Genomic DNA, 45232 nt, shown 5'->3' on the forward strand with positions numbered 1-45232 from the left:
CTTCCCCCTCCTTGAAATCCATCGTCCCCTCCCTAGGCAAAGCGCCCTCAGCAACACAAATAATGCCGTACTTCTCCCCCATCTGGAACCGGCGCTCCATCGCCTTGCAGATGTCATTGATATCGAAGGGGTACTCGGGGATAACGGTGTAGTGTGCGCCACCTGCCATGCCGGCGTGCAAAGCGATCCAGCCTACGTGGCGTCCCATTACCTCCATGATCATCACGCGGTTGTGGGACTCAGCCGTCGTATGCAAGCGGTCAATAGCCTCTGTCGCCACTGATACTGCGGTGTCAAAACCGAAGGTGTAGTCTGTGCCGTTCACATCGTTATCGATGGTCTTCGGCACACCTATAACCGGAATGCCATTGTCAGCGAGGAACTGTGCACCCTTGAGGGTGCCCTCACCGCCGATCGGAATGAGCGCATCGACCTCGGCCTCGCGGAGGTTTTCCTTGATCTGGTCGATGCCTGCTTTGAACTTTTCGGGGTGCAGGCGACCGGTACCAAGAATGGTGCCGCCACGAAGAAGGATCTTGTCGATGTTGTCGTCGTCGTAAAGCTGGACTCGGCGATCTTCCATCAAGCCGACCCAGCCATCCTGATAGCCAACCACAGTCGAGCCGAATTCTGAGCTCGCCGTACGGACGATACCTCGGATCACGGCGTTCAGGCCGGGACAGTCACCACCAGAAGTCAAAGTAGCAATACGCATAGACCCGATATTAGCGAACCTCAAGGAATTTGGAGAGTTGAGGCGAACCATCGCAGGTCAGCAAATTGCGCCCGCCCGTGCATAACCAAAAACGCGGAGTCGTTATTTGTTTTTGGTTACCCCGTTTTGGCTGTTAATTGCCATGCTCCACCGGATCACCCGTATCGCTCACCGTCGATCACCGTTTCCCACCGTTTCCCACCGTCGGTCACTGCCTCTCATGGTCTCCGCAATCCACCCCGTCTGCGTGAACCGTCCTCCCCTCGTTGTTCGCGTTTGCGTATCGAGGAAGCACCGCCCAGCCCCGGGCTATGGACCAGGAGCCAACACCCAAAAATACCAAGCTCAGCACAATGCAGACGTGGTAGATATTCAACCAATGGAGCAGCCCCGTGACAATGACTAATCCGATCGGAGCCGCGAACATTCCGAGAGCGTTAAAAAGTGAGAAGGCTCGGCCACGAACGTCATTTGCGACACCCTCCGTGACGATCACCATTATCATCGGGGCGAACAGCCCACCTCCGATGCCCGCGATCACCATGCCGACCATCGCTGTCCAGTTCAACTGGATCACGGTGAAAAACAGCATGCCGACGATCTCCAGCCCCGCAGCTACAGCCCACATCGCGCGCCGGCGCTGCGTACCTCTCCACGCCACATAAGCCCCTCCAACGATTTCTCCCACCGCGTAGGCACTCATTGTGATGCCGAGGAGCCCTGGACGGTCGATCGACTGGAAGTGCGCCGGCAACAACACTGCCAACAACGGTGCCACGCAGACGGTGGATGCCAATGACACGACGGCGATGAGTCTAATCGCTGGCACAGCAAGGATCCGCTTCCACGATCCTAGGGAACCACGCAGTGTTTCCCCTTCCCCTGCGGCTGCTGAGGTACCGACGGGTAGAAGCGTCGTCAGGCCAGCTGCAGCGAAGGAGCAAATTGCCGTGATCCACAACACGTCTGTCATGTTTAGGGTGCTGAGTAGGACACCGGCGAGTGCGGGTCCCACGAGGAAACCGAAGCTCGCGATCGTCTGGTTAACTCCAGAGAGCCTGTCGAGGGTCATTTTCTCCGTTACGACATCGCCCACAAGCGCCGAACGTGCGCTCATTCCAGGGACATCGCCCACGGCCCCGAAGATCCCCAAAGCAATGAACCACCCCAGCGACAGGTCAGCCACATGGTCCACCATGATGAGCAGCACGATGGACAGTGCTGAGACCACATCGGAAACAACGGACATCGGCTTCCTGCCTACGGTATCAACCAGATGCCCGCCGACAAACGCAAAGATGAGAGACGGAACTGCAATCGCGGTAGCGACGATCCCCGCTGCCGCCGGATTGCCCGAGCGTTCAAGGACCATCCACGGCCACACAATACTCGCCACCGCGTTGCCGAGAATCGACATCGCTGCGGATGCGAGATACACGTACGGAGTGATAGCGGGGACAGCAACGTGTCCGGGGGCTCCCTGAGTCATTCCTACGAGTGTAATAGCCCTCCTTGGTACTTGCTTATAAGCCCTTACTTCAGAGCCACAGTGGCTGAGCGCGCGTCAGACTCCAGTTCGTCACTCAAATACCAAAGGTGCAGAAAGCAAAACGGATCCCACTGCGCTTGAACTGCGGGATCCGTTTTGAGAATTTTAGCTACGTGCTGCTTCGAATGCGGCACCAACCTTGTACAGGCGATCATCCTTGAACGCCGGGGCCATGATCTGCAAGCCAACCGGGAGGTTCGTGTCGCTTGCCAGGCCAGCCGGAACACTCATACCACCGAGACCCGCGAGGTTCAGCGGCAGCGTGAACAGGTCGAAGTTGTACATGGCCAGCGGATCGTTCACCTTCTCGCCGAGGGCAAACGCCGTGGTCGGTGTCACAGGTGCGACGAGAACTTCGGCTTGTTCGTATGCCTTAGCAAAGTCCTGCGCGATCAGCGCACGCACACGCTGAGCCTTGAGGTAGTAGGCATCGTAGTAGCCAACAGACAGCGTGTAGGTGCCAGCGAGGATACGGCGCTTCACCTCCGGGCCGAAGCCTGCGGCACGGGAGATGCTCATTACCTCAGCAGCGGAGTGCTTTCCATCGTCGCCCTCGCGCAGGCCGTACCGCATGCCGTCGAAACGGGCAAGGTTCGAGGAAATCTCCGAGAACTGAATGAGGTAATACGTGCCGATGGCATCGTCGAAGTGCGGACAGTCGACCTCGACGATATCTGCGCCGAGACCCCGCAACTTCTCTATAGACTGCTGGAAGTTTTCCAGCACACCGGGCTGGTAGCCTTCGCGAACGAACTGCTTAACCACGCCGACTTTCACGCCGCTGAGGTCACCCTTTGCGCCCTCGCGAGCTGCACCAACGACATCCGGAACGGGCGTATCAACGGTCGTTGCATCGTGCGGGTCAACGCCTGCAATGACTTCGTGCAGCAGCGCGGTGTCCAGCACCGTGCGCGCGCAGGGGCCACCCTGATCGAGGGAAGACGCACAGGCGACGAGGCCGTAACGCGACACGCCACCGTAGGTGGGCTTCACACCCACAGTGCCTGTCAACGCTGCGGGCTGACGAATGGAACCGCCCGTGTCCGTTCCGATACCGATCGGGGCTTCGCCGGAAGCTAGTGCTGCAGCGGTGCCGCCACCGGAGCCACCCGGGGTACGCGTGCGGTCCCAGGGGTTTTTGGTGACATGGTAAGCAGAGTTCTCGGTGGAGGAGCCCATCGCAAACTCGTCCATGTTCGTCTTGCCCAGGATCGGAATTCCAGCGCCGCGAATCTTCGTTACGACGGTGGCATCGTAAGGACTCATGTAGCCCTCAAGCATCTTGGACGCACATGTCGTCGGCGCGTCAGTGGTGACAAAGACATCCTTGAGTGCCAGCGGCACACCGGCGAGAGGAGACGCGGGCTTTTCGCCCTTGTCCAGAGACTCGTCTACTGCACGGGCAGCAGCAAGTGCCTCATCGGCACCGACGTGGAGGAAGGCCCCGAGTTCCTCGTCAACCTCGGCAATGCGGTCGAGGTGAGCCTGGGTTGCTTCCACGGAGCTTACTTCGCGGCTATGAATCTTCTCCGCGAGCTCGGAGGCGCTCAGGGAGGTCAGACCCGTGGTGGATTCTGCAAGAAAAGTATTATCTGTGCTCATAACGTTATTCCCCCAGAATCTGCGGTACGACGAACTTATCCTCTTCCTTTTCCGGAGCCTGGTCCAGCGCAGCCTCCTGCGACAAGGACGGGGCAACGGTATCTTTCCGCATCGCGGTGTGCGTGGCGTGGGGGTGGCTCATGGGTTCCACTCCCTCTGTGTCCACGTTCTGAACTGCTGATACGTGGCCAATGATGCCGTCGATCTGGCTAGCGAAGGTGGTAATCTCCTCTTCGCTCAGCGCCAACCTGGCGAGTGTGGCGAGATGAGCCACCTCATCGCGAGAAATTTGAGGCACGCGAGCTTCCCCTTTTCTTTTCTCTAAAGTGTTCTGTTACGAATCGTAAGTGTAGTAACGAGCTACATTCTTATCTCTTTGACTCTACCGTACCCCGCCTCCACAGCAGGCAGCGCATGCTCCCCATCAACATACCGAGCTGTCTATATCTTCCATTCCGGGCAAGTGTTTGGTTACAATGCCTACGTTAAACCTTAATCAAGAACGATAAAAAGGCTGTGATCGTGATGGAGACTTCTTATCTCATCCGTGTGCTGCTCCCCGACGAACCCGGCACTCTCGGACGTCTCGCCAGCTCAGTTGGGCTGACCGAGGGAAACATTCAATCCGTAGACGTGGTTGAGCAGTTCCCCGATGGCACAGTCATGGACGATATCGTCATCACGCTTCCCCAGGGTGCTCTCCCCGACACCCTGGTCACCGCCGCCCAGCAGGACGAAAACGCGGTCATCGATTCGATTCGCCCGTTTTCCGGCAGGGTGGATCGACGGGGACAGGTGCAGATGCTCGCACGCTTTGCTGAGCACGCTGATAGCGCCCGCAATGCCCTAGACGAGCTGGCAAACGTCATGCCTCAGACAATGACCGCCGGCTGGTGCATCATTCTGCGCGAAACTCCTGAGCTCACCCGCGTCGCAGCCTCTGCGGCCGCCCCCTCGGACGATGGCACGCACCCCTCCAATGTCGAGGTGGATTCGTGCCGGATGCTCAACCCCGAGACCGAGGACTGGATTCCTGAATCCTGGACGCTTCTCGACGCTTCCCTGGCCGCTGCTCCTCTCACCAGCACCGATCTCATCATGGTCATCGGTCGACCCGGTGGACCGGACTTCCTGGGCTCCGAAATTGCCCACCTGGGAGACCTTGGAGTCATCATCGGGACGATGCTCAGCCGACAATCCTAGATCTGCGGAACAAAAACCTGCGCTGGTTATCCTGCCCGGGAAAGCCCACGTAGGAAAGCTCACACAGGAGAGCTTGCACAGGAGAGCCCGCACAGAAAAAGCCTGCCCAGGAAACATCGCGTGAAAGCCCTTGCTTCCTGCTGTTTTAGGCAGACAGTTTAGAGAAGCGAGGTCACCGCGCCGGTAGCGAGCAACTCCTCAAACTGCTGTTCGTTGATGATTGGCCGGCCGAGTTCCTCGGCTTTCGCAGCCTTGGAACCGGCGTTTGCGCCCACGACAACGTAGTCCGTCTTCTTGGACACGCTTCCGGATGCTTTGCCACCGCGCTCGATGATTGCCTCCTTCACCCCATCGCGGGTGTAATTTTCCAGCGAGCCTGTGACGACGATAGTAAGTCCCTCGAGCGTCTGTTCCTTGGCCTCTCCACGCTCATCCTCCATGGTGACGCCCGCTTCCGCCCAGGCATCGACGATGGCGCGGTGCCAGTCGACCGAGAACCAGTCGACGATGGACGCGGCGATGACACCTCCAACGCCCTCCGTTGCTGCCAGTTCTTCCTCGGTTGCTTTCCTGATCGCATCCATCGAGCCGAATTCCCGAGCTAGGGCTCGTGCTGCTGTGGGGCCGACGTGGCGGATGGATAGACCAGTAATGACGCGCCACAGGTCTGTTTCCTTCTGTGTCTTCAAACCTGCGATGAGTTTCTTCCCTGCGGCGTTTACGGCCCCCTTGGAGTTGGTGTACACCCGAGAATCCAGCAGATCGTCCTCGGTAAGGGTGAACAGATCCGCCTCGTCAGTGAGAATTCCCGTGCGGACGAGATCCGCAGCGGCCTTCTCACCCAGTGCTTCAATATCGAAGACGCCCCTGCCCGCGATGTACTCCAAGCGTCCGGCAAGTTGGCCCGGACAGCTACGGGTATTGGGGCACCTCCAGTCCGCATCCTCCTCTTTCGCCGGGGCAAGTTTCGTCCCACACTGCGGGCACAGAGTGGGAAAGACGAAGGGGCGCTCCGTCCCATCGCGCAGATCCGCCACCGGCCCCAAGACCTCGGGGATGACTTCTCCGGCCTTCCGGATCACAACCTGGTCCCCGATGAGCACGCCCTTGCGATTGACCTCGGATTGATTGTGCAAAGTAGCCATCTCCACTGTTGACCCTGCCACTTCCACCGGCTCCATGATGGCGAAGGGGGTAACCCGGCCGGTCCGGCCTACGCCGACCCGAACGTCGACAAGCTTCGTAACAGCCTCTTCTGGTGGATACTTGTACGCGATCGCCCACCTGGGGGCGCGGGACGTTGCCCCAAGCGCGCGCTGCTGTTCCCGATTATCGACCTTGACCACCATGCCATCCATCTCGAAGACGGCATCGTGGCGGTGATCGGCCCACTTTTCCACCATCTCGTGCACCTCCTCATGGGAGTGCACGACGGTGGTGTATTCCGACACAGGCAGACCAAAGGCAGCGAGCGCCTTGTATGCCTCCGTCTGCGACTCGAAGGAAATCCCCTCCGCAGCGCCAATGCCGTGGCAAACGAGAGTGAGCTTCCGCTTCTTCACTGCCTGTGGGTCCTTCTGTCTCATAGAGCCGGCTGCTGCGTTGCGGGGATTTGCAAAGGGCTTCTTGTTTTCCAGCTGCCGCTGCTCATTGACCAAGGGAAAATCGTCAATGGCGATATAGACTTCACCCCGAACCTCCAACACGCTCGGGATCGGGAACGCGTCATTTTCCTGTAAGTGATCGGGAATACCAGTGATCATCCGGGCATTGGCAGTGATCTCCTCCCCCACCGTGCCGTCCCCTCGCGTCGCCGCAGTGGCGAGCTCACCGTCACGGTACACAAGGTCAATGGACACACCATCGATCTTGAGCTCGACGGAGTACGTGTCCGATGGAGTACGGATCAGCCACTGCTCGAGCTCGTCCTTGCTGAACACGTTATCCAGCGAATACATCCGCTCCAGGTGAGCGATGTTTTCAAAGCTTGACCCCTCGGGCGACGGCGCGCCGACCTCGAGAGTCGGACTATCGGGTGCCCGTAACCCCGGGTGCTCCGCCTCCAACTGTTGGAGTCGAGAGAAGAGCACATCGAACTCAGCGTCCGTTATCTCCGGCGTTCCGTTGTAGTACTTGTCCCGGTGATACCGCACCTGGGCTGCGAGCTCCTCCCATCGTGCGTGGAGGGAGGAGTCCATGGGTTGACTGGAAGTTGCTTTGTCAGACACGCGCTTCAGTGTACCTGTGTGTGGCAGATCGCTCACCGACACACGCATTCATTATGACTGTGTCCCGGCAGGTCAGGCTAGACACGTCTGGGGTGTGTTCAGGCGGTGGTAGCCTAACGTGCATAGCTAAAAATCCGCACACAGTGAGCTTCGGAGGATTGAACCGTGTACTCCTTTGACCCGTCCAAGATGGTGGCTTTCGATCTGGAAACCACCACCAACGATCCCCTGAAAGCCCACGTTGTTACGTCCTCTGTCATCCGCATCGACGGCTCCAATGCCGACGAAACCTATCTGCTGGCGGATCCGGGCATTCCGATCAGCGAGGAGGCAGAGAAGGTCCACGGAATATCCAATGAGTACGCCAAGGCCAACGGTGAGCCCCACGATGATGTCGTCGCCAAAACTGTTGAGCTTATCCGCCGCGGGTGGGATGAGGGCTTCACGCTCATCGTTTTCAACGGTTGCTTCGACCTCACCATTTTGCACCAATGCTCCCCCGACTTCACTATCGACGGGCTGGTTGTAGACCCGTACATCATTGATAAGAAGAAGGACCATTACCGCGCCGGAAAGCGCAACCTCTCGGCGATGTCGGAATACTACGAGATTCGCCTAGATAAAGCCCACAACTCCAGCGCTGATTCCCTCGCCGCCGCACGCATCGCGTGGAAGCAGGCACGCCGATGGCCAGAAATTACCACCATGGATGGCGATGAGCTGATGGAGAGCCAGACGGTGTGGTACTACGAGATGCAGTCCGATTTGGCCAAGTACTTCGCTGGAAAGGGCAGGGACGTGGAAGTGAACCTCTCCTGGCCGCTCCAGCTCTCTTCCTAGCCCCACTACAAACTCGTATCCTGCAGTGCAGGAATACCGGCAGGTCGTCCGCCACATGTTGTGAGCGTGGCCCTGAGGTACGTACGCCTGTTGTGCGTGCGTCTGTGGTGCAACCTTTGCCGGCCAGACTCAGACAAGAGAGGATTCTCCGGTGAGCACGAGGACAGGATAAATTCCAACAATTTTCCTCACCAGTTAAATGTTAAGCAGCTCACCAGCTAAATGTTAAGCAGTGTGTAAATGCGGTGGATAGCGTAAGCGACTACCGCGCGTTAGCGGATGAAGCGGTCAAGCTCGTACGCCGTGCGGTATGCCTCCGCTCCACCTCGCGCCCAAATATCAAAGACTCCCCTGTCCTGTCCGAGCTCACTACAGACGCGCTCGAGTTCATCACGATTGGCAGACACAGCACAGTGGCCACCTGCATCGGCTAACTCTTCGAGTGCTGTACCTGCAGCATCAAGCTGTGCGGAATTGGTGACGAATGCCAGATCGATCAGCGCCCCCTCACTTGGCATTACGTCCCATTGCGGGGCGTACCCGATCTGGTTAATTACGGGAACATAGGCTACCTGCTCGTCGACAGCGGCACGCACGGCCTCGTAAGCAGGAAACAAAACTCGCTGTAGCTCGTCGACCGGCACCGGGCGGAGAGTGTCGAAATCGGATGTCCCCGGCACTGCCCCTGCTCGGATGGACCCAAGATACGGCTCGTCGAATTGGACCACGATGCGAGAGGAGGAAAAGCGCCGCGCAATGTCTTTCGCATGAGCAACAAGACCTGCAGTAAGAGCCTCAGATATGTCAATGGTCGCCGACCTATCGCTCAGCACGCGGTGCCCGTTGGCAAGCTCCATCTTCGTGGCCAAAGACCACGGCCCGAGACAATGTACCTTCACCGTATCCGCATGGGACGGCCAGAGCTCCTCCACCGTATCGATATCTCTGTCAAGACCGTCTTTGGCCCGATTAGCAGCGCGACTGCCGCGTGGCGTGACTACCCAACCACGGGAGCGAACGTCGACGTGAAGGCCGTCGACAAGCGCGGTCGTTCGGCCGACCGGATCGTACCAGGGTCCGCGAGCGGAAAGCTGCGGGATGTGCGGGAGATCCCCCGTCTCACTAATGACGATATCGCAGGCTTCAGCAAAGGTGGCGGCGGTAACTTCACCGACCCCTAGGGCAACCATCTAGTGCACCGTCCCGCAGATCGTGCCGGAACCGAGGACGATGTCACCGGCTTGGTCTGGAAGGTAGACAACTGCCGCCTGACCACGTGCAACGCCGGACAATGGTTGCTTGAGCGTCAGCGTCATAGTATCGCCCTCAATGTGTGCAGAACACGGCACAACCTCCCCATGCGCACGGACCTGCACCTGGCACTCCACATCTCCATTGAACGCAGGATGCAGTTGCTTGAGGCGGTCAGCGATGATCGTATGGACTGCCAGGTGCTCGCGCGGACCAACAGTTACGGTTCCGGTTGCTGCATCAATGTCCGTCACATAACGCGGCCGTCCGTCAGCTGCGGGAACGCGGATATTCAGTCCCTTGCGCTGACCGATGGTGTAGCCATAGACACCGTCATGGTCCTGGAGCTTGTTGCCGTCTTCATCCACAATTACGCCGGGGCGCATACCGATGTGCTTACCCAAAAAGGCCTTCGTGTTGCCGTCGGGAATGAAGCAAATGTCGTAGCTGTCCGGCTTTTTTGCCACGGAGAAACCGTGCCGAGCGGCTTCTTCCCGGATCTGGGGCTTCTCTGTATTGCCCACAGGGAAGTAGCAGTGTGCAAGTTCATCGGCGGTCAGCACACCAAGCACGTAGGACTGATCCTTCTTTGGATCTACCGATCGCCGCAAATAGCCGTTCTCATCGATGGTCGCGTAGTGTCCAGTGGCGACAGCATCGAAGCCGAGGGCGATGCCACGCTCCAGCAGTGCCCGGAACTTGATCTTCTCGTTGCAGCGCAAGCACGGGTTGGGTGTTTCCCCCATCGCGTAGGATTCGACAAAGTCGTCGATGACGTCTTCTTTGAAGCGGTCGGAAAAGTCCCACACGTAAAACGGGATACCCAGCTTGTCGCACACGCGACGAGCATCAGCAGAATCTTCAAGAGAGCAGCAGCCACGGGAGGATTCCCTAACGGATTGTGGGTCTCGCGACAGTGCCAGGTGCACGCCTACAACATCGTGACCTGCCTCAACAGCTCGCGCTGCGGCGACGGCACTGTCCACTCCTCCACTCATTGCTGCAAGAACTCTCATGGCTATTCTCAACACTTCCCGCGTTCGTCTTATTCCCACCCGTGGACGAACGAGCAGGTTGATAATCGGCTACCAGTAAACAATCGGCTAGTCAGTATAGGACCTTTGTCCACGTGTAGGAAACGCCTACTTTGTTTAGGCCATACCAGCCAATCGTGCACGCTCAACCACGTCGGCGGCATGAGCGAGAAGGAAGTCCACGTCCTCCTGGGAGGTCGTCCGGCCCAGGGTGAAACGAATGGCACCGCGGGCAACCTTCTCTTCAACTCCCATCGCTAGGAGAACGTGCGATGCCCGGTTCACGCCAGACGAGCATGCCGAGCCTGCGGCAACCTCGATTCCAAGGGAATCGAACAGCATGATGAGAGAATCCGCCTCAGCACCAGGGAAACTGACGAAGAGGTGTCCGGGCAGGTTCGGCTCGCTCGTGTGCACGACGAGCTTGTCGACGCTTTCCTTCAGGCCGTCCCGCAGCCGTGCGGTGAGACTTTCCAATCGTGCGCGTTCGCCATCCATTTCGGTCACCGCTTCCCTTAATGCCACCGCAGTTGCCATCGCTCCGGCCGCATCAGGGGTTCCCGGGCGGATTCCCCGCTGCTGGCCTCCCCCTGTGAGGACCGGTGAGGGTACCGGTGAACGCTTTGCCAGAAGAATTCCCACTCCTCGTGGCCCGCCGAATTTGTGAGCGCTGGCTGCCATCGTTGTCGCCCCCAGTGCGGAAAAATCCACGGGAAGGTGCCCAACCACTTGAACGGCATCGACGTGGAGGGGAGTTTCGGTTTCCTGGCATTTTTCTGCCACCTTGGTGATCGGCTGGATGGCCCCGGTCTCGTTGTTTGCCCACATAACCGCCGCAACGGTGGCAGGCAAATCCAGGAGTTCAAAGTCTTCGATGTGCCCCGACGAGGTGACCGGCAGGTAATCCACCTGAACGTGTGGCATCCGCGTAGCCAGGGATGACACCGTCTCTTTGACGGCCGGGTGCTCGATCGGTGTGGTGACGATACGTAGCGTTTCTTCTCGGTCCACTGCATTTTGAAGGAGTCCACGGACAGCCAGGTTATCCGCTTCAGTACCAGAACCCGTAAAGATCACCTCAATCGGCTCGCAGCTAAGCGCATCAGCGATGATCTCCCGTGCCTCAGCGAGCACCGCCTGTGCTCGCCGTCCCGATGCGTAGCTGCCTCCGGGGTTCAGGACATCGGAATTTTCTACCCACGCATCGACCGCTGACTGCCGTATAGGCGTTGTGGCAGCGTGATCAAAATAGTGGGAAGTGGTTCGAGTCGTCCGAGTGCTCATGGTGAAAACAATACTGTCATCGCCCAGCACGCCACCTAGTAGGGCGGATCATCCACGGTCACCCAGAGTAGCGACATATCCAGCCCTGTAAAGGACAATCACTGAAACATGTGTCGGCTACGTCCACGCCATGTCCAGAAATCATCGCCCATCTCTCTGATTGAAGGCTGTGTGCACGTTTTCCACTTCTCTCCATCTTCCCTTCCCCATTCACTCCCTCCTAAAGTTTCCTTTCCCGCTTCGTTTCCCCCTTCTTACCTTTCTCATCGCTTGTCGACGCTCCACTGGTTACCCGTTACCCCGCCCCTCGGCATCGCTACGATGGGCGCACCTCTGTGGCGACGGGGTTGCTGTCCCCATGGCACTGTTATTCCCCAGTCGCACCGCTGAATACCTGTTGTGCCGCCGTGTCCCAGCTACGCCACCAACTGTGAACATCCTCGCTACCACTGCACGGCCCGATGGCATCTACCAGTCACCTTTACGTGTACCGGCCACCGTTACTAAGCCAGTTAGGAGCGCGCCCATGCACCGATGGTGCCTGGAACCATGGGTGGTACCTCTCCGAGGATCGCCTTGGTGTTGGCGTCTTGCTCCAGCTCGGAGAGGACGGTCTTCACCGGTCTGGTCGTCTTCCTGTCCTTACTCGCCCCCATGTTCATGGGCATCACTCCACGGCCATACCCGCCTGTTGCTCGACTACCAGATGCCGGAACCCCCGCGTTTCCTCCATGGGCCGTACCAGCGCGGACTGCACTACCTGTGTGAGACCCGCTGTCAGGAATTGCCGGTAGCTTGCTGAACCTCACTCCACCTAGGCCACCGGCGATATTCCTGGCAGCAGCCCCACCACTGATGGCACCAAAAGCACCGCCAGCAGCAATTCCACTACCGCCCTGGTGTTTACTGCTACCTGCAGCAGATGGCAATCGTTTGCCAGCTGTGGTGCCGCGTTGACCACCGTTGCGACCCACACCTGCTGGAGCCACGGTCGACACCGGGTGTGTCTCCGACCTATCGACGCAGGATCCACCCCTAGCGTTAGCTCCTCCAACACCGCTGTTTACTGCTCCCCCAGGCACCGCAGTCCCGCCCCCGATACCTTCGCGCCCGAGATCCCCAGGCACAGACGAAATCACTGGCATACCGGTCCCAGCCGGGGAGGATCCCACTGGGGTGAGCCCACCACCATGTCCACCAGCTAATGGCACGGTCAATCCCTGCGGAGCGGTATGCGACTGACCAGCTAACACTGGAGTCTCCTCAAGACGCGCACCCGGTGAAGCCTCGACCTGTTGGCTGACCGACCCATCGTCGGTGGCGTGCTGTAACGCACGAACAAGCACGGGATCCGGGTTACCAGACCGGATCCTTTCCAACTGGCCATCGAAGTCCTTCTTAGATCCACTCACCAGCTCATCCATCTCTGCCTCCCACGCCCCACCAGTAGAGGGTGGTACAACGGTATCGAGGAGTGAACCCACTCGAGGTTCTGCCAATGACAGCAATGGAGGCATTGCCACCCGGGCATACGCCACAAGTGCCAACTGCTCTTGTAGCTGACGCGCACCTGGAATCGGGTTTGCCAACACGGAACCATTGATCGCACCGGCCGCAGCAATTCCCAACTTATGTGTCAGCCCGATTCGCCCCGACCACCTGGCCATCGCTTCCGCATTCGTCCCAAAGGACTCCGTCGCCTCACTTGTAACCCGCAACTTGTCAACAATCGCATCGATAACCTCACCGCGGTTGGCGTCCACAATTCCGTTAGCAATACTGCGCAACCGACCAGTTACCTCCACCATAGAAGTGTGCAACCCCTTCCACGCCGAGGCCGCCTCTCCAATAGCAGAAGTGTGGGTGGTGAAATAATCCCGCAGCAATTCCAGCACACTCCCCGCTGGCACAACCACCTTCTGTCCCACCACAACGGGCACCGGTGCCACGTGCTCTGGAAGAGCAATCATTCCCAGCTTCTCAGCCGGCACACCACCTGATTCACCGCCACAAATTCCCGGACTAGAGCCCGCATCATGCAAGCGATCTAATGATCGAGCAAACACATCTTCCTGCGCCTCAAACCCATGCACAGTCGCCTGTAAGCCACGCGCAAGCCCACTGATCACGTCCCCCAACCCCTGAGCTACAACCCTCGCAGACCCCGGCCCCGTATCCAATACGCCTGCATGCTCCCGACCCAACTGATCTAATCCAGAAACGCGGGTGAAACTATCAAGAGTGCTATTGGACCAGCTACTACTCGCGGTCTTTAGTATAACGTCACTGATTTTCCTGAGCCTCACAACGCTGTCACTTAGTTGACCTTGATTAATTGCTACGATATTCATTTAGTTTCTCCCCGATCAAAAGATCAAAATATTTCTCAGCCTGTGCGCACTCTTCTGCCATCGGCGGATCGGTTAACACTGACGAATTAAAATTAACTTCCACCGTTCCATGTGGAGTTTCAGCTGCTACCGTGCAGCTGTCGTCCTCTTCGATTTGTTTGTAGGCAAGGGACGGAGCCTTTTCTGGAGAAAGTGGGTAGTCCAGAGGAATCCCTTTTCGCTCAAGTGCCGCCAGCTTGTAGGCAGCACCGGTGAGTGCTATTAAACCTGCGCTTGTTGTTTCAAAGTAGCAAGTATCGATTCCTTCTTTTTCAGGAACGGATAAATTTTCCGTCCATCGCTTAAGATTCAGCTCCGCTAACTTCTCCTCTGTCACATCCGCACACGGCTGAGCAAGATGGAAGTTAGGATCCCAGCGATCGAAAAGGTATGGCTCATCTTCCGGTGAGAGGCCTTGGTCAGCTCCCAGAAATTGAGCACATCCGGAGAGAAAAAGAACTGACAGCAGAGTAAAGACGAAACCGCTCCTGACGGTTGAAAAACCTGATGCTTTACTTCGATCCATACTATTCTCCTTTCAGCAGACGTTGTGCATCTCCACTACTTAGACGCGATGAGCAGTTCATCTGGTTCCGTAACTAGCGAAGCTTTTTCCATCGCGTCCAAGCCACCAACCGCTAACAGAAAAACACGCACGCGGACACCAAATCGTGCGCCTGCTGGCCCACTGCACCGGTAGACACCTGCAGTGAACCACGCCCCGGCACTGCGCGCACTCCGTCCGTGCACAACCCAGCGTGAACTCCCCCAATATGCGGGGTGCCTCGTACCGCCAAAAAAGATCGATCACATTAAGTGGCCGCATCTGTGTAGAGCAGCTCTGCGGGCATCTACACATAACTTGTCAATATCCCACACAAAAAATGTGGCCTGGTGAGAAGTTGCTCACCAGGCCACAGCGGAACGAGTCGGGTCTAACCGGCTCCTGCGGTGTTTACTTCCTGTTCTTGCAGTACGTCACCGCGTTGAGGAAGATGTCCTGCGAATAGATACCGGGGATGTTCTTCATCAAGCCCGGGCGGAAACGCTCTGGGTGCCCCATCTTGCCCAGGATCCTGCCGTCGGGGGAAATGATGCCCTCGATGGCGTAGCTCGAGCCGTTCGGGTTGGCCGGCGCCTCCATCGTCGGAATTTCATTCTCATCCACATACTGGAACGCAACCTGGTGGTGAGCAAACAGCTGCTTGGCATCTTCCTCACTGACGACGAACCTTCCCTCACCATGGGACACGGGTACAAGGTGGGTTTGTCCAGGGGTAAAGGTCGCAAGCCACGGCGAATCCACAGAGGCAACACGGGTCGTGGCAATCCTGGAGACGTGCCGTAGCTGGCGGTTGTGGGCCAGCGTGGGCGAGGTCTCTGTCAGCTTGGAGGGATCACCGTAGGGCAGGAAACCACTCTTGACCAGAGCCTGGAAACCGTTACAGATGCCGAGGACAAGGCCATCGCCAGCAACGAAGCTGCTCACTGCCTGCGCTACCTCCGGGGTGCGCAGGAATGCGGCCATGAACTTTGCGGAACCATCTGGCTCATCGCCGAGGGAGAACCCGCCGGAGAAAGCGAGGATATCGGCTGTGCCGAGCTTGTCGATGAATACCTGCGTGTCCTCCTCCAGCATCTGCGGAGTGAGGTTGCGGATGACGAGGAACTCGGTTGTAGCACCGGCAGCCCGGAATGCCTCGGACATGTCGTACTCGGAGTTCGTTCCGGGGAATACCGGCAGCAGCACGTGGGGCGCTGTGCCCTCCGCCGCGTCGGAGTGGTCACCGGAAACGGCGGTGGCCTCGGCCGGGGATTGCGCCTCGGGAAGCTTCGTGGCGAAGTCTGGCAGGTCTTCACCAGCGGCATCGTTTAGCGGGAAGACGCTGCGGTAACGCTCCTCCGCAATGTCCAGTGCCTTGTCGACGCTCAGGTGTTCAGCACCGAAGCTCAACTCACCGTCATTGGTGGTCTGGCCGAGAAGACGTGCCGATTCGGGAACGGTTACCCCCTCCGAAACAGCGAAAACGATGCCACCAAGGTGTGCCTCCACCCAGGAGATATCGGCACTGCCGGTAAATCCAAGGCCGTTACCTGCAACCATGTTGACAATCGTTGCACCGATACCGGCTTGGGTGACAGCAGAAGCAGCACGAACCTCACCACGGGCAGCAAGCGCCGTGAAGTCTGCGAAGTTGGTGCGCAGAGCCTCGTAATCCGGCTCGCCGGATTCCAGCGGAGTGTGTGGCAGGAGGTAGAGGGACAGGCCTGCGTCGGGGATCGCCGCGCTGATAGCGTCTGCCTTATCTATCACGGCGACGGCGAAGGTAACAAGCGTCGGCGGGACGTGCAGTCCGTCACCATACGTACCGCTCATAGAATCCTTACCACCGATCGCGGCGACTTGGAAGGCATCCTGTGCTTCCAGCAAGCCGAGGATTGCCTGGGTAACCTCGCCCCAACGCTCCGGCTCCTGGTCAAGGCGCTGGAAGTACTCCTGCACCGTCAACCACGCCGTAGTGGCATCGGCACCCGCCGCGGTTAGACGGGCAAGTGCCTCCACCACGGAGTAGGCACCCATGAGGAATGGGGACTCACTAGCAAGCTCCGGGCTGTAGCCGTACGTCATCACCGAGGAGGTCGGTGTGCCGCCTGCAACAGGAAGCGACTGGATGGATGCCATCTCGAATGTCTTCTGACGCTTGCCACCGAACGGCATCAATACGGTGGAGCGGCCGACCGTGGAGTCGAACTGCTCAACCATGCCCTCTTGCGAACCGCCTGCCGGGGAAGCAAGCGCCTCAGCAACGCTCGCGGGAGCAGCGTGCGGGGCCTCCATGGGGGCGTCGACAAGCGACACGGACTGGGAACGGGCCGCCCCGTTGGTATCGATGAACGCGCGAGACAAATCGAGGACGAGATCCTCACCGTTGAACATCCGCAGGCGACCAGAATCTGTCACCTCGGCGAGCTGCGTCGCCTCCAGGTTCTCCGTCTCCGCGAGTTCGATGAACCGCGCCGCGTTTTCGGCACGCACAACGACGGCCATTCGCTCCTGAGACTCCGAAATCGCGATCTCACGGGCGTTGAGGCCCGCGTACTTCAAAGGCACGCGCTCCAGATGAATGTCGAGGCTGTCAGCCAACTCGCCGACGGCAACAGCTACGCCACCGGCACCAAAGTCGTTGCAACGAACGATCATCTGCGCAACCTCAGGGTTGCGGAACAAGCGCTGAATCTTGCGCTCATTAACCGGGTTACCTTTCTGAACCTCCGCGCCGGAGGTAGCAAGTGAGGTGTCGTTATGTGCCTTCGACGAACCTGTGGCACCACCAATACCGTCGCGGCCTGTACGACCACCGAGGATGATCACCACGTCACCATGTGCGGGCTCAAGACGCTTTACGTTTTCTACCGGAGCGGCAGCAACAACAGCGCCGAGCTCCATGCGCTTGGCCACATAGCCTGGGTGCACAAATTCGCGCACGTTCGTGGTGGCCAGACCGATCTGGTTGCCGTAACTGGAGTAACCGGCCGTCGCGCGCGCAGAGATGTCCGCCTGCGGCAGCTTGCCTTCCAGCGTCTCTTCGCGCGGGGTGTTGATGTCGCCGGCACCCGACAGGCGCAGCGCCTGGTATACCCAGGAGCGACCGGAGAGGGGATCACGGATAGCCCCGCCCAGGCACGTCGACGCGCCACCGAAAGGCTCGATCTCCGTCGGGTGGTTATGCGTTTCGTTCTTGAACATCAGGAGCCATGGCGACGGTTCGCTTCGCTCACCGTCGCCATGAAGGACATCAGATCGCTCACCGTCGCCATGAAGGGCATCAGATCGCTCACCGTCGCCACGCGAGACGTCCACATAGACGGAGCATGCGTTGATCTCCTCCGAGACTTCCTGATCATCCATGACCCCCGTACGGCGAAGCTCGCGGCCCATGATCGTGCCCATATCCATGAGGGTGCGTGGCTTATGCGTCCTGCCGTTCGTCTCGCGGAGCTCATCATAACGACGCAGCGCGCGAGCAAGTTGATCCTTAAAACGACTGCCCTCATTGGCAATGTCCGTGAGCTCAGTGTTGAAGGTGGTGTGGCGGCAGTGATCCGACCAGTACGTATCAAGAACTGAAAGCTCCACATCCGTCGGAGTGCGCCCCTCCTCACGGAAGTATTCCTGAATGGTTTCAAGGTCAGCGAGGTTCATCGCCATCCCGCGCTCAGCGAGAAGTGCTTCGAGGCCAGCCTCATCAAGCTCATTAAAGCCGGGGTACTGGCGCAAGGGCTCAACGGATCCCGTAGCCGGCGCTTGGAGCACCTTCATGTCCTTCTCCCCCGCTTCAACAGGGTTAATCAGGAATGAACGGATGGCAGCGCGGGCTTCGTCAGACTGGGCAGGTTCAAATACGTAAAGAACTGCCGAATAGATTGACGCTTCCGTTTCCGGCTGGACAAGACGCAAAGCCTGGTTGGCTGCATCAGCTCGCTGATCGTACTGACCAGGAAGGGGCTCAACAGCAAGGAACCCCGAGGCCGAATTCAGAATCTCTGTAAGCTCTTCGGAAGTAATCCTGTCGTCGACACGGTCATCGCACACGATCGAGGCGCTCAGTGATTCGATGTCCGATTCCGAAGCGGAAAACACATCGTACAGGTTGAGAATTTGTACGGAATCGAGCTGAACACCCGAGAGATTATTAAGTGTTGCAAGCAGCGCGCGCTCCTCGTCGCGGAACTGGGGCTTGCGGCGAACTGCGAGACGTGCATCCATGAGATGGAGGGGCCTTCCTTGCATTAAATTTGGCTATTTCTTCCGCATTTAGTCTAGTCCAGGTCGATCCTCACTAGATAGTTCCGTGCCAGTTAACAGACGTTCTGCCGACGTTGGTCCCCGCCATCGACTCCTCCCCGTTCCATTTTCCACAACGACAAACGAAAATGCCCTCACGCACGCCCTGCTATGCTCACAGGTTTTTCAAACTACCCCGCACTTCAGAACGCAAGGACAGTTGTTATAACAGGGATTTACGTGCTTAGTTAAGTTTAAATAAGTCAACCTAGTTTTAGGTTAATTCCTTTTCGTCTCGTTTACCAGACTATATATTTTTCGACTAGACAAAGACAGAAAAACGTGTATGGTTACCTGTCGGCTCGGGAAATTGTTCAACCATTTCGGTTCTCCTCAGCCATGCTCGTTTCACGTTACCTACCGGAGGAAAAATGTCTCGTCTGTCGTACATTCTCGGTGGCCTGATGGCAGCTGGCGTACTGTTCCAGTCCGTCCTCATCATGGCAGTCCCCGCCTAACGCGCACTCATGCACTGGTGACCTTCGCCGTCACCCGGTCGGCGTAATCAGTTTCGGCTCGGATTTTTGCCAACCGCTAGTGCGTCCTAACCGCGTCGGATCAGCGCATCCGACGCGGTTTTTTGTGCACGGGTATTCCCCACCCTGACCGAAGAACGATTTGCACCCGGCAGACCGCCACACCCGTGATGTCCTGGTCGCGAAAAAGTACTCGCTGGTTCGCACTGTTCACATCTATTTTCATTCGAACATTTATGTCCAAATATTAATATTCAATGCCTTCTGCAGAGAACAACTCTGTTTTCGATAGTCGAATGTGCTTTGAGAACACAACCAGACAGCAGACAGGGATCGGCGCACTCTGCTGCTTCTACCCGCAAGAAAGCACGTTTCAGGAAAGAGACAGCGGAGCTGCAGTCATCCACCGCGTTGCCCCTACAGGAAGCCTCGAATTGCGGATCCCACATACGAGAGGATCACGGGCAAGATCCCCTTTGTCCTCCCGGTTTACGCCAACCAGGAGGCTGTGACGGCACTGCCACTATTCACGCCCACGGGGACCAGCGGTTCCGTTTCCACCTCAACGTCCACACAGTGCTTAACGACATGGAACATTCGGTGAAAACGATCCGGCTGGTCCACCGGCTGGTCCATTGACTGGACCATCCCGCTCTCGCTACTGTTCTCGCTGCTACCTTGTCTCCCGAGGTTGTTGGACTTTACGTAAGGCTCTTCCAGCTCACACGTGTGATTGAGCGAGGGCAACGACGGCGACCGCGTAATCACCATCGTGAGATAAAGAGAGGGATGACGCGAAATTGGGCGAAGAAAGGCGTTGCACTTCACCGTGCAGGTGGAGGTACGGGCGGTCACAGTGGTCACTTCGAACCTCAATGTCCCTCCATACAACGCGTTCCGACGCGATGAGTGGAGGTGCCGGGGCGATAAGCCCACTCCACGCCTTGATGAAAGCTTCTTTTGCAGCCCACCGCGCGGCAAGGTGTTGAAAGACATCCCCGGTCACCGCCATCTTCTTACGCGCTTGCCGAAGCTCGTACGGAGTGAACATACCAGAGATTGTGGTGCCTGGTGCCTCCCACTGCTCACGAAAGCTCGGTATGTGAACGAGGTCAATACCCACGGATGGTGCCCCATGCACAGCGAGTGAACGCACCTGCGCATTTGCATGTGTGGAAACTGACTCGTGCATGGAATACCTCGTTCTCCTCTTTGTGTGGGTTCTCATCTTCGTATGGCGTTGTTTGTGTGCAAACCTCCTCAGCTGGAATGCGTTTAGCTGGGTCTGGTATTTTCCAGCCGGCGTATGTCAACCAGCGTTTGCCAGCCGACGTGCCCGGTGAGCCGGAAACCCCGAGCAGGAAGGAATCCACGACGGAGCGGAATTCCCAGGTAAAGGGGAAGTTCCAAACGATCGGAGTTCCTGCGCACGGGGGTGTCTGCGCACGGGGTGGCGGCATTCACGCCACTGGGGCTCTGCGGAGGCAACTAAAAGGCAGGCTTAAAACCAGCCGTCTGCGCTCAGGCGAGCATCTGGGTCAAGAAGCATGAGCTTTTCCTTCTCAGAAATAGTGTCGCCCTCACGGAACCTCCGGTTGTCGACACCCTCGAACAACGGCCTATTGCCCAGCATCCCCTGGACAAGCCTCCGCTCACCGGCTGCCAAGCGGGCGTTGGCACGCTTCTCCCAGGACGGGTCATCAACCACTGAGGCAAATGCCGCCGGGTGGACAAGAGCAACCAAGCCGGACACATGGCCGAACCCGAGGGAGGTCAGAAGTGCCGCCTTCGGGGCCTCTGCCAACTGGAGGGGCTCGCTCAGCCACGTGAACCACGTGCCGTCCTTCATTTCCGGATCGACGCAGGTGAGCGCAGCGTTACCGGGGATCCTGCCGGTGGCAAAGACATCGGCAATGCCACCAATTTGGAACACCGCTGCACCACCCTTGGCGTGGCCGGTCAGTGTCTTCTGGCTGATGACGTACTGCGGGTTGCCTTCGCTGCGGCCGAGGGCCTCCGCAATATAGGTGTGCAGCCGCGTCTCATTCGGATCGTTTGCATTGGTGGACGTATCGTGCTTCGAAATCACGGAGATATCATCGGCGCCGATGCCCAGCCCCGAAAGAGACTTGGCCAGGCGGGAACGCTGTCCACCGCGAGCCGTTGCCAGCGCTCCCAGCCCCGGGGCAGGAATGGAGGTGTGGGCGCCGTCGCCGTTGGACTGTGCAAAGGCCACCACGGCGAGGACCGGAAGACCAAGATCACGAGCAACCGTGCCTCGAGCAAGGATGACCGTGCCGCCACCAGCACTTTCCACGAAGCCGCCGCGACGGCGGTCATTGGCGCGGGAGTAGAAACGGGGGTCGATCCCCTTGGCAGCCATCGCATCCGAATCTGCGGTGGCGTTCATCATGGCGAAGCCCTGAATCGACTCGACAGAAATATCGTCGATACCGCCGGCAATAACCACATCTGCCTTGCCTAGCGCGATCTTATCCACGCCTTCCTCAACGGACACTGCTGCCGTAGCGCACGCACCGATGGGGTGAATCATCGATCCATAGCCGCCGACATAGGTCTGCATCGTGTGCGCAGCAACAACGTTCGGCAGCGTCTCCTGGAGGATATCCGAGGGAATGTCCGCATCCATGAACCTATCGAGGAAGAGCTTGCGCATGGAGCTCATTCCACCGAAGCCAGTGCCCTGAGTTGTCGCCACATCGGCCGGGTGTACCGCCCGGAGCAGTTCAGCGGGCTCAAATCCGGCAGACAGGAAGGCATCGACGGTAGCAACGAGGTTCCACACTGCGATTCGGTCGATCGACTCCGTCAGGCTTGTAGGAATGCCCCACTTCTGCGGGTCGAAGCCATCCGGAATCTGGCCTCCAACGGCACGAGCCAGAGTAGCTTTCTTTGGCACGCGGGAGGTAGCCCCTGCGCGACGATTCACGCGGATGGAACCGTCCTGGTCTACGCTGACGCTGGTGAATGCGGGATCTGCGTCAACGTACGTGTTCGCGGTTTCCAGGTCATCAACGGTGAAGGTGACATCCTTTTCCAGGAAGAACTGGATCTCCTTGCCGGAGGCACCATCGGAGATGGGGCCGTCGTCGGCAAAGGGGCGCACACCGCAGCGTGCAATGACATCGTCGTGGAAGCGGTCATAGATATCCGATTCATCGACGTAATTGCCATCCGCGTCGTACCACCCGGGGGTGGGGTTGTCTTCCCAGGTAATGAGTCCCATCATCCATGCCAGTTCCGTCACGCCTGCGGGCGTCAGGTCGACATCACCGAGGTGATCGATCCCGTACTCTGCTTCGAAGCGCGTGCGGCCGGAGCCCCACGGGGAGACCTCGCCGAGGCCCACAATGACCACCATCTCCTCCAGAGGGGTGGTTACCTCTGCAGTCCACGGCACCTCGCGGTCGGTCGGTTGGTGCCGCGGGTGTGGTGTGGGCAGTGCGGGAATGGTCGCTACGGAGCTGGTCGCTGTCGGATCATCGCTATTCGACGCTCCGCTGGTCACAGCTTCCTCTTCGGTGCGCGCTGCATCCGCGTACGCCTCAGCGGCGATGGCAGGAAGCGACACCCCGGCGAGTCCACCAGTGAGATCGGCCACCAGCGGCTTTTCTGCAGCGGCCGTGCGCGACGCTTCGCTGCACAGTCCGACAAGTTCCTTAGCGATCGTCTCGGGAGTCCACACGTGCACACCGTGCCGCTCAGCGACAGCAACGAGGCGATCGTTGTGCCCCATGAGGTTCGTCGACTTCACCCAACCAATACGCGGGTGGGCCAGACTCGTACGTTGCCCGAACGGCTCGACGGACCATTTGTTGACGATCGCATCGAAGGCCGCCTTGACCTCACCGTAGGAGCCGTCGCCACCAAAGGTGCCGCGGTTGGGCGATCCGGGGAGCACGACGTGCAGTCGGTGGTTCACGTCCGTGGTCTCGCCGAGGGCGGAAAGCCTACCGATAAGCCGCTCCACACCCCACAGCAAAACACGGGATTCGAACTCGGCGCCGGTTCCGGCATCGGTCAGGTAACCGCGGACGGGAGGTGCAGCGAACGGGAGGAGCAGATCCGGGATCCACGCATCCTTTACCTTCTTCTTGGTGGATCCAACGGTGACGAAGCGCTCGTTTCCAATCCACTCAGATAGGGCATCAATATCGCGGTACGACGCGAGGTTTGCGGGAACAAGCCAGAAAGAGGCCGCACCGGAGGCATGCTCACGGTAGAGCTTGCGAGCCCACTCAGTGCGTTCTGGGGTGACCTTTGACGAGGTCGCGATCACCGTCGCCCCGCGTGAAAGCAGCTCTGCGGCGACGCCGGAGGCAATGGAGTGCGGCGACACACCTGTGACGACGGCAATGGTGCCAACAAACTCGCCCTGATCGGTAGAGCGGGCAGCATCGGCCACATCGGTGAAGCCGTACCACTGTGCCATAGCTGCGACATCCTCTCCAGTACCGGTAAAGGATGCCGTCGCAGGAATCTCCTCCCCAGCTGCGAGGCGAGCAATGTCTTCGCGGGCGGAGGCCCACCGGTCGTCGAAAAGCACAGCCTTTGCCTCGTCGAAGGCGGGCAGAACCCGGCGCGCCCAATCGGAGCCAGCCTCTGCGGTCACCGTTGCGACAAGCTCGTCGGCGTTGTCCGGCTTGCTGGGGGCTACTCCATCGTTGTGCCCGAGGGCGCGGAGGACGTGGTGAGCAGACTCTGCAAGGATTCCCTTCGCGCCGAGGATCTTCTCGGCGAGGTCGTTGAGCACGCCCGAGTCAACAACCTGGCCACCGGTTTCGCCACCGGTGGGCAGGGCGACGGTGACGCCGTTGTCGGAGGCGACCTGAGCCACAGCAGCGTCGATAAGATCGTTAACTTCCGCGCCGTTGGTCACAGCCGTCGGGAGCAGTGCCAGATCACCACCGCGAGCAGACGAACCCGCGCGCGTTCCCAACGCCACCGCCATGGTGACATGTGCATCCCAGCCAGCAGGTAGCGCCCACGTGCCAGTCACTCGGTTGGAAATGTCTTCCAGCTTGGCGCCGGCGGGGCCGAAGACGCTGCGTACCTGATCCTTGACAAACTTGCCGAGCACCTCGCCGAAGGGCTGGTAGTTCTTGGCGGCGGCGTTTACCGTCGCTGTCAGCGTCTTCATGTCCGCCTCCGATGCGCCTTCCACGGCGGGAAGCGACAGCTCAGCGGACATATCCATGAGTTGCTGGTTGAGACGTGAGGAAACACCACTGGTCAGCGTACCGATGGTGTCGGCATCGCCCACCTGGTCGAGGCGCATCTTGTTCGCCTGGGCGAGCAAAGCGCGGATAGCATGACCGGCGGTAAAGGGCAGCGGCTGAGCTGTCGATCCCCCGGTAGAGGCAGATGCGGCAGATGCTGCTGCGGAAGTTGCGGCTGTTGCAGCGTCGGTAGCAGCGGCGGCGGTGTTCGCGGAAGTCGCGGTGGTCGAGGCTGTCGCGGTGGAAGCTGGTGAGTCCACTCCGCCGGTCGCATGGCCCGCCGACGCTGGTCTTGTCTCCTGCACCTGGCCGTTGGTACCGGATGTTGTGTCGGTGGCAACAGAGCCAGTTTCAGCGTTGTCGGTACCCTCTGGCAGCTCACGCTCGTTCACATCAGTGAGGAACATGTAGGTGGCATCACGCTGGACGTTCCTCAAAACAACATCCGAAGCGGCGAAACCGGGCAAACGCAGGGTCTTGGCCGCGAGGTTCGTCAACGTCGGGGAAGCACCAAGACCAACCTCCACGTACTGGTCAAGGTTCGCAGCGCGAGATAACAGGAACTCCTGAGTCTCAATCCAGCGCACGGGAGAGGCAAACTGCCAGGCCAGCAATTCAATAAGCAGGCTCCTGGTTACCTCACTGCGGTCGCCATTGAGGTCGAGCTTTTCGACGATAGTTGAGGGCGCAACCTCAAGCACGGCGCGGCGGAACTCCTCGGTCAGCCCAAACGGCTTGGCCACCAGGTTCGGAATGTAGTGACCGATGAGGATGTCCGGGTCAATATCGTGCGGCAACAGCGCGTCGAGCTTCTCGCGGAAGTCGTCCACTCCCCCACGCAATACGCGTGAGTGGAACGGGACATCGATGCCGGGAACGAGCATGAAGGGGCTCTTGCCACCGGCTTGTTTCGCCCGGCGCGAGGAATCCTCCTTCAGCGCCTCAATACCCGCAATGGTGCCGGCAATCGCGTACTGCTGATCGCGCAGGTTGTAGTTTACGATCTCCAGCATCTCTCCGGATTCTTCAGCAACACGAGCAACGTAGTCGGCCACGTCCTCGTCCCCCACGCCGAATTGGTTCGGACGCAGCGCACCGAGCAGGTAGTTGGAGTTGCCCTCCGCGTCGCGGGGAACGAGGTGGTGCATGGTGAGACCACGCTGGAAGACGAGCTCCAAGACGGTATCCGGATCGATCACACCGGCGTAGGCGGCCAACGCCGTGTATTCACCTAAAGAGTGACCGGCGAAATACGCACCCGGCACATAGACACCGGCTTCCTTCAGCTGCGCGGTCTGCGCAAGTGCCAGCGTTGCCAGGCACACCTGGGTGAACTGGGTCAGGTTGAGGACACCCTTGGGGTGCCGGTAGGTGACGCCACCAGCAACAACCTCAGTGGGATTGTCGCGAACGATAGAGATGACGGAGAAGCCGAGGCGCTCACGGGTGACGGCATCGGCACGTTCCCACACTGCGGCGGCGGCACGGGAGGCGGTCTGCTCCTGCATCCCCATGCCCTTGGCCTGAATGCCTTGTCCCGGGTACACATAAGCGGTATGGGGTGCTGCCGTCACGGCGGTCGCCTGGGAGACGAGTGTTCCGTCGATGGTGCAGGTCACCTCAATAAGGAGGCCACCTCCGTTGACCGCACCGATGCGATCGATGGTGATATCCACCGTGTCATGGAGGGCAACCATGGAGAACATGCGATACGTCCACCCCGTCAGCGGTGCCTTGACGGTTGCTTCAGCGGCGTGCTGTGCCGTGGCGGACAGCCACATGCCGTGCACGAGCGGGGCGGATAGTCCTGCTACCCGGGCCGCGCGGTGGGAGGTGTGAATGGGGTTGAAGTCCCCGGAGGCCCACGCGAAGGGGGTCATCTCCCCCGGCGAGGTCACGGTGTAGCTGCCGAGATGGGAGCGAGGAGTATCGATAAATTCCGCCGAGTACCCACCGGCCACAGCCGGCTCCTTCGGCGCCTGAGTTCCGAATGCGCGGCCGCGGATGGCGAACCGCTCGGTGAACTCAATGACAGGGGTTGTCTTCTTAGCTTCGGCTTCGTCGGAGGAAACGAATAGCTCCAACTTCACGGTGACAATACGCCCGCTACGGGACTCTTCGATCGAATCGGCCCAGGAAATTACGGAGATACGCTGGCCGAGCAGTGAATCGATGGGAACGTGAACGCGAGCCGAATGGTCAAGGTGTACGGCCTGCAGAAGGCCCTCAATGACGGGCATTCCGTCCACGCGACCTGATCCGAGAGCTGCATAAATAGCCGGCCAGCACGGTCCAAGAAGTGCGTCGGTAACGATTTGCTGCTGGTCTTGCCCCAGTGCAGCCCCTGTGGTCGATCCGTGGGTTACGCCGATCTGGCGGGCGCACGTGAAGGCGTGGTGGGCTTCGCCGAAGCGCGAACGCGAAGAGGTCTCGATGGCTGGCAAAACGTCGATGGTGTCGCCTTGGGCGGACACGCCGCCGACGCCTGCGATTCCTGCGAGGAGGTCAAACATTGCGGTAGACAGCCGTTCTGCATCGACGACGGGGCACCCGCCGGTGTGAATGGACTCATCAACGGTGAGCGGGATATCCAGCCTGCGCACCGCATGCGTGTCTACCGCCGTGTGATCCCACGCTGTATCCATGGTGATGCGAAGCGTCCAGGCCTGCCCGCCTTCGTGGATGAGATCCCACCCGGCATCATCCACAACGCGCGTGGGGTTGGTCATCAGTGCCCCCATCCAGCTGATGACGGGGCTGGCGATGATTGCTTCCTCCACCGTTGCGCATAGGCGATTTTCTGGTGTCCCGCTGCTAGTGATGGGCGAAGGAGCGGCGGATGCGAGCGACGATACGGCTGCGGGCGACAGGGCGGACGCGGGCGACGGGGCGGACGCGGGCGACGGGGCGGACGCGGGAATAGCGTCGCCTTTACTGTGGCGACCGCTGGATGTTGTGCTTTCCTCAGAAGTGAGCTCGAGGGGCTGTGCACGCAGACGTCCTGCAGGAAATGCCTTCGAGGGCGTACCGGAGGCGGACGCAGGCGCGTGAGCAGCACGGTCGTCGACGGCCCCGAAGGCCCTTCTGCTCACACATTCTGTAGCAGTAAGGCCGCCATCGGAAAGGACACGGGCTGCAGCATCCTCATAGGAAGCAAGAATGTCTGCTACCGGTTCGTTCATTGTGGTGACAAACCCAACGGAGACCGGGCCCGGAATCACACGCACGCTGTCCGCAGAGTAGCGCTCGTCTTGGGATTGCCACAGGCAGTCCTGACCCCACCAGCGAAGTAGATCCTCGTCGAGCGCCGGGACGTAGCCTGTGGGCTTGGGGTACTTGCGGGAGAGGTGAACAAACCACGCCTCATCCACAGGGGTGATCGTGGTCGTCTCCGCCTGCGGGTAGGCAGCGAGGAGGGCGTCCACCGCAGCGGGAGCGTCCGCAACGGAGTCGAGCTCAGCAAAGAGGGTAGGAATGTCACCGCGCTCCTCTTCTGCAAGACGGGCCTCAAAGCGCTGGAGAAGATCTTGCATACGCTGCTGCCAGGAGGGGTCCACGTAGGGGTAATCGAGTTCCACATAGCGCCGGACGACATCGGCGTAGGTCATGGTAGCGAGGTCGCCGAAGTACGGGCGCGCGGTCTTGTTCATCGCCCCAATCAGTTCGTCTTTCCGCGCGGCGATCTTCTTCGTGTCACCGTGTACAGAGGCGATGATGCGTGCACACTCTGCAGCAGCATTATCCACCTCGTGCATGTCGGCGTGCAGGTGACTCATTCCGGAGGTCATCCCACCGACGACCTCTCCACGTGGCACCCATCCACAGTTTTCGTCGATGGAGGTGCCAGGGGTGTTGACAAGAAGTTTCTTGACCGAGTCGGTTGTCTTTGCTTCCTTCGCTGTCATCGCGGGTGTGCCGATGAACACAGCATCGACGGGCATCGCGGGGAGACCATACTTTTCGGACCACGTACCGCTCAGGTACGTCGCAGCAAGCGCCGGATCGCCGAGTCCACCACCAACGGTAAGCACAACGCCCGGCGTGTTACGAATCTCAAAGTAAGTGTTAATGAGCAGTTCATCGAGGCTTTCCCAGGAATGGTGGCCACCGGCGCGCCCGTCCTCGACCTGAATGATGAGGTTGTCGGTGTAAGCGGCAATGGCCAGGCACTGGCGGATTTGGGCAACGGTTCCAGGCTTCACAGCAACATAGCTAAATCCTGCATCGCGAAGCTCTGCGAACAAGGCCTCCGCCTCATCAATTTCAGGAATTCCTGCCGTGATGACGACACCATCGATCGGTGCCCCGGAACGGCGCGCGGAGGTCACAAGGTGGGAGTTACCAAAATGGAGGTTCCACAGGTAGCGGTCCATGAACATCGCATTAAATTGTGCGGTACGCCCTGGTTTGAGGAGTCCTTTGAGCTTGTCGACGTTCTGGTTCAGCACCTCGGCTGTCACCTGCCCGCCACCGGCGAGCTCCGCCCAGTACCCGGCGTTCGCCGCAGCCGCAACGATTTCTGGATCTACGGTTGTCGGTGTCATGCCCGCAAGCATGATGGGCGATAGTCCCGTCAACCGGCTGAACTTAGTATCTACCTTCGGTGCGTTGTCACCGGGAAGGGTGATGAGGCGTGGGGCGTACTCGGAGTAATCTGCTGGATCCGCCGGCGTGTACCCCGGCGTTGTGAGTTCATCGATCTTGTCTACGCTTCCTGCCGGAACAACGGCTACGCCGCGGCCGCGACAGGCATCACGGGTGACCGTAGCGATGACATCACCAGGGCCAAGACAGACGATGGAGGTTGCGCCCTTGCAGATAGCCGCAAGCACGGTCTCCTGCCAGTTGAGGGGTTTAACAAGCACGTGCGCGGCCAGCTCGTGGGCATTGTACTGTGCAATATTTTCCGGCAAACCGATAACGCTGCACCACCGATCGACCTGGTCGAGAGCCTGCTGCAGGAGGGAATCATGGAAGGGGGCCGCGACCTCAAGATATTCCATGATCGGCGCGATCGTCTCGCCACAGGCCCCGGACTCATCCTGCTTCTTCTTGTGCTCGGCTGCGAGCTTTTCCAAGGCGGTACGAGCTGTCTCAAGCTCCTCCGGGGATCCGGAGAGTATGAACCGACGGAAGCCATTGACAAGTGCGATGGAGATGTTGGCCCCCCGGATGACTCGGCGGATGACGGGTTTGTCCACCCCGCGAACAGAGAGCATGCTGGATGTGGATACACCCGGCCGGTGCTTCGTCGTCGCAGCTCCGATAAGGCGCGCGAGCGCAAAAATATTAGCAGCGTCTTCGGTTTCTCCTGCAACCCACCGTTCGACCAAAGCCGCACCCAGAATTCCCTGAGAGTGACCGATGAAGTCTATCGGCGGATGGGACACGATATCGAAACCAGAATTCAGCAGTACGTGAAACAGTCCGAATTGCGCGGCGGTAATGCCGGGAACGGAGTGGACCGGAGATGGATCGTTGGGGACGTCTTCGAGGCTGTAGCGGCCTGAACCGAGAGCAGCTAGCTCAGGTCCAAGCGGTGCCAGGAGGTCATCGGCACGAGAGGTAAGACGGTGGAGGTGTTCGGCGGCGACAGGATCACCGAGGACCTCCATGAGTGCTTTGTGCCATGGGGTCGACTGCCCATCAAAGCTCAGCGCGTAATTGCGGATTGTAGCGGTCATGTTCTTCTCCTTATGTTGCAAACGACCAGAAGCACCTGCGGCTTCGCTGTGAAAGTCAGCGACATATCCGGTGCTCTGCGCGGTTGCTGGTGTTCTTGTTATGTATTCCCCAGGTTGTTTTCCCGGCTGGGGCAAAAAAAGAATTGCGGGTAGTGACAGATGTTGATAGTTCTGATTGCGCCTGGAGTCCTGTGCGGTGCGGTATCCAAGAGTTGCGGGATGTCGCTGAGAAAACCGTTCGTGTCGAGGACCGTTTATGTCGAGGACCGTTTGTGTCTATGTTTTTCGGTCATCGATAAGCAACGAAAGTCTTTCGACAATCGAGGTTCTCCGTGAATTTCATCACCTGCGGATCCTCAGAAACTCTGGTGACACGATTCCGGGTTGGTACGTGACTGGACTTCTCGGCACGACGCTGCACACATGCTGCCTGCAGTTAGCAGAAGTCACATGTGCCAGAGAGCAGATTGTCCCCATGCCACCACGGTTTTTCCGGGCGCACGACCTCCGTGGTGTCGAGTTCTCAAGACTGCACTGTCTACGGACCGTTTGAGTGCCCTATTGCGGACCGTTGTCGTGCTTGCGATAGGCGGTCGGCTGGTATGGCTTGTTTTTGAAGGTTCGGATCGCCGCACTGATAGTCGAACGCGTTTCCTGGGGTTGGATAATCGCGTCAACAGCGCCAATCTGCACAGCATCGAACGGCCCCATCACTGTGTCGCGGTATTCACAGCGAAGTTGGTCTCGCACTTTTTGACGCTCCACATTGTCCGAGATCGCTTCCAGCTTCTTGCGGTGAATAATGCCCACAGCCGCGTCATCACCCATGACGGCGATCTCCGTTTGTGGCCACGCACAGACAAAATCCGCGCCCAAAGCTTTGGAGCTCATAACGATGAAGGCTCCGCCGAATGCCTTCCTCACTATGACAGTGATGAGTGGCACCGTTGCCATTGCGTAAGCAACGATAAGCTTCGCACCTCTGCGGATAATTCCTTGTTCCTCCTGCTCTGTGCCAGGAAGGTAACCGGGGACATCGACGAGCGTGACGATTGGAAGACCAAAAACATCGCACGTACGGATAAACCTGGCGGCTTTTTCCGAGGCATCGACATCGATGGTTCCTGCATCAACGCTCGGTTGATTTGCCACAAAACCCACAGGGGTACCGTCGATACAGGCGAATCCGGTAACAATATTTTCCGCATAATGCTCACTGAGCTGTGCGAATTCGGAATCATCTACCAGGCAGCGAATGAGATCAACGATGTCGTAGGGAGCGCGGGGATCCGCCGGAACGATTCGGTTCACGGATTCATCTGGGGATTCGACCGCTGGTGTCGCCGGAATGAAAGTTGGGGGTTTATCTTCGCAACGTGTGGGGAGGTAGCTCAATACGACCCGCGCGTAATCAAACGCATCCTCTTCGTCGGTGGCCTCGTAATGTACTACCCCAGACACTGTCGAGTGCAGCGCGCTGCCACCTAGTTCCTCCGCAGTGACGCTTTCGCCAGTGACTGCTTTGACCACGCTTGGTCCGGTAACGAACATGTGCGATTTTCCTGCGACCATAATCACAACGTCTGTCAGCGCCGGGCAATAGACCGCGCCACCAGCGCATGGTCCGATGATGATGGAAATCTGGGGAACAACCCCGCTCGCAGCCACGGTCTTCCGGAAAATCCTTCCGTACTGGTTCAGACCCCGGACACCTTCTTGGATGCGGGCACCACCCGAGTCGACGATGGAGATGATCGGGATACGCAAGGCAATCGCCCTATCCATCAGATCACAGATTTTCTCGCCTTCCATGCTGCCCAGGGTGCCTCCTCGAACGGAGAAGTCCTGTGAATAGCAGGCAACAGGCCGCCCATCGATTTCTCCGATTCCGGTCACCACTGCGGTGAGTTCTTCGGATTCCCGCGTTGCACCGTATGGCTTGCGAGGCGTACCTGTTTCCAGAAACGTCCCGGCATCAAAAAGAGACTCAATCCGCTCGCGAGCAGTGAGCTTTCCGCGCGCGTGCTGCAGCCTCTTCGCTTTTTCTTCAGTGCTGCGAACGAGAATGTCCGTAGCATTGCTATCGATAGTCGCTGTCATGCTCCTCTTTTCGCCTATCTTTTCTGCGAAAACCCGCGCGGTAGATCATCCTTGTTGTATTGTGGAAGAAACTACATACGAACACGCGAAGTTTCGCACCAAGTACACAAAATGGAGCGCACTCCATTTTTGCTAGGTGTGAGTGTAGCACCGCGTGGGTTAATTTCGTACACAAATCTTTTTGGTGCGTCGATTTTTCTGCGAATCCAAGCTGAAAATCCTGCCATCACCTGGCTTTATGAAAATTCCCCGAGAGTTTGTTTTCTCCCCCACCGGCGTGTCTTTCTTCGCGTATTTTTTGGCGAATATTCCCCGAAGCCCACCGATCACCGGCCGCTCACTTCCCACCTATTCCACAGCCCCAAGTCGACATCGCCCCTGTCCTCACTCAAGGAGCACCCACCCACATTCACTCGCATCCGCCACGCCCGGATGACTCAAGCCTCGTGTACGTGGCTCAGCGTGCGCCTAGCTAACCTCTTCCCGCGCCTACCTGCACGCACGTAGGGTCTACTTCCTGCGCACGCGCCAGCCTGCACGTATGAGTACTTTCTCTGCACACGCTCCGCATGAACTCGCGCTTTGACGACGTACCCGACGCATGGTGTACCAACAAAGGGGCAATTTATCTGGGCGAAAAAAGCCTAGAGCTTCATCCCGTCAGCGATGAACTTGATTTGTTCGTGCAACCGCCCACGCATGTTTTTCACCTCGGAGCTATCGATCGTGACGCGGACGAGCTCCATGTACATGATGGCATATATGCTGGCAGCCACCTGCCGGGCGGCATCCCTACCGATATCGCGCCCGCGTACGTAGGCGTAGATGCGGCGCTCAAAATCGCGAATAAGCTTGATGGCGTTTTCCCGCCGGGGCCCCGTTGACGTGCCAAACAGAACTTCCCTCTGGAAGGCGAGCATATTCCCCCGGGATTCCTCAGTCGCCTCAACGATCGGATCGATGAGCGCGTGTGCACGCTCCAATAGGCCAGCGGATGCCGGAAGGGCTTTCTCAGCAGCGAGACCATGCTCCAAAACTTCTGTGTACACCGAGATGAGAAGTTCGGCTTTAGAGCCTGCGTGCCGGAAAAACGTTCCTGTAGTCAGGCCAGCGGCCTCCGCCAGCTGTGATGTTGTTACCGACTCATAATCATGGGAGAGGAAGACATCCCGGGCTGCCCGCAATACGGCCTGCTCCCGTTTCGCCTTGTTTTCCTCTCGTTTTCCCATGATGAATGTATTCTACCTTGATTGTGACGTGTTATATACATTCGGGAATTAGTTAGTTCACATCACAACATTCGGACATGACAGAAGCAGCGGGTTGCCGAACATCCCTTGCGTGCTCCTACCCCCTTACTCCAACTTCGGACGCAAGAGCGCACTAGCAAAACCTCGACATAGCCAAACTTGACATGGATAATAGGCCACAATAAACCCCCTAACCAGTTTGAACCCAGTTAGGGGGCATGCCGTTCGAGTACTGTGTGGCCACTCGTGAGCTTCCTTATGCGGACACAGCATAGTCACCGAGGCCGCACCACGTGCCACGCACCACATACCGCACCGCTCACCCGCTAAATAAGTGCGGCTTAATCACCGCGCAGCACGAAACATGCGCAACACATGCGCACCGCGACCGCGGCCGTCGCTTAGCCTAGGAGCTCAGTCCCTTCGCTTCGCGGCGGGAGGTGATTTCCTTGATCAATGCGGGGACGATATCGTTCACGTCGCCTACCACGCCTACGTCGGCGATCTGGAAGATGGGAGCATCCTCATCTTGGTTGACCACAACAATCCGCTTCGACGTCTGCATACCCGAGGTGTGCTGAATCGCGCCAGACAGACCGAGAGCGATGTAGAGCTCAGGTGAAACGGTGGCACCGGTTTGCCCGACCTGGTATTCGGCCGGGTAAAAGTCATCATCGACAGCGTCACGAGTAGCACCCACCGCGCCACCAAAGAGGTCAGCAAGGGGCTCGACCAGTTCAGCAAATCCCTCGGCTGACCCCACACCGCGACCGCCGGAAACAACCACGTCGGCCTGCGGTAGCGCCGGACGAGCACCCGGTGCATGGGGAGTATAGCTTTCCACCGTCGGATCGAGCGCACCCGCTTCAGGCAGGGCAAGGTCCATGAGGGTGCCAGCTGCCGGCTGATTCTGCGGTTCAACTACGCCGGCACGCAAAGTGTAGATCGGGCTCGTACCGCCAACAGCGAGCGTGGTACCAATTTTGTCACCGAAGATCGATCCGCGTGCGGTGCCATCGGAGTTGATGGCCACCACGTCAGTGAGAACACCTGAGCTGAGCCGGGCGGCGAGACGACCAGCAATCTCGTTACCCTCCTCAGACTTGGAGATAACAATGGGGCCGGGGGTCTGAGAGGCGAGGATACTGAGCGCATCCACAGCGGGAATGATGACACGCTGCCCGGTGTATGGGGCGCGAATAATGGTCGCAGCCCCCTGCGATGCAAGCGCATCCGTGGCATCGGCAGGTAGAGAGCCGACAACAACGGCAGTGACATCGCCGAGCGCGCGAGCTGCTGTGATGAGTTCCCCGTTGATCCGCGAGGAGTCTGTTGCAAGAACGTAAACCATTTTTCTAACTCCCTTTCCTAGATCAGGTTTTCTTTCTCGAGGTAATCGGCAATGGCCGCCGCCCCCTGCCCGTGGTCAAAGATAATCTCACCCTGTTCACGTGGCGGGTGAACTTCGGCACTCTGCACGACGGTAGCGGAGTAGTTGAGCCCCACCTGCGTCGGCTCAACACCAAGATCCGCAAGGGTGAGGGTAGGAATTTCTGCCTTCTTCGCTGCAGCAAGCGATTTGAAGTTAGGGAACCTCGGAGAAGCAGCCTTGTCAGTGATAGACAAGATCGCGGGCAGTGAGGAGGAAAGAACCGTCTCACCGGCGTTGGTCACACGCTTTGCCTTCAGCTTGTCACCTTCAATGGATGACTCCACACAGTATGTCAATGCGGGAATCTGACGGTATTCCGACAGCAAACCGGGGATCGCACCCATTGCGCCGTCAGAAGACCCAGAACCACATACGATGAGTTTGAGGTCATCGATCGTGTTCAGCGCGTTGGTCAACACCCACGTGGTGCCGAGCGCATCTGCACCGGCGATTGCTTCATCGGAAACAAGGATGGCGCGATCGCACCCCATGGCGATTGCCTTACGCAGCGCCTCAGTGGAGCGATCCGGCCCCACTGATACAGCCACAACTTCGGCACCCTCAAGCTGATCCTTTAAACGTAAAGCTTGCTCAACAGCAAACTCGTTAACCTCATCGAGAACCTCATCTACTCCCTCACGCTGGAGAGTGAAGTCAGATTCCAATGACTTTTCGGACCACGTGTCCGGCACGTGCTTGACAAGCACTGCAATCGCGGGCATCTTCACACCTTTCGTCCGTTGTAATCGAATATTTTGAAAGCTTGTTGCCTTAGTGAGTGTAACGCGTCCACACACGACTCCTATTATGCACTCACCTATGAGCCGCGAGCGCATGAACAAATGACATAGTAGACCAACCTGTTGATTTTTAATAGTCAGAGTTGTCTATTATGGCGCACAGGCAACAGCGAGGCCGAAGAGGAGACCGTTACTCACCTATGGCTTTCTATCCAAAAGCCTCTTGTAGTTGGAAGCAAATAGGTGTGTCACATGACAGCTCCCGCATGCGTTAGCTTTCCCATATATCAGGGAGAGCCACATAACCGTCATGGCCGTCCGTACTGCTCATCCGTACCGTTCGACCGTACCGTTCGACCGTACCGCTCGACTGTACTGCTCGACCGCATTGCTCGTCTGTACCGCTTGTCCGCACTGCTTAGCTGCACCACTTTCACGCGAAGACGATCTCCACCCGAAGCACTCGTCACCGTCACAGTCGCTCTCGCCACCGTCACCTTCGCCGTTGAGGTAGGAGAACACCTGTTGCCACCGTTACCCCCACTGACGTGGCGTGCAGATGAATGCATGAGCAGTCTTGCCGATGCGGGTGATGACGATAGCGGCGGGTGTATCACCCTTGAGTTTGAGCTTCTTTCGCAGACTGTCCGGGTTTATATCCACGCCGCGCACGAGGATCTCCGCACTCCCGACGTTGTAGGCACCAAGCGCCTTCTTCAGCTTCTTCAGCGGCACGTCCTCCAGGATGCGGAACCCCGAATAACCGCGTGGAATCGCATCCCCAGTGAGGTGCGCGATTCGCGGGTCGAGCATCCACAGCCCCTCGCGGGCAGCAAAATTACGGACGAGACCTGCGCGAACAATCGCACCGTCGGGGTCGAGGATGAATTCTCCTGGCGCTGCAACCAGATCCTCGCCGTCTGGTGGGGTCTCTGCACTGGTCACTCGGTCTACAACGGTACCGTCGCGGATGATGATCGCTTCTCGACGCTCCCCTCCCGCCAATCCTGGCGTGTACAGGCACGCTTCTTTCACGCCTCCATCGACGCTGGCTACACTCACCAGCCCCTCCCAAGCCGAATAGTCGATCCCCGGCGCGCACTTGATGGCGAGTTCCGCGTCACCGTGGGCAGCAACGAGATCCGGCAGCGGAGGAAGAAGATCCTCTGGGCGCGGGATTCTCCGCCCGCCTGCGCGGCGTGCTGGATCCGCAATGATAACCCGTGCGTTCGTCGTGCGTGCCAAAGCGTCGGCCACGAAGACTGGTTGATGTGTATTGGCGTGTGCGCAAGCGACGCGGGTGATATCGAGGTCACTTCCGACAACGGAAGTGCCATGGAAAGGGCTAGACTCTCCGGTCTCACCGAGGTCAGCACGTGTGGCGATCTCCGTTCCAACGGAACACGTCACATCGTGAACCAGCTCATCGGGGAAGAACTCGCGAATTCGTCGTTGTCGCTGCCATACGACCGCAGGTGGCGTCGCCTGCTCGGCGGCTTCCAGCGGATAGATCCATTCGGGGGGAAGCCCCTTCCGCGCCCCAACCCGGCGCGCCCTGAGCAGTTCGCTGACACATCGACCGAAATCTCCGAAGCATTTGCTGAGGTATGCGGTATCGGCGATGACCGTGGAATAAGTAAGGCCGACGTGATGTTCGGCTTCGTTAATCTCCGCTTGCTGCTGGACAAGGTAGGAGACCTCGGCGCGGGAGAATGCCATCGATACCTTTCTGCTTCTTCATTTCCTTCCTCCGTCACACACCACTGCGCAGCGGAGGTGTCACATTTACTGCACGGGTGAGCGGTGCGTACCGCCACGGCGCAAGCGCCGTGCAAAGTAGCGGCCGTCGATTTTGTCGATGGTAATCGGCTGGTGGAAGCAGGCGGTTAGATTCTCATCCGTCATGACCTCATCGATCGGGCCGTTGGCCACGATCGACCCTTCGTCGAGAAGCAAAGCGTTTGTGAAACCGGCGGGGATTTCCTCTACGTGGTGAGTAACCATTACCACGGCGGGAGCATCCGGATCAGCCGCAAGGTCTGCCAAGAACTGGACGAGATCCTCCCGACCACCGAGATCCAAGCCCGCGCCCGGCTCGTCGAGAAGCAAAAGCTCCGGGTTGATCATCAGAGCGCGAGCGATCATGACACGCTTCTTTTCCCCCTCGCTGAGCGTGCCCCACGTGCGCTCCCGCAGGTGGAGAGCACCGACCTGCTCGAGGATGGCGATGGCCTGGTTATAGTCCATCTCCTCGTATTCCTCACGCCAGCGACCGAGGATGGCATATCCCGCAGAGATGACGAGGTCAGCGACCTTTTCCTTCGGTGGGATGCGCTGCGCGACGGATGTGGAGCTGATGCCGATCTGTGCGCGCAGATCCCGCATGTCCGTCTTGCCGATTTGCTCCCCCATGAGGAATGCCTGCCCGGACGACGGGAATTCGGATGCGCCGGCGAGCTTCATCAGCGTGGTTTTTCCCGCGCCGTTGGGGCCGATGACTACCCAGCGCTCGTCGAGTTCGACCTGCCAGGTAATCGGTCCAAGCAGGGTCTTTCCGTCGCGAGCGAAGGTCACATCAGAAAAATCAATGACTAAGTCCGGGTTGTACTCGTTTGCACCATCAATCACACCTCTATCTTTCCCCAAAACATGTTCGGAATGTGGGTGCACCGCCCGGCCCCTCTTTAGAGCTCCACGAAGTGTAGCTCCCCCAAAGTGACAGCTCCCCCCGATATGAGTGTTCCCCGATGCGAAAACTCCCCCGAAGTGGCAGCTCTCCCGTAGTAATTTCCGTTGCACCTCACACATACTTTCTGCGACCAGCCCACGCACACAACCGGCTCATGCATCTTTCTGTGGCTGATGCCGCCCCGCACATCAACGACTCGCGATACCCCTTGCGTCAACGACCAACGAACCCCCACCCCGTGACGCCACCCTCCCCTTTACCCTCCAGAACGGACTGGTTATGGCCACATCCCCCATGGCGCTCCCCCGGTGTGATCATAAACAGGCAGGCAAACACAGAAAAGTGCCCAATAAACCCATGCGGGCAGACAAATTTAACTAGGCTAATAGGCATGACTGGACGCATTGCCATTGATGACATCCGACCCGTTATTAACTGCGGGTCCTATCCAGCGAAGGGCGCTGTGGGCGAAGTGATCCCCATCTTCGCAAACGTGTGGAGGGAAGGTCACGATGCGGTAGGCGCAACCTGCGTCATCACCGATCCCCGGGGCCGGGAGACCGCCATCTCTATGGTTCCCCGCGAAGAAGAACCTGACAAGTTCAACGCCCTATTCGTTCCAGACGAGATGGGGATGTGGAGTTTCCGCATCGAGGGGTGGGATCACCCGTTCCAGACGTGGCGCCACGCGGTAGAAGCGAAGCTGGATGCCGGCCAGTCTGAGGCCGAGATGGCAAACGACATCGAGATTGGTGCACGCCTATGCAAGGAGGCAGGGCTCACGGAGATCGTCGAACTCCTCCATTCAGATGCACCACTGGCGGACAAGATTCACAGGGCAATGGCCGCCACGCAGGATTCTGCCCCAATCCGCCGCTTCCTCACCCGAACCTCCGAATACCGGATTTTTGTGGAGCGCCGCAAGGCTCTGGTGAGCTCTTGGTACGAGATCTTCCCTCGTTCCACCGGCGGTGTGGACGAAAATGGTCACCCCATCCATGGCACCTTCGCCACAACTGCAGACGAGCTCCCGCGTATTAAAGAGATGGGCTTCGACACCGTCTACCTTCCCCCGATCCATCCCATCGGCAAGATAAATCGGAAGGGCAAGGACAACACCCTCGATGCGGAGCCCGATGACGTGGGCTCCCCGTGGGCAATTGGTTCCGACGAGGGTGGCCACGAGGCCGTTCACCCCGCACTCGGCACGGTTGAAGATTTCGAAGCGCTGGTCAAACGCGCCGAGGAGCTCGATATGGAGATAGCGATCGACCTCGCCCTCCAGTGCGCGCCCGACCACCCATGGGCGAAGGAACACCCAGAGTTCTTCACGATCCTCCCGGACAACACCATCGCTTTTGCGGAGAACCCGCCCAAGAAGTACCAGGACATTTACCCCCTCAACTTTGATAACGCCCGCAAGACGATCTACTCAAAGATCCTCGACATTGTCCTGCTGTGGATCCGCCGTGGTGTGAAGACCTTCCGTGTCGACAATCCACACACGAAGCCTGCCAACTTCTGGCACTGGCTCATCTCCGAGGTGCACTCGGAGCACCCTGAGGTCATCTTCCTCGCCGAAGCGTTCACCCGCCCGCCGCGTCTGTATGGCCTATCCAAGGTGGGTTTCAGCCAGAGCTACAACTACTTCACCTGGAAGACCACGAAGAAGGAGCTCACCCAGTTCGCCACGGAGATCTCCCAGATGGCGGACATCTCCCGCGCCAACCTGTTTACCAATACCCCGGATATTCTGCACGCGAGCTTGCAGTACGGCGGTCGCGCAATGTTCGCTATCCGCGCCACCCTCGCTGCCACAATGAGCCCCGTGTGGGGCATCTACTCCGGCTTCGAGCTTTTCGAGCACGAGGCCGTGGCACCCGGATCCGAGGAGTACAAGCACTCGGAGAAGTACGAACTCCGGCCACGCGATTACTCGCAGGACAACCTGTCTGGCTACATCGGATTGCTCAACCTCATCCGACGGAAGAACCCGGCTCTCCAGCAGCTGCGATACATCCATTTCCATGAGCTCACCAACGATCAAATGCTGGCTTACTCCAAGGTCGATCCAGAGACCGGCAACACCCTGCTCGTCGTGGTGAACCTCGATTCCCACTATGCGCAGTCCGGCATGCTCACGCTGGACATGGATGCATTGGGGCGCACCGAATCCGATACTTTTACGGTTCATGATCTCGTTTCCGGCGAGGAATACGACTTCTCCAAGGTGAACTACATCCGGCTGGAGCCGTATAAGAACGTAGCCCACATTTTTGAACTTCCACCTGTCGCCCCCGAGCGCCGCGCACACCTTGCGTGGAGATAGATTGAGAGGAATTTTTCACTATGCAATCACTTGCAATCCCCCAAGCCGACCTCGATCTTCTGCGCCGGTGCCAGCACTATTGCCCCCACGATCATTACGGTTTTCACACCACCGACGATGGAGCCGTCGTTCGTACACGACAAGTAGGTGCTGAAGGCGTCTTCTTGCTTATCGACGGCGACAGCGTACCGATGGAATCGCTCGGCGATGACATCTGGGCCATTCACCTCGACGATGGCACACCGCGCGACTACCGCTTCAGCGTGAAGTACCCACTTGTCGATGCTGTAGAGAAAGCCGACCCATACTTCTTCCTGCCCACCCTCGGCGATCAGGATATTTACCTCATCAGTGAAGGTCGCCACGAGCGACTCTGGGAGGTCCTCGGTTCGCACGTTCACACCTACAGGACCGAGCTCGGTGAGGTCACAGGTACTTCATTCGCAGTATGGGCCCCGGCTGCCAAGGGTGTCGCCGTCATCGGCGATTTCTGCAGCTGGAACCCCTCGCAGTATCCAATGCGTGCGATCGGCAGCTCAGGGGTGTGGGAGATCTTTATCCCCGGTATCGCTGAAGGCACGGTGTACAAGTACGCCATCCACACAGAAACCGGTGAGCGCCTGGACAAGGCAGATCCCATGGCTCGCCTCGCAGAGGTACCTCCGGCAACCGGCTCCGTGGTCACGTCCTCCTCGTACGAGTGGAAAGATGACGAGTGGATCTCCTCCCGCGCGGACGAGTTTCCTACTACCGATCGGATGAGCATCTATGAGGTGCACTTGGGCAGCTGGAAGCAAGGCCTGAGCTACCAGCAGCTCGCCGATGAACTCGTCGATTACGTCGATGGCATGGGCTACACCCACGTCGAGTTCCTGCCTGTGTCCGAGCACCCCTTCGGTGGTTCGTGGGGCTACCAGGTCACCGGCTACTATGCTCCTACCTCCCGGTTTGGTTCTCCCGACGATTTCCGGGCGCTTATCGACGCTTTCCACGCCCGTGGTATCGGTGTCATCATGGACTGGGTGCCTGCCCACTTCCCCAAGGACGAGTGGGCACTCGCCCGCTTCGATGGCTCCCCGCTGTACGAGCACCCCGACTGGCGTCGGGGTGAGCAGAAGGATTGGGGCACTTACGTCTTTAACTTCGGCCGCAACGAGGTGCGCAACTTCCTCGTCGCCAATGCACTGTACTGGGTAGACGAGTTCCATATTGATGGTCTCCGCGTGGATGCCGTCGCCAGTATGCTGTACCTGGACTACTCCCGCGAGGACGGCGAGTGGACACCGAACCAGTACGGTGGCCGCGAGAACCTGGAAGCCGTCCAGTTCCTGCAGGAGATGAACGCCACGGTGCACAAGAACCACCCCGGCATCGTGACCATAGCAGAGGAATCAACAAGTTGGCCCGGCGTTACCGATTTCACCTCCAACGGTGGCCTTGGTTTCACTTTCAAGTGGAACATGGGCTGGATGCATGACACCCTGGAGTACTTCGGGCACGACCCCATCCATCGCTCCTACCACCACAATGAGGTCACCTTCGCTATGGTGTACCACTACAGTGAGCGCTTCGTGCTGCCGATTTCCCATGACGAGGTCGTCCATGGCAAGGGAACCCTGTGGCAGCGAATGCCCGGCGATGCGTGGAACAAGGCAGCTGGACTGCGCACGCTCCTCGCTTTCATGTGGGGACATCCTGGCAAGCAGCTGCTCTTCCAGGGGCAGGACTTCGGCCAGGTTGGCGAATGGAACGAATCCGATTCCCTGTACTGGGCAGACATGGATGGCTGGGAAGGCGAGTACCACCGTGGGATCCAAAAACTCACCCACGATCTCAACTCTGTCTACACTGACAATGCTGCGCTGTATTCCTTGGACTTCAAGCCCGAGGGATTCCGTTGGATCAAGGCCGATGATGCAGACAACAACATCCTTGCCTTCGTCCGCACCGGTGACGATGGCTCGAAGGTGCTGTGTGTGTACAACTTCGGCGGCTACTCTCAGCCCAATTACACCGTCGGTGTCCCTGAACCCGGCGTGTGGAAGCGCATCCTCAATACCGACGAGGACGTGTACGAGGGGGCCGGCAACTTCCTCGAGTTCGAGGCGCAGTCCGACGAGCGCCCGTGGGATGGTTGCGATCACTCCGTGTGCATCCATATCCCGGCGATGAGCGCCCAGTTCTACGCTTTAGAGCAGCACTAAGATATCTCCGTCACGCGCCTGACTCGCGCGGGCGCGGGGAGATTGGACAACTGCACGCACAAGGTCCGGCTCCGGCCGGACTTTTTTGGTCTTTCACACCACAGCACGAGAAGTGCGCTTCCTTCCAATGTAGTTACGGTCCCGGTTAGCGGGGCTTTCTGGAGCCCCAACGTCCCACACTGACACGTGTCGGCCTGAACTGCCCCAACACACGACAACCGCATAGACGCGGTTCTCTCTGCCATGAACGAAGGGCTACCAGGCACCAGCAGGGCTCACCGCGCTCGTTTCTCCTACAGTTACCTCTCAATTGGAACGTCAGAAAGATTGTGAGAATTAACCGCACATGAGGGTGCAGTGGCACAGAATCCTCCCATGCAACTGGCAAAAAAGCTTTATACTCGGCAGTATGAAATCTAAGAAATTTTCAGCTAAACAGCGCATGCTTGGCCTACTCACGGCCACGTCCCTGGCGCTCACCGGTGCTGTGGTGGCTCCAGCAACGGTTCTACCTCACGCCACCGCACAAAATACAGCGAACGAAAACACCCCCGTGTGGGATGGTGTGAGCTACGCCACGACCACGCTGAAGTTGGAGGGGAAAGACACCCCCGTAGCCACCGTTCAGGCGGGCAAAGATAACGTGCTCAAGCCCACGATCACAAAGCCGCTCCCGGAAGGCTACTACATTACTTTCAATATCGGCGAGGGCGTGGATAAGAATTATCACTGGACCTCGACAACCGAAAACAACGTGGTAACGGTGACGGTTCCCAAGGGAACCGACCAAGGCATGGTGCGGCACTTTGAATTCACCGTCCGAAAGAAAGACCACAGCGTTGTGGGTAAGATTCCGGTGACCGTATACGTGGCCCAGCCGGATAACCCAATGAGTGGCCGCTTTGAACCCGCCAAGGTGGAAAAGGACGTTCAACCCGGTAAGTCGGTCACATTCAGTGTGGCGAATAAGGACTTCCCCGAGGGCACCACTTTCACTGCTGCGCAGGGCAATCTTGAGGGATGGACCTCTCAATTGTCCAAGGATGGCAACTGGACAGTCACTGCCCCCGCCGATTCCGTCGTGGGCACCAAGAAGCCCCTTGCTTTTGTTGTGAAATACCCCGACGGCACGTCGGACACCGCTCTTGCCACTATGACGGTCGCACAGCCCGATAATCCCATCGCGGACAGGGAGAACCCGAAGTACGGTGACGTATCGGTGCTCCCCGGTGGCAGCGTAAAAATTGCGCTGTCCACGCCTCTCACCAATGTACGCGAGGTTCGCGCCCCGCAGGTGAATAAAGGCTGGAAGGTATCCCCAGAAACGAGCAAGGACGGCACATTCACCATTACTGTGCCGGAAACAGTAAAGCCAAATGTGTACTACGAGTGGCATCCAGTCGTTGTTTACACCGACGGCTCTCACGAAGCCGCCACCGTGAAGGTCTCCATTAAGCAGGGCGAAACGGGAAATCTCGCTGCTGAGTACGATCCGTCCTACGGCGAGCTCATCCAGAACGTCAAGATCGGCACATCGTCACCTATCAAGCTGACGTCGAAGGTGCCGCAGGGGACAAAGTTCTCCATCAGTGGAGCCGACAAAGCGAGCAAGTTCAACTACCGCATCAACGAGAACACCGGTGAGATCACTGTCAATCCTGATAAGACCTTGGCCGCCGGCGCGTGGACCCAGCGCACTGTCACTGTCCGCTACAGCGATCACTCAGTGGACCAGATTTCGGTCAAGCTCGTTGCCCAGACTGATCTGACGAAGCCTGTTCCGCCGTACGATAAGGACAAGCCGGAGCAGACGTATGCCAACAATTACGCGCCTGCGTACCCGTCTGAGGTGCAGGTGACTGCCGGCGAAAATAAGCAGGTAAAGCTAGAGGGCGATACGGACCTCCCCGAGGGAACTTCTTTCCACGCCCCGAAGTCTTCTGATCCGACGAAGCTGGATTTCGCCGTTGAGGAGAAAACGGGCCTCATCAAGATCTACCCCTCGGCATCCCTCGGTGATAGCAGTAGCGTGACGATCCCCGTGACCGTTCACTACCCCGATAACTCGACGGACGAAATCAACGTCAAGGTCGTGGTTAAGAAGAAGCAAACAACCACCTCCAAGCCGACCGAGCCCACCTCCAAG

Annotated in this window: 24 protein-coding genes; 5 read left to right on the top strand and 19 right to left on the bottom strand. The window is 58.6% G+C overall.

Going from position 1 to position 45232, the window contains the following annotated elements; genetic code table 11:
- The 4 genes from HMPREF3044_RS01775 to gatC all read right to left on the bottom strand — a co-directional run.
- On the bottom strand, positions 1–715 hold a 715-nt coding region (locus tag HMPREF3044_RS01775; protein ID WP_070739029.1), incomplete at its 3' end, for an ATP-dependent 6-phosphofructokinase.
- Between the two features lie 208 nt (positions 716–923).
- On the bottom strand, positions 924–2204 hold the full coding sequence (locus tag HMPREF3044_RS01780; protein ID WP_005392209.1) for an MFS transporter: 1281 nt from the start codon (positions 2202–2204) through the stop codon (positions 924–926).
- Positions 2205–2369: 165 nt separating this feature from the next.
- Positions 2370–3866, bottom strand: coding sequence for an Asp-tRNA(Asn)/Glu-tRNA(Gln) amidotransferase subunit GatA (gatA, locus tag HMPREF3044_RS01785; protein ID WP_070739030.1), 1497 nt, complete (start codon positions 3864–3866; stop codon positions 2370–2372).
- A 4-nt stretch (positions 3867–3870) separates the two neighbouring features.
- The gene (gatC, locus tag HMPREF3044_RS01790; protein ID WP_005392205.1) at positions 3871–4164 is read right to left on the bottom strand and encodes an Asp-tRNA(Asn)/Glu-tRNA(Gln) amidotransferase subunit GatC; all 294 of its coding nucleotides are present in this window, start codon (positions 4162–4164) and stop codon (positions 3871–3873) included.
- A 227-nt stretch (positions 4165–4391) separates the two neighbouring features.
- Here gatC and HMPREF3044_RS01795 point away from each other — a divergent pair, with 227 nt between their 5' ends.
- Positions 4392–5069, top strand: coding sequence for an ACT domain-containing protein (locus HMPREF3044_RS01795; RefSeq protein ID WP_070739041.1), 678 nt, complete (start codon positions 4392–4394; stop codon positions 5067–5069).
- 158 nt (positions 5070–5227) lie between these two features.
- On the opposite strand, the gene ligA is transcribed toward HMPREF3044_RS01795, so the two are convergent.
- Positions 5228–7267, bottom strand: coding sequence for an NAD-dependent DNA ligase LigA (ligA, locus tag HMPREF3044_RS01800; RefSeq protein WP_070739031.1), 2040 nt, complete (start codon positions 7265–7267; stop codon positions 5228–5230).
- 195 nt (positions 7268–7462) lie between these two features.
- Between ligA and HMPREF3044_RS01805 the strand changes: the two genes are divergently transcribed.
- Positions 7463–8137, top strand: a complete 675-nt coding sequence (locus HMPREF3044_RS01805) for a 3'-5' exonuclease (protein ID WP_005392200.1) — start codon at positions 7463–7465, stop codon at positions 8135–8137.
- A 272-nt stretch (positions 8138–8409) separates the two neighbouring features.
- Here the strand turns inward: HMPREF3044_RS01805 and HMPREF3044_RS01810 are convergent, their stop codons facing one another.
- The 14 genes from HMPREF3044_RS01810 to HMPREF3044_RS01875 form a co-directional block, all read right to left on the bottom strand.
- Positions 8410–9327 (bottom strand): uroporphyrinogen decarboxylase/cobalamine-independent methonine synthase family protein, encoded by a 918-nt coding sequence (locus HMPREF3044_RS01810; protein ID WP_005396069.1) that lies wholly within the window; start codon positions 9325–9327, stop codon positions 8410–8412.
- Entirely contained in the window at positions 9328–10404 is a 1077-nt protein-coding gene (gene mnmA, locus HMPREF3044_RS01815; RefSeq protein ID WP_081446554.1) for a tRNA 2-thiouridine(34) synthase MnmA, read from the bottom strand.
- A gap of 135 nt (positions 10405–10539) precedes the next feature.
- Positions 10540–11706, bottom strand: a complete 1167-nt coding sequence (locus HMPREF3044_RS01820; protein WP_070739042.1) for a cysteine desulfurase family protein — start codon at positions 11704–11706, stop codon at positions 10540–10542.
- A 512-nt stretch (positions 11707–12218) separates the two neighbouring features.
- A complete protein-coding gene (locus HMPREF3044_RS01825; RefSeq protein WP_246820833.1) occupies positions 12219–13697 on the bottom strand; it encodes a hypothetical protein in 1479 nt (492 codons plus the stop codon).
- Between the two features lie 340 nt (positions 13698–14037).
- Positions 14038–14622: a DUF3558 domain-containing protein gene (locus HMPREF3044_RS01830; RefSeq protein ID WP_070739032.1), complete on the bottom strand. Its 585-nt coding sequence runs from the start codon at positions 14620–14622 to the stop codon at positions 14038–14040.
- Positions 14623–15051: 429 nt separating this feature from the next.
- Positions 15052–18864 carry a phosphoribosylformylglycinamidine synthase gene (locus tag HMPREF3044_RS01835; protein ID WP_070739033.1) on the bottom strand — a complete coding sequence of 1271 codons (3813 nt, stop codon included), beginning with the start codon at positions 18862–18864 and terminating at the stop codon, positions 15052–15054.
- Positions 18865–20139: 1275 nt separating this feature from the next.
- Entirely contained in the window at positions 20140–20610 is a 471-nt protein-coding gene (locus tag HMPREF3044_RS01840; RefSeq protein WP_210400512.1) for a holo-ACP synthase AcpS, read from the bottom strand.
- A 309-nt stretch (positions 20611–20919) separates the two neighbouring features.
- Complete coding sequence (locus HMPREF3044_RS01845) at positions 20920–30342, bottom strand: type I polyketide synthase (RefSeq protein ID WP_246820836.1); 9423 nt, start codon at positions 30340–30342, stop codon at positions 20920–20922.
- Between the two features lie 558 nt (positions 30343–30900).
- Positions 30901–32442, bottom strand: coding sequence for an acyl-CoA carboxylase subunit beta (locus tag HMPREF3044_RS01850; protein ID WP_070739035.1), 1542 nt, complete (start codon positions 32440–32442; stop codon positions 30901–30903).
- Between the two features lie 644 nt (positions 32443–33086).
- The gene (locus HMPREF3044_RS01855) at positions 33087–33671 is read right to left on the bottom strand and encodes a TetR/AcrR family transcriptional regulator (RefSeq protein WP_005392169.1); all 585 of its coding nucleotides are present in this window, start codon (positions 33669–33671) and stop codon (positions 33087–33089) included.
- A gap of 427 nt (positions 33672–34098) precedes the next feature.
- On the bottom strand, positions 34099–35043 hold the full coding sequence (locus HMPREF3044_RS01860; RefSeq protein ID WP_070739036.1) for an electron transfer flavoprotein subunit alpha/FixB family protein: 945 nt from the start codon (positions 35041–35043) through the stop codon (positions 34099–34101).
- Positions 35044–35060: 17 nt separating this feature from the next.
- Positions 35061–35846, bottom strand: a complete 786-nt coding sequence (locus HMPREF3044_RS01865; RefSeq protein WP_070739037.1) for an electron transfer flavoprotein subunit beta/FixA family protein — start codon at positions 35844–35846, stop codon at positions 35061–35063.
- A 552-nt stretch (positions 35847–36398) separates the two neighbouring features.
- Positions 36399–37583: a THUMP-like domain-containing protein gene (locus tag HMPREF3044_RS01870; protein ID WP_070739038.1), complete on the bottom strand. Its 1185-nt coding sequence runs from the start codon at positions 37581–37583 to the stop codon at positions 36399–36401.
- A 66-nt stretch (positions 37584–37649) separates the two neighbouring features.
- On the bottom strand, positions 37650–38492 hold the full coding sequence (locus HMPREF3044_RS01875) for an ABC transporter ATP-binding protein (RefSeq protein WP_005396042.1): 843 nt from the start codon (positions 38490–38492) through the stop codon (positions 37650–37652).
- A gap of 452 nt (positions 38493–38944) precedes the next feature.
- Between HMPREF3044_RS01875 and HMPREF3044_RS01880 the strand changes: the two genes are divergently transcribed.
- From HMPREF3044_RS01880 to HMPREF3044_RS01890, 3 genes are all read left to right on the top strand, one after another.
- Complete coding sequence (locus HMPREF3044_RS01880) at positions 38945–40882, top strand: maltotransferase domain-containing protein (RefSeq protein ID WP_070739039.1); 1938 nt, start codon at positions 38945–38947, stop codon at positions 40880–40882.
- A gap of 20 nt (positions 40883–40902) precedes the next feature.
- The gene (gene glgB, locus HMPREF3044_RS01885) at positions 40903–43086 is read left to right on the top strand and encodes a 1,4-alpha-glucan branching protein GlgB (protein ID WP_070739040.1); all 2184 of its coding nucleotides are present in this window, start codon (positions 40903–40905) and stop codon (positions 43084–43086) included.
- Positions 43087–43495: 409 nt separating this feature from the next.
- Positions 43496–45232, top strand: a 1737-nt coding sequence (locus HMPREF3044_RS01890; protein ID WP_141759621.1) for a Rib/alpha-like domain-containing protein, incomplete at its 3' end; no start/stop codon positions are given.

It is taken from the genome of Corynebacterium sp. HMSC073D01, from assembly GCF_001815555.1.
GTDB lineage: Bacteria > Actinomycetota > Actinomycetes > Mycobacteriales > Mycobacteriaceae > Corynebacterium > Corynebacterium glucuronolyticum.

Coding starts and splice junctions, on each gene's coding strand:
- HMPREF3044_RS01780 (WP_005392209.1), bottom strand. CDS start 2,204: ATGACTCAGGGAGCCCCCGGACACGTTGCTGTCCCCGCTATCACTCCG.
- gatA (WP_070739030.1), bottom strand. CDS start 3,866: ATGAGCACAGATAATACTTTTCTTGCAGAATCCACCACGGGTCTGACC.
- HMPREF3044_RS01795 (WP_070739041.1), top strand. CDS start 4,392: ATGGAGACTTCTTATCTCATCCGTGTGCTGCTCCCCGACGAACCCGGC.
- ligA (WP_070739031.1), bottom strand. CDS start 7,267: ATGGACTCCTCCCTCCACGCACGATGGGAGGAGCTCGCAGCCCAGGTG.
- HMPREF3044_RS01810 (WP_005396069.1), bottom strand. CDS start 9,327: ATGGTTGCCCTAGGGGTCGGTGAAGTTACCGCCGCCACCTTTGCTGAA.
- mnmA (WP_081446554.1), bottom strand. CDS start 10,404: ATGAGAGTTCTTGCAGCAATGAGTGGAGGAGTGGACAGTGCCGTCGCC.
- HMPREF3044_RS01820 (WP_070739042.1), bottom strand. CDS start 11,706: ATGAGCACTCGGACGACTCGAACCACTTCCCACTATTTTGATCACGCT.
- HMPREF3044_RS01830 (WP_070739032.1), bottom strand. CDS start 14,622: ATGGATCGAAGTAAAGCATCAGGTTTTTCAACCGTCAGGAGCGGTTTC.
- HMPREF3044_RS01835 (WP_070739033.1), bottom strand. CDS start 18,864: ATGGATGCACGTCTCGCAGTTCGCCGCAAGCCCCAGTTCCGCGACGAG.
- HMPREF3044_RS01840 (WP_210400512.1), bottom strand. CDS start 20,610: ATGCACGAGTCAGTTTCCACACATGCAAATGCGCAGGTGCGTTCACTC.
- HMPREF3044_RS01845 (WP_246820836.1), bottom strand. CDS start 30,342: ATGACCGCTACAATCCGCAATTACGCGCTGAGCTTTGATGGGCAGTCG.
- HMPREF3044_RS01850 (WP_070739035.1), bottom strand. CDS start 32,442: ATGACAGCGACTATCGATAGCAATGCTACGGACATTCTCGTTCGCAGC.
- HMPREF3044_RS01855 (WP_005392169.1), bottom strand. CDS start 33,671: ATGGGAAAACGAGAGGAAAACAAGGCGAAACGGGAGCAGGCCGTATTG.
- HMPREF3044_RS01860 (WP_070739036.1), bottom strand. CDS start 35,043: ATGGTTTACGTTCTTGCAACAGACTCCTCGCGGATCAACGGGGAACTC.
- HMPREF3044_RS01865 (WP_070739037.1), bottom strand. CDS start 35,846: ATGCCCGCGATTGCAGTGCTTGTCAAGCACGTGCCGGACACGTGGTCC.
- HMPREF3044_RS01870 (WP_070739038.1), bottom strand. CDS start 37,583: ATGGCATTCTCCCGCGCCGAGGTCTCCTACCTTGTCCAGCAGCAAGCG.
- HMPREF3044_RS01880 (WP_070739039.1), top strand. CDS start 38,945: ATGACTGGACGCATTGCCATTGATGACATCCGACCCGTTATTAACTGC.
- glgB (WP_070739040.1), top strand. CDS start 40,903: ATGCAATCACTTGCAATCCCCCAAGCCGACCTCGATCTTCTGCGCCGG.